This window comes from Microbacterium sp. 8M (assembly GCF_902506375.1).
GTDB lineage: Bacteria > Actinomycetota > Actinomycetes > Actinomycetales > Microbacteriaceae > Microbacterium.
This window is the reverse complement of sequence record NZ_LR733284.1, coordinates 2,971,893-3,027,775: the sequence shown is the minus strand read 5'-3', so window position 1 is coordinate 3,027,775 and position 55,883 is coordinate 2,971,893. Positions and strand designations below refer to the sequence as shown.

Here is a 55,883-nt window from a genome sequence, read left to right as displayed (position 1 = left end):
GTCGGCGAGCTCGAGCGACGTCGTCGGGGTCACGCCGCCCCAGGTGCGGCCGAGCAGGCCCTGCACGTCGGGGTAGACGTAGAAGGCGCCGGTCGGGTTCGGCACGACGAGGCCGTCGATCTTCGACAGCTCCGACACGATCAGCCGGCGGCGGCGGTCGAACGCCTCGCGCATCTGCTCGGCCTCGGTCTGCGGACCGTTCAGGGCGGCGATCGCAGCGCGCTGGGCGACGTTGTTCACGTTGCTGGTGAGGTGCGACTGCAGGTTGCCGGCGATCTTGATCGCGTCGGCCGGGCCCACCATCCAGCCCACCCGCCAGCCGGTCATCGCGTAGGTCTTCGCGACGCCGTTGACCAGGATCGTCTGGCCGGCGACCTCGGGCAGCGCCTCCACGACGGAGGTCGCCTTGACGCCCTCGTAGGTGAGGTTCTGGTAGATCTCGTCCGAGATGATCCAGATCCCGTGCTCGAGCGCCCAGGCGGCGATCGACTTGGTCTCCTCGGCGGAGTAGACGGATCCGGTCGGGTTCGACGGCGAGACGAACACGAGCACGGTGGTGCGGTCGGTGCGTGCTGCCTCGAGCTGGTCGACGGTGACCTTGTAGTCCTGGTCGGCGCCGGCGAAGACCTCGACGGGAACGCCGTCGGCGAGGCGGATGGCTTCGGGATACGTGGTCCAGTACGGCGCGGGGAGCAGCACCTCGTCACCCGGGTTCACCACGGCCTGGAACGCCTGGTAGACCGACTGCTTGCCGCCGTTGGTGACGATGACCTGGCTCGGCGACACCTCGAGGCCCGAGTCGCGCAGGGTCTTCGCGGCGATCGCCTCACGGAGCTCGGGAAGACCCGCGGCCGGCGTGTAGCGGTAGTTCGCCGGGTTCGCCAGAGCCTCGGCCGCCGCGTCCACGATGAACTGCGGCGTGGCGAAATCGGGCTCGCCCGCGGCGTACGAGACGACGGGCTTGCCCTCGGCCTTGAGGGCCTTGGCCTTGGCGTCCACCTTCAACGTGGCGGACTCGGCGATGGCGGAGAGTTTGCGGGAGAGAGGCGCGCGTTCGGTCACGCACCCAGCGTACTCGGGAGCCTCCGGCGTGAAATGGCCATGACGTACAAAGAGCCTCTCGACTTGTCCGTCGCGGCGAACAGAATGGGACCGGTCCGGTCACCCCTGTCCCGGTTCAGGTGAGGAACGAGGGCGGCACCGCGCAGTAGTCGGCGAGGCGCCGAGCGGGAGCGTCGGGATCCGTGACGTCGATGAGCGCGGTCGCCGCGGTGTGCGGCACCTCGTCGCCCTCGATCAGCCACACGGAGTAGTGCCACAGCCCGCGGGTGCGCTCGGCGAGCAGACTCGTCGCTCCGGACACGATCAGCACGGCGTCGGCTTGCTGCGCACGGAACGGCGCCACGACCTCGGTGCGCAGGTCCGTCTCGGCGCGGTCGTCCTGCGCGACGGTCGTGGCGTCGATGCCCCGCTCCTCGAGCACCGTGCGCAGGCTCCCGGCCCAGTCCGCGGAGCGGCCGGTGTCCGGGCTCGCGACGGCGAGCAGGCGCGCGCCCCGGGGGTAGTCGTGCAGGAACTCGTCGACGATGCTCTCGAGCAGGGCGCGCCGCGGGGCTGGGCTGGTCATGGCTCCAGCGTAGGCGCGGCGACGACGGGTCGGGCCGGGCACGGCGGGCAACCGGCGCGCGGCCGGCGAAGCCCGGCTGTTCAGCGCTCGACGAGCACCCCGTCCTCGTCGGCGTACAGCCGGGCGCCCGGACGGAACTCGACATCGCCGAAGCGCAGCACGACGTCGACCTCGCCGGATCCGGTCTTGCCGCTCTTGCGCGGGTTCGTGCCGAGTGCCTTCACGCCGATCGGGAGGTGCCCGATCGCCGCGCTGTCGCGGATCGCGCCGTGGATGACCACGCCGGCCCAGCCGTGGGCGACCGCGCTCTCCGCGATCATGTCGCCCATCAGCGCCGTGCCGAGGGAACCCGACCCGTCGATCACGAGCACCGAGCCCTCGCCGTCCGTGGCGAGCAGCTCCTTCACCAGCTGGTTGTCCTGGAAGCAGCGCACGGTCCGGACGGGTCCTTCGAACGCGATGCGCCCGCCGAAGTCGCGCAGCTGCAGGGCGAGCGACTGCAGCGCGTCTCCGTGCTCGTCGTAGAGGTCAGCGGTGGAGGTCATGGCAGGGATCCTTTCACAGCCCTCGTGGTCGTTGAGCGCCGTTCGTCTTGCTTCGCTCGCTCAGGGCCGATCCATGGACCGGTCCCTGAGCGAGGAGCGAAGCGACGAGACGAAGGGCGGCTCGGTCGCCGTGAACCGTCAGTCCTCGACGAGGTGCTCGGCGTACGCGCCGAGGGTCAGGAACGCCGGGAACTCCGGTCGCAGCGCCACCTCGCGGAACACAGCGGCCGCGTCGTCGAAGCGGTCGCCCTCGGTGCGCGGGATCTCCGCGAGCAGGGTGCTGATCAGCCCCTCGACGTACTCGGCGGTGATCAGCGTGCCGTCCTGAGTGGACTGGCCCTGATGGATCCACTGCCAGACCTGCGAGCGGCTGATCTCGGCGGTCGCCGCGTCCTCCATGAGGTTGTCGATCGCCACGGCGCCGATCCCGCGCAGCCACGCCTCGATGTAGCGGATGGCCACGGAGACGTTGTCCCGCACGCCCTCGGCCGTGATGGGCCGGCCGATGCGCACGTCGAGCAGGTCCTCGGCGCGCACCTGCACGTCATCCCGCTGCCGGTCGAGCTGGTTGGGGCGGTCACCCAGCACCGCGTCGAACTCCGCGCGGGCGGTGGGGATCAGGTCGGGGTGCGCCACCCAGGTGCCGTCGAAGCCGTCGCCGGCCTCGCGCTTCTTGTCGGCGGCGACCTTCTCGATCGCCCGCGCCGTTACCTCGGGGTCACGGCGGTTGGGGATGAATGCGCTCATCCCGCCGATCGCGAAGGCGCCCCGCTTGTGGCAGGTCTTCACGAGCAGCTCGGTGTAGGCGCGCATGAACGGCACGGTCATCGTGACCTCGCTGCGGTCCGGCAGCACGAAGCGGGCGCCGCGACCGCGGTAGTTCTTGATGATCGAGAAGATGTAGTCCCAGCGGCCGGCGTTCAGGCCCGCGCAGTGCTCGCGCAGCTCGAACAGGATCTCCTCCATCTCGAACGCCGCGGGCAGCGTCTCGATGAGCACCGTCGCTCGGATCGTGCCGCGGGGGATCCCGAAGTACTCCTCGCTGAACGTGAACACGTCGTTCCAGAGTTTCGCCTCCTCGCTGGACTCGATCTTGGCGAGGTAGAAGTACGGGCCCCGGCCGCCCTCGATGAGCGCCTGGGCGTTGTGGAAGAAGTAGAGGCCGAAGTCGACCAGGGATCCCGAGGCGTCCATGCGACGGCCGGTGCGGTCGGTGAACTCGAGATGCTTCTCGACCAGGTGCCAGCCGCGGGGGCGCATCACGATCGTCGGGGTCCGCTCGGCGGTGACGCGGTACTCCCTGCCGTCCTCGCTCGTGTAGGTCAGGCGACCGCGGATCGCGTCGCGCAGCGACAGCTGGCCCCCGATGACGTTGCGCCAGGTGGGGCTCGTCGCGTCCTCCTGGTCGGCCAGCCAGACCTTCGCGCCCGAGTTCAGGGCGTTGATGGTCATCTTCGGATCCGTCGGGCCGGTGATCTCGACCCGACGGTCCTCGAGGCCCGGGCCGACACCCGCCACCCGCCAGTCGGCGTCCTCGCGGATGTGCCGGGTGTCGTCGCGGAACCGAGGGTCGTGGCCGTTGCCGATCTCGAAGCGGCGACGCATGCGGTCGGCGAGGCGGTCGTGCCGGCGGCCGGCGAAGCGGTGGTGCAGCTCGGTGAGGAACGCGACCGCTGCGGGGGTGAGGATCTCCGCGTAGCGTTCGTGCATCGGGCCCGTGATGCGCATCGAGGGCCCCTCGGCGGGGGCGACGGTGCCGACGATCCGGATCGGGGCGGTCGGCGACGCAGTGGGAATGGTCATGATCTTCTCCTCCGTGAGATGTCGGTCGGCACGGCCCTTCGGCGAGCTCCGGGACCGGCGAAGCGGCTGGTGGTGTGAGACCACTCTGGGTGAAGTTCACCGCCATGCTTGACCAATTTCGGAGAGAAGTTTGATGAGATTTCTGTTTTCATGACAGAATCGGGCGCATGGTCACCGCAGACTCGGCAGAAGAGGTCGACGCCCTCACCATCGGACGGCGCATCCGGCAGCTCCGCACCGCCCGGGGGATGACGCTCGAGCAGCTCGCGACCGAGATCGACCGCGCACCCAGCCAGGTGTCGATGATCGAGACGGGCAAGCGCGAGCCCAAGCTCACGCAGCTGCAGGCCATCGCCCGCGCCCTGGACACGACGATCGACCAGATCCTCGCCGAGACTCCGCTGGACGAGCGCAGCGGCATGGAGATCGCCGTCGAACGCGCGATGAAGGGGCAGACGTTCCAGGCCCTCGGCATCGCGCCGTTCCGCATCGCGAAGACCGTGCCCGACGAGGCGCTTCGCGCGCTGCTCGCGCTGCACGGCGAGATCGAGCGGCTGCGCGATGAGCGCTCCGCAACGCCCGAGGAGGCCCGCCGGGCGAACCTCGAGCTGCGCCACCTCATGCGCAACCAGGACAACCACTTCGCGGATCTCGAGCAGAAGGCTGCGGAGATCCTCGCCGCGGTGCGCCACCCGGGCGGACCTCTCACGCAGCGCACCGCGAGCGACATCGCCGCGCATCTCGGCTTCACGCTGCATTACGCGCCCGACCTGCCGCAGTCCACGCGCAGCGTCGCGGATCTCGCACACGGACGGCTCTACCTGTCCAGTCGGGTCCCCGGCAAGGGCGACGCGCGCACCGCGGTGCTGCAGGCGCTGTCGAGCCGGATCCTCGGGCATTCCGAGCCGCGCAGCTATGCCGAGTTCCTGCGCCAGCGCGTCGAGACCAACTACCTCACCGGCGCGCTGCTCATGCCGGAGGAGCACCTCGTCCCCGTGCTCAAGGACGCGAAGCAGCGCCGCGCGATCTCGATCGAGGACCTGCGTGACGCGTACTCGGTGTCGTACGAGACCGCCGCGCACCGGTTCACGAACCTCGCCACCCGGCACCTCGACATCCCGGTGCACTTCCTCAAGGTGCACGAGTCGGGCACCATCACCAAGGCGTACGAGAACGACGACGTGAACTTCCCGACCGACCGGCTCGGATCCATCGAGGGGCAGATGTGCTGCCGCAAGTGGACCAGCCGGGTCGTCTTCGACGTCGAGGACCGGTTCAACCCGTACTACCAGTACACCGACACGGGCAACGGCACGTACTGGTGCACCGCCCGGGTCGAGCCCTCCAGCGAGGGCCTGCACTCGGTGAGCGTGGGGGTGCGCTTCGATGACACCAAGTGGTTCATCGGGCGGGACACCCCCAACCGCGGCGTCTCCAAGCACTCGGTCGAGGTGTGCTGCCGGCGTGCGCCCGCCGAGCTCGAGGCGCGCTGGAGGGACCAGGCGTGGCCGAACGTGCGCACCCCGCGCACCCTGCTCGCGACCCTGCCGACGGGCGCGTTCCCGGGTGTCGACACGACCGACGTCTACGAGTTCCTCGAGGCGCACGCCCCGGCCTGAGCCGAGACCGCGCAACCCCGTGCGTCGGTGCGGGCCGCCGCGCCGATCGGTTCTTCGGGATCTCGGCCGCGTGCCCGCTCAGGCAGCGCCCCAGCGCAGGCGCGCGGACGCCTCGTCGAGCTCGCGGCGCACGGGCTCCGCCTGCGTCACGGGGAGCAGCGCGACCAGGAGCGGCCGGGTTCCCGGCTCCGGCGCCACGGCGTAGGCCAGGGCGCGCGATCCGCCGTGCTCGTGGGTGAGCACGGCTCGGGTGGCCCGGCCGTCGACGAGCGCGTACCAGGAGAACTCCCCGCCCGAGGCGAGCAGCACGGTGGCGGCCTCCGTGGCGCGGCTGAGCAGCGTGCGCTCGCCCGCCCACGGTGCGAAGGCGCCGGGGTCGAGGCCGAGGGCCGTGGCCAGCGCTCCTCCGAACCAGCGCTCGCGCCCGTGCTCCGCCGGCGCATCCGGCGACAGCAGCGACCCGTAGGTCTGCAGCAGTCCGGCGTTGCCGACGGGCCATGCCGCGTCGAGCCCGGCGCGATCGTGCAGCGCCTCGAACAGCGGGCGGGGCAGCAGCTCCGCGCCCGTGCGTGCGTCGCGCGCCACGGCGCGGCCCCAGCGCGCGAATGTCCCCGCAGCGCGGTCCGCGTCGACGGCCGCGACGAGCTCGTCGAGCGCGGCCAGCTGCGTCGCGGCGGCGTCCGGGGTGCCGTTCGCCGCGGCCGCAGCCACGCGATCCAGATCCTCGATCCGTGCCATGACGCCACCCTACGCCGCGTGCCGGCCTCGGAGTCAGGAGCCACGACACCGGATCCGCCGCAGCCGCGGGGAGGCTGTGCGGGCGCCGTCGCGACACCCTGCGCCGCCCGCCCGTCTCGGAGACAGCGGTGGCGCCCGGTCAGCCCTGCGCCGAACTGCCGGTGATCGCTCGCACGAGCGCGGCGAGGCCGAATTCGAACGCCTCGTCCACATCGCCGCCGAGCTGGAAGGCCCCCGACTGCTCCATGGTGCAGAAGCCGTGCGCCCAGGCGGTCAGCGTGCGGGCGGCGGGGAGCGGATCGCCGGGTGCGGCGGTGCGCACCGCCTCCAGGAGCGTCGACGTGAGCGCGGCCATCCCGTCGGACTGCGGCTGCGCGCTCAGGGCGGCCCCGGCGAACAGCAGCGATGCCGAGCGCGGGGAGCGCGCGCTGAATGCGCGGAAGGCCCGGGCGATCGCGACGAGTGCCGCGGCGGGATCGGCGGCCGGGTCGGCGGATCCGGTCAGCGCCGCGATGTCCTCGTCGAGCTCGCGCGCCGCGTCGTCGGCGATGAGGCTCAGCAGGTCGTGGCGGTGCGCGACGTGCTTGTAGAGGCTGGGCGGGCGGACGCCGACGGCTGCGGCGACGGCGCTGATCGTGACCGCGTCGACGCCGTCACTCTCGGCGATCGCGCGGGCGGCGGCGGTCAGGGCGGCGCGGGTGACGCGCTGCGGTGCCGGCATCGGTTCCTCCTCTGCGACGACCCCGTCGGATCGGGATCCTTCATCATAAGGCTATTGACAGTAGCCATGATAGCTATGTAGCGTAGCCATCATGAACGCAGAACTCCTCCGGATCGGCGACGACATCGTCGCCATGCACGCCGTCGTCACGGACGAGGGCGTCACGCTCATCGATGCAGGGCTCCCGGGCGACCGACGGATCCTGCAGCAGGCCCTCGCCGCCGCCGGCCGCAGCGTCTCCGACATCCGCGGCGTCGTGCTGACGCACGGCGACAGCGATCACATCGGCGTCGCCGAGTGGCTGCGCACCGCGCACGGCGTGCCGACCTACGTGCACGAGGCCGACGCGGGCCGCGCGCAAGGGGAGAAGACGCCGTCCGCATCCGGCGGCGCGATGCGCCTGGGTCCCACGCTGCAGTTCTTCGCCGCCGCCCTGCGCCGCGGCGGTCTGCGCCCGAAGCACCTCGGCGCGGTGCGCACCGTGCGGGACGGCGACGTGCTCGACCTGCCTGGAGCGCCCGAGATCATCGGCCTGCCCGGGCACTCGGCCGGATCCGTGGCGATCCGCGTGCCCGCCGTCGACGCGATCTTCGTGGGCGACGCGATCACCACGCGGCACGTGCTCAACGGCTCGTCGGACGTGCAGGTTGGCCCGTTCAGCGACGATCCCGAGGTCACTCCGGGCAGCCTCGAGCGTCTGCGCGACCTGCCCGAGCGCACGATCGTGGTCGGCCACGGCCCGATCTTCCACGGCACCGCCGCCGACATGCTCGCGGTGCTCAAGCGCTGAAAGCTTCGGCCGCGGGTGTCAGCCGTCACCCGTTCAGGTCGCAGTTTCGGTGGTTCCCGGCCTGTTTTGGCGCCGTTTTTGCGACCTGAGCGTCGACGGCGGGCCGGGATGTCGGCGTCGCTCGCGGGGATCCTTGCCACCCGTGGCGGCCCGTTCGTCCCGGTTCGGGTCGCAGTTTCGGCGCTTCCCGGGGTTTTTTGGCGCCGATATTGCGACCTGAACGAGAAGTGGGCGTCGGAAACGGGGGTGTCCGGACGAGACGGGGCTCCAACGAGAAGGCGTCGGAAACGACGGCGGACCGGATCCGGGGTCAGTCTCCGGCGGTGCGCAGCGTCGCCCAGAGCTCGGCACGCGCAGGGAACGACGCCAGATCCGCATCCAGGATCGTCGCCGCCTGCGCGATCCGCGTCCGCAGGGTGTGCCGGTGCACGCCGAGCGCGGCCGCGGCGGGCTCCAGTCGTGTGTCGTGCTCGAGCCACACCCGCAGCGATCGCTCGAGCTCGGTGCGCTCCTGCGCGTCGTGCTGCCGCAGCGGCGCCAGCCTGGACTCCGCGATGAGCCGCGCCTCGTCTGTCGCGAACGCGGCGAGCACGCTGTCCTCGGCGGAGTCGGCGTAGCGCGCGACGCCCTCGCCGGCACGGCGCAGGGCGGTGAGCGCCTGTGCGTGCGCGCGCGAGAACCCGGCGTACTCCTCGGGCGCCGACACGCCGATGCGCACGCCGGTGCGCGTGACGACCTCGTCCAGCACGCCGGCGTCGGCGGCCGCGAGGCACACCACGAGCCCGTCGTCCGACTCCGCGAGGAAGGCGGCGGGCACCTCGGCGGTCTGGCGCTCCCACCACTCCACGACCGTCCCCTGACGCTCGCCCGCCGCGACGGCGACGACGATGGGCGCCGGCGGGAGCGAACCCAGCACCCGGCGCGCGAGCGTGGGGTCGTCGGTGAGCAGCGACGCCAGCAGCTGGCGGTGCAGCCGGCGACGGCTGCGGGCGAGCTGCTCGCTCTGCTCCAGCGACAGCCCCGCCATCGCGATGACCGACGTCACCACGCCGCGGGTCTCCGGATCCAGAGTGCCGGTGGCGATCGACACCACGCCGCGGAGGTGGCCGGCGCGGCCCACGGTCAGCAGCGTGTGCGCGGCATCGCCGGACTCCACCACGCGGTTCGCGGATCCGCCGCGGGCGAGCAGCTCCGCCGCCGCCTCGTCGACCGCGGGGGAGGATCCTCCGGCGGGGTGCTCGTGCACGAGCTGCCCCGCCGCGTCGTACATGCCCACCCAGCATCCCAGCCGGCGGGAGAGCTCGGTGAGAGTCGACTCCAGGCCGCGGGGGCGCAGCGCTGCCACCGACAGAGCGCGCTGCGTCTCCAGCGCCCAGGTGCGCCGCGCGTACGTCTGGGCGGCGATCGCCTCGGCATGCGCCCGGGCGACCGCGAGGAACGGCGTGCCGTAGGGCACCTCGAACAGCGGCAGGCTCGCGGCCGCGCAGGCGTCGGCGAGGTCGGCGGGGATGCCGCTGCGGTGCACCTCGGTGCCGAAGCCGAGGCCGACCACGCCGCGATCGACGAGTCGCTGCACGTAGGCGCGCACGCCGGCGGCATCGTCGTCGGCGAACTGCGTGCCGGTCGTGAGCAGCGCCAGGTCGTCGGTGAGGAACGGCGTGGGGTCGGTGAGGTCGGAGTTGTGCACCCAGCGCAGCGGGTGATCGAGGGATCCGGCCGGCAGTGCCGACTCGTCGCCGACCAGGCGCAGGTGCAGGTCGCGCCGCCCCAGCAGGGTGCGCAGGGTGGGCTCCAGTTCCATCGGCGGCGTGCCTTCCTCGTCGACGCAGGCGTGGACGTGCCGGCGAATTCGTCACCCAGATTGTACGCACTGGCGAATGCCTCGGGCGCATGACGTCCGTAGTCTCGTGGCCATGAGCACCATCGACGCACAGGCAGACACGCTTCCCCTCGGCGGACCCTCCCTTCCCCAGGAGCGCCGCCTCGTCACCGAGCTCCCCGGTCCCCGCTCGGCGGAGATCCTCGCCCGCAAGGCCGACGCGGTCGCTGCCGGCGTCGGGCACACGGTCCCCGTCGCGGCCGTCGCCGCAGGCGGCGGTGTCGTCGTCGACGCGGACGGCAACTCGCTCATCGACCTCGGATCCGGCATCGCCGTGACCACGGTCGGCAATGCGCACCCGAAGGTCGCGGCCGCCATCGCCGCCCAGGCCGCGCAGTTCACGCACACCTGCTTCATGGTCTCGCCGTACGAGTCGTACGTGGAGGTCGCCGAGGCCCTGAACCGCCTCACCCCGGGCGACTTCGCCAAGAAGAGCGCGCTGTTCAACTCCGGTGCCGAGGCCGTGGAGAACGCGATCAAGATCGCGCGCAAGCACACCGGCCGCCAGGCCGTCGTGGCCTTCGACCACGGCTACCACGGCCGCACCAACCTCACCATGGCGCTCACCGCCAAGGCCATGCCCTACAAGAGCGGCTTCGGCCCGTTCGCCCCCGAGGTGTACCGCGCCCAGGCCTCCTACCCGTTCCGCGACGGCCTGTCCGGCGCCGACGCCGCGGCTCGCACGATCCTGCAGCTGGAGAAGCAGATCGGCGCCGACAACCTGGCCGCCGTCATCATCGAGCCGATCCAGGGCGAGGGCGGCTTCATCGTCCCGGCCGACGGCTACCTGCCCGCGATCCTCGACTGGTGCCGCGCGAACGGCGTCGTCTTCATCGCCGACGAGGTGCAGACCGGCTTCGGCCGCACCGGCGCGATGTTCGCGAGCGAGATCTTCGGCATCGAGCCCGACCTGATCACCACCGCCAAGGGCATCGCCGGCGGCATGCCGCTCGCGGCGGTCACCGGCCGCGCCGAGATCATGGACGCGTCGCACACCGGCGGCCTCGGCGGGACGTACGGCGGCAACCCCGTCGCCTGCGCCGCGGCGCTCGCCGCGATCGACGCCTACGAGAACGACGGCCTCGTCGAGCGCGCGGCGGAGATCGGGACCCTGCTCAAGGGTCGTCTCGCCGAGATCCAGGCGGCCGACCCGCGCCTGGGCGACATCCGCGGACACGGCGCCATGATCGCCGCGGAGTTCGTGGATCCGACGACCGGCGCCCCGGACGCCGCGCTCACCTGCGCGGTGGCCAAGGCCGCCATCGCCCAGGGCGTCATCGTCCTGACCTGCGGCACGTTCGGCAACGTGATCCGCTTCCTCCCGCCGCTGACGATCGGCGACGACCTCCTCAACGAGGGTCTGGACATCGTCGCCGCCGCGCTCGCGGCTCACTGAGACGTCCGGGCGCGATCGGGATCGGGGGATGCTGGATCGCGCCCGGCAACTTTCCTGGATGACAACCGCAGGGAGACCTGCACAGCGCACCGGACGGTGCGAGACCGATGAAGGAGTCGAAATTGGCCGATATCACCCGTGACGTGCTCATCGTGGGAGCGGGCGCCGCAGGCACCACCGCCGCGAACGAACTGCGCAAGGCGGGTCTGTCGGTCGTGGTGCTGGAAGCCCGCGACCGGGTCGGTGGCCGGCTCTGGACCGACGTCATCGACGGCGCCATGCTCGAGATCGGCGGCCAGTGGGTCTCGCCCGACCAGGACGCGCTGATCGAGACGATCGAAGAGCTCGGACTCGAGACCTTCAGCCGATACCGCGAGGGCGACAGCGTCTACGTCGGACCCGACGGCGTGCTGCACCGCTTCACGGGGGAGATGTTCCCCGTCTCGCCCGAGACCGAGAAGGTCATCGCGGAGATCACCGAGCGCCTCGACGCGATGGTCGCCGAGATCGACCCCGACCGGCCGTACGCGCACCCGAAGGCCGCCGAGTGGGACTCGATCACCTGGGACGCCTGGCTGCGCCAGCAGACCGACGACGACGAGGCCGTGCGCAACCTCGCCTTCGCGACCGGATCCGCGATGCTCACCAAGCCGACGCACGCGTTCTCGCTGCTGCAGTCGCTGCTCATGGCGGCCTCGGCCGGCTCCTACTCGCACCTCGTCGACGCCGACTTCATCCTGGACAAGCGCGTCGTCGGCGGTCTGCAGCAGGTGCCGCTGCTGCTCGCGGAGCGCCTCGGCGACGACGTGCTGCTGAACCAGCCCGTGCGCACCCTCGAGTGGGACGAGACCGGCGTCACCGCCACCACCGACTCCCTCACCGTGCGCGCCCGCTACGCGATCCTCGCGCACGCTCCGGTGCTCTACAACCGGATCTCGTTCGTGCCGCCGCTGCCGCGCCGTCAGCACCAGATGCACCAGCATCTGTCGATGGGCTTCGTGATCAAGGTGCACGCCGTCTACGACCGCCCGTTCTGGCGCGAGCAGGGCCTGTCCGGCACCGCGTTCAGTCCCTACGAGCTCTCGCACGAGGCGTACGACAACACCAACCACGGCGACGAGCGCGGCACCCTGGTCGGCTTCGTCAGCGACCAGAACGCCGACGGCGTGTTCGAGCTGAGCGCGGAGGAGCGCAAGGAGCGGATCCTCGAGTCGCTGTCGCATTACTACGGTCCCGAGGCGAAGAATCCGGTCGTCTACTACGAAAGCGACTGGGGCTCGGAGGAGTGGACCCGCGGCGCCTACGCGGCGAGCTTCGACATGGGCGGTCTGCACCGCTACGGCAAGGACCTGCGCACGCCCGTGGGCCCGATCCACTTCGCCTGCTCCGACCTGGCCGGCGCCGGCTACCAGCACGTCGATGGCGCGATCCGCATGGGCCGCCTCGCCGCCGGGCAGATCCTCGAGGCGGACCGCGGTGACGCGGCCGCCGACGACGCGGCCGAGCTCGCGCTGGCGGCCGAGGGCTGATGACCACCTCCATCGTCGTCGGCTACACGGCGACGGAGACCGGTTCCGACGCGCTGGCGCTGGGCGTGAGGCTCGCCCGCGCCACGCGGCGGCACCTGCACGTGCTCCTGGTCCTGCCCGGCCACGGCGATGCATCGGCCGGTGCAGCGCAGGAGAGCCCGATCGCGGGGCAGGCGCGGCAGTGGCTCGACGACGCGGAGGCGATGATCCCCGCTGGGATCGGCCACACGGCGCACGTGCGCGTGCACGATTCCTTCGCGGAGGGGCTCGTGCTCGCAGGCGAAGAGCTCGACGCGGCGCTGATCGTGGTCGGCGCGGCCAACGGCGCCACGATCGGCCTGCACCGGATGGGCAGCGTTGCGCAGGCGCTGCTGCACTCCTCGCCGATCCCGGTGGCGCTGGCGCCCGCCGGGTTCGCGCACAGCGTCGACGTGCAGGCGCCGATCCCGCGGATCACCGCCGCGATCGGCAATCGTCCCGGCGCCGACGCTCTGCTCGAGGCTGCGGTGGCGCTGTCCGCCGCGACCGGGGCCACCCTGCGGCTGATCTCGCTCGTGGCCTTCGACGTGCCGCGCGGGTTCGACGCCCAGGCCATCCGCCTGGTCAGCGCCGCGCACGGCGACGACGTGCTGGCCCGCGCGGAGATGGAGCTGCCGAAGGGCGTGCGCGCCGAGCTCGAACGCGCGCCCGGTGACACGGTCGAGGAGGCCGTGGCGCGGCTGGCGTGGCTGCCGGGGGAGCTGATCCTGGTCGGCTCCAGTCGGCTCGCACAGCCGCGGCGGCTGTTCCTCGGCTCGACCGCGGCGAAGATGCTCGACGTCATCCCCGTGCCCATGATCGTCGTACCGCGCACACGCCTGGACGACAGCGCAGACTCTGGGTCCTGACCGGACCCGCACCACCCGATTGCAAGAGAATCGAAGCATCTGACAAGGAGGATCGCATGACCGATCTGGAGAAGACCCTGCTGGAGAGCGTCCCCACCGGGCTCTACATCGCGGGCGAGTGGGTCGCCGCCGAGGGCGACAAGACCTTCGACGTGCGCGACCCCGCCACGAACGAGATCGTGCGCACGATCGCCGACGCCTCCCCGGCCGACGGCATCCGCGCGCTCGACGCGGCCGTCGCCGCACAGGACGCCTGGGCCGCGACCCCGCCGCGCACCCGCAGCGACATCCTCCGCCGCGCGTTCGACCTCGTGCAGGCGCACAAGGAGGACCTGGCGCTGCTCATGACCGTCGAGATGGGCAAGCCGCTGGCCGAGGCCCGTGGCGAGGTCGTCTACGGCGGCGAGTTCCTGCGCTGGTTCAGCGAGGAGGCCGTGCGCATCTCCGGCCGCTACGGCCTGAACCCCGAGGGCACCGGTCGCATGGTCGTCTCGCAGCGCCCGGTCGGCCCGTCGTTCTTCGTCACGCCGTGGAACTTCCCCTTCGCGATGGCGACGCGCAAGATCGCGCCCGCGCTCGCCGCCGGCTGCACCGTGGTCATCAAGCCGCCGGCACTGACGCCGCTCACCACGATCTACTTCGTGAAGCTGCTCGAGGAGGCAGGGCTCCCGGCCGGCGTCGTGAACGTCGTGCAGACCTCGCGCTCGTCGGCGCTGTCGGCCCCCATCATCGCCGACCCGCGTCTGCGCAAGCTCTCCTTCACCGGTTCCACCGAGGTCGGCCGCAAGCTCATCGCACAGGCGGCCGAGGGCGTGCTGCGCGTCTCCATGGAGCTCGGCGGGAACGCCCCGTTCGTGGTGTTCGAGGACGCGGACCTGGACAAGGCCGTCGAGGGCGCGCTGGCGGCGAAGTTCCGCAACATCGGTCAGGCGTGCACCGCGGCGAACCGCTTCATCGTGCACCAGGACGTCGCCGACGAGTTCGCCCGCCGCATCACCGAACGCGTGAACGCGATGAAGATCGGCCGCGGCACCGAGGAAGGCGTCACGATCGGCCCGCTGATCGACGAGGACGCCGTCGCCAAGGCCGCGGAGCTCGTCGGCGACGCCGTGGAGCGCGGTGCGACGCTGCTCTCCGGCGGCAAGGCCATCGAGGGCGTGGGATCCTTCTACGAGCCCACCGTGCTCGCGAACGTGCAGGCCGGCAGCGACATCCTCCGCGAGGAGATCTTCGGCCCGGTGCTCGCGATCGCCACCTTCGCGGACGAGGCGGAGGCCGTGCGTCTCGCGAACGACACCGAGTACGGCCTGGTGTCCTACGTCTTCACGCAGGACCTGGCGCGCGGTCACCGGATGATCGATGCGCTCGAGACGGGCATGATGGGTCTGAACGTGGGCGTCGTGTCCAATGCGGCAGCGCCCTTCGGCGGCGTCAAGCAGTCCGGCGTCGGCCGAGAGGGCGGCTTCGAGGGCATCCACGAGTACCTCTCCACCAAGTACACGCTGATCCCCGTCGACTGAGCCTCGACCGGCCCCCGCACGCGCTGCGGGGGCCGGTCGCATCGAACCAACGAAAGGAACCGGAATGAGCGACTACGCCGTCGTCAACCCGGCCACGGGGGAGACCGTGGCCACCTACGAGACCTTCACGGATGCGCAGATCGACGACGCCGTCGCGCGCGCCCACGCCGCTGCCGCGGTCTGGGGTCGCACGCCCGTCGCCGAGCGCGCCGCGGTCGTCCGCAAGATCGCCGAGGGGCACCGCGCCCGTCGCGACGAGTTCGCCGCGATCATCGTCCGCGAGATGGGCAAGCCCCTTGCGGCCGCTCTCGGCGAGGTCGACTTCTCGGCCGACATCATCGAGTTCTACGCCGACAACGCGGAGAAGATCACGGCCGATCAGCCCATCGACATCCTCGGCGAGGGCACCGCGGTCATCCGCCGGGCGCCGCTGGGCGTGCTCCTCGGCATCATGCCGTGGAACTTCCCGGCCTACCAGGTGGCGCGCTTCGCGGGGCCGAACCTCGTGCTCGGCAACACGATCATCCTCAAGCACGCGCCGCAGTGCCCGGAGTCCGCGGCGCTCCTGGAGGAGATCTACCGCGACGCCGGCCTGCCCGACGGCGGCTACGTGAACGTGTACGCCACGAACGAGCAGGCCGCGACGATCATCGCCGACCCGCGCGTGCAGGGCGTGTCCGTGACCGGCTCGGAGCGCGCCGGCGCGGCCGTCGCCGAGATCGCCGGCCGCAACCTGAAGAAGGTCGCTCTCGAGCTCGGCGGATCCGACCCGTTCATCCTGCTCTCCACCGACGACCTGGACGCCACCGTCCAGGCAGCCGTGGACGCACGCCTGGACAACAACGGCCAGGCCTGCAACGGCGCCAAGCGCTTCATCGTCGTGGACGAGCTCTACGACGCGTTCGTGGAGAAGGCCGTCGCGGCCCTCTCCGCGGTGAAGCCGTCCGACCCGACCCAGGAGGAGACGGTGCTGGGCCCGCTCGTCTCCGAGCAGGCCGCCATCAACCTGCAGAAGCAGGTCGACACCGCCGTCGCGCAGGGTGCGAAGCTGCTCACCGGCGGCACCCGTGACGGCGCGTTCTACGCCCCGACGCTGCTCGCCGACGTCACGCCCGAGATGGACGTGTACCGCGAGGAGCTGTTCGGCCCGGCCGCCGTGGTCTACCGCGTCGCCGACGAGGCCGCCGCGGTCGCCCTCGCGAACGACACGTCGTTCGGTCTGGGCTCCTACGTCTTCACCACCGACGAGGAGCAGGCCCAGCGCGTGGCGGATGCGATCGACGCGGGCATGGTCTACGTCAACGTCGTGCTCGCCGACAGCCCCGAGCTGCCGTTCGGCGGGGTGAAGCGCAGTGGCACCTCGCGTGAGCTGGGCCTGCTCGCCGCCGACGAGTTCGTGAACAAGAAGCTCATCCGCGTGGCCTGAGCCCGGCCACCGGGTTTCGTCCCGCCGCACTCAGCGGGACGAGAAGGGGCGGGCGTCGCACAACCTGCGGCGCCCGCCCCTTCGTCGTGCAACCGGTCGCGTCGCGCTCAGTGCTCGTCCGTCTCCCCGGACGGGGCCGACGGACGGAGCGGCTGCGCGAGCATCAGGAGGATCCCGCTCGGTCCGCGCAGGTAAGTGAGCTTGTACACGTCGGCGTAGGTCGCGACGCCGCGGAGGGGATGGCAGCCGTGCCGGGCCGCGATGGCGAGCGCTTCGTCCAGATCGTCGACCGTGAAGGCGATCCGGTGCATCCCGATCTCGTTCGGCCGGATGGGCTCTCGGGCAATCGCGTCGGGGTGGATGTACTCGAAGAACTCGATCCGGCCGCTGCCGTCCGGCGTCTGCAGCACGGCGATCTTGGCGTGGTCGCCGTCGAGGTCGACGGCGATGTCGGCCCATTCGCCGCTGACGGTGTCGCGGCCGAGCACGGTGAGACCGAGATCGGTGAAGAAGGCGATCGCGGCCTCGATGTCGTCGACCGCGATGCCGACGTTGTCCATGGTGATCTTCATCAGTTCTTCACCTCGTAACGCAGCAGCACCACGCCGTGGTCGAACCCGGTCGCCTCGCGCAGGACCAGGTCGCGCCGGTCCTGGAAGAAGCGGCGTCCGCGACCGCGCGTCGTGGGGCACACGAGCAGGAGCACCTCGTCGATCAGCCCGGCCTCGAACAGCGACTGCATCAGCGTCAGGCTGCCCCACAGCCAGAGGTTCTTGCCGTCCTGGTCCTTCAGCTCCCTCACGGTCGCGAGGGGGTCGGCGGTGACGGTGGCAGCGGGAAAGGCTCCCCAGGGCGCTTCGTCCAGCGTGGTGGAGGCGACGTACTTGGTGAGCTCGTTCAGCTTCCGCCCGTACTCGCCCTGGTCGGTCGCGTCCGCCCAGCCGGTGGACTGCCGGTAGGTGTCGGCACCGAGGATCAGGGTGTCGACGGAGTCGATCATCGCCATGATCCGGTCCTGGAAGGGGGTCGGGTGCGCGTCGTCGAACGGCAGGGGGGTCACGAAGCCGAGCCCGCCGTCCTCCTCCGCGACGATGTCGTCGAGGGTGACCCATTGCTGAGCGATGAGCTTGCGCATGTGCGTTCCTTTCGATTGAGGGCCGGTCTCCCGGCGGTCGTGAGGTGGTGGACGGATCCGCCGGGGTTCCGTCAGGCGTCGAGCGCCAGGCGACCGGCGAAGAAGAGGAAGACGGCGCCCGTCGCGCCCTCGATGGCGCGGCGCACGCTGCGCCTGCTGAGCAGACGGCTGGCGGCCGTCGCGATCGCGCCGACGAGCAGGTACCAGACCAGCGCCTCGGCGGCCTGCACCGCTCCCAGCAGCATGGTCATGGGCACGGTCGGCACGTTCCTCGGCACGAACTGGGGCAGGAAGACGACGAAGAAGACGCCGAGCTTCGGGTTCAGCAGCCCGGTCACGAGCGCCCGGCGGAATCCGCCGCCCTTCCGACGCGGCGCATGGGCGGCGGGGACGGTCTCGCCGGCGTCAGGGCGGTCGACGCCGGGTGACGCGGGCGCGGCGCGGTGCTGCCGGAGGGCGCCGCGAAGAGCGCGGATCGCCAGCCACACCAGATACGCGATGCAGACGATGCGGAAGACCGTGAAGAGCTCGGCGGAGGCGCGGAGCAGTGCGGCCACCCCGGCGCTCGCCGCCGCGGCCCAGACCAGCAGTGCGACCGCCACGCCGAAGGCGGCGCCCACGGCATCCCGGCGCCCCCGGTCGATGGCCGTCGCCAGCACGATCGCCGTATCGGGACCGGGCAGCACGGTCAGCAGTCCCGCGGCGATGGCGTATGCCGAGACCGCCCCCAGGATGGCGGCGGAGGTCGAAACGGTGTCCATGACGTCAGCCTGCCCTGCGTCGGTCATGACGTCCAATGCCTTTCTTCTGGCCAACCGATAGATAGCATCGATGAATGCTGGATGTGACGAGGATGCGCGTCCTGGAGGCGATCGCGCGGACGGGATCCGTGACGGCCGCCGCGCGCGAGCTCAACTATTCGCAGCCGTCGGTGAGCCACCACATCGCGCGGCTGGAGCGCGAGAGCGGCGCCCAGCTGCTCCAGCGCGTCGGACGGGGTGTCCGCCTGACGGAGGCGGGCCGGGTCCTGGCGGAGCGTGCGGCGGAGATCCTGGGCCGCCTGGACGCGGCCGGCGCCGAGCTCGCCAGCTACGTGAGCCTCGGCGCGGGCCGGTTGCGCATCGCCGCGTACTCGACGGCCGTGGTCGCGCTCCTGCCGCCGGTAGCGGCCCGGCTCAGCCGGGAGCACCCCGGTCTGCAGCTCGAGATCGTGGACACGCACCCGCCGGAGGCGCTGGAGATGCTGCGCAGGGGTGCGGTCGACGCGGCCGTCGTCTTCCGCTACGACGACGAGCGCGAGGAGGGACCGATCCGGCTGCAGCATCTGCGGGACGATCCCACTTACGTGCTCACCCGGGATCCGGTCGGGAGCATACGTGCGCTCGCGGACGAGACCTGGGTCGGCGGCTGCGAGCGGTGCACGCAGCACCTCGTCGAACTGTGCGAGAGCGAGGGCTTCGCGCCGCGGATCCGCTACTCGACCGACGACATGGTCGCGATACAGGCGCTCGTCGCCGCGGGGATGGGGGCGGCCACGATCCCCGGGCTCGCACTCGCGGCCCATCGCCATCCCGACATCGTCGCCACCGAGCTTCCCGGCGCCGAACGGCACATCTTCCTCGCGACGTACGGGGAGCCGCCCGACCCGCCGCCGATCGCCGCCCTTCGTGCCGCCCTCGCCCGCGGCTTGTGAACGGCACCGTGACCGGGGAGCACGTGTGAGGCGCGAGCCTCAGGGGTCGCCCTGCGCACGGAGCCGGCTCACCGCGGCACGGGGGCCAGTGCGGGGAGCATCACGCCGACGATCCCGGCCGCGATGCGCTCGGCGTCCGGGACCGCATCGAGGCCTTCGAACGCCGCCAGGAAGCCTTGGTGGAAGGCCGCGCCCACCAGCACTCGTGCGGCGGAGCCTGTGTCGGCATCCGGCCGGATCCGCCCGGCGTCCTGTTCCGCGATGAGTCGCGCCTGCACGCTCTCGATCACCGTCCCGGGGCCGCCGTCGTGCGTGGCGACGCCCTCGCGGTGCTCGGCGAGCAGCGTCGGCGCGCCGAAGATCGACGCCGCGATCGGGAAGGTGCGCGTGAAGAACCCCATGAGGTCGGCGACCAGCACGGTCAGCCCGGCCGCGAGGTCGCCGGATCCTGCCGGAGGGGGATCGAACGACGCGCGGGGGATCCGCTCCTGCAGCACGCTGAGGAACAGCTGCTGCTTGTCGGCGAAGTGCTTGTACAGCATCGCCTCCGACAGTCCTGCCTGCGCGGCGATGAGCTTCGTCGTGGTGCTCGCCAGTCCGCGTTCGCGCATCACGAGGAGCGCGGCATCGAGGATCCGATCGCGGGACGAGGTGTGGGGGGTGGCGGGAGGCATGGTTTCGAGTATAGTGAGTGAGTATTCACTCACCCCATTGTCGAGAGGGAGAAGCGCATGCGTGTCGTCGTCATCGGAGCGTCCGGTCGATCGGGCGGAGCGGCGGCCGGCCACGCCCTCGCCGCAGGCCATGAGGTCGTCTCGGTCGTGCGCAGGCCCGCCTCCGCGCCGGAGGGGACGATCGTCGCCACCGCAGATGCGCGGGACGTCGCCGCGCTCACCACGGCGCTGCGCGGCGCCGATGCGGTGATCTCCGCGATCGGGCACGTCCGCACAGACGGCGACGTCGTGGTGCTCCAGGAGGGCATCGCGGCCCTCCTCGCGGCGATGGGCGCCGCCGGCGTATCCCGTGTGGTCGCGGTCTCCGCGGCGGGAGCCTACGTCGCGGGCGACGACCCGCTGTCCCGGTTCGTCGCGAAGCCGATCCTCGAGCGCGTCCTCAAGGCGAACAACACCGACACGCGCGCCATGGACGCGGCGCTCGCCGCCAGCGCCACGGAATGGACGAGCCTTCGCCCTTCCCGGCTCATCCCCGGCACGGGCGCTGCGGACTACCGGGTGGGCGTCGATCGCACGGTCCGCTGGCACTACAGCACCCGCTTCGACACCGTCGGCCGGGCGGCCGTCGACTCTCTCGCACGAGAGGACTGGATCCGCCGGGCCGTCTACATCACGGAGTAGCTTCATCACGGCGTCCGGCCCTCGGCGGTGCCTGCGAGCGTAGCCTCGAAGGGTCCGGATCGCTTTCACGAGAGGCCGCCATGACCACCGTCGCCGAGAACATCGTCTCCACTCTCCACGCGAACGGGGTGAAGCGCGTATACGGGATCCCCGGGGACTCCCTGAACGGCTTCACCGACGCGCTGCGCAAGGACGGCAGCATCCGATGGGTGCACGTGCGCCACGAGGAGACGGCGGCCTTCGCGGCTGCGGCGGAGGCGGCTCTCACCGGCGACCTCGCGGTCGTCGCCGGATCCTGCGGCCCGGGCAACCTGCACCTCATCAACGGCCTCTACGACGCGAACCGGTCGCGCGTGCCCGTGCTCGCGATCGCCGCGCACATCCCCACCAGCGAGATCGGCACCCAGTACTTCCAGGAGACCCACCCGCAGGAGCTGTTCCGCGAGTGCAGCGTGTACGTCGAGTACGTCTCGGATCCGGTGCAGATGCCGCGGCTGCTCGAGGTCGCGATGCGGCAGGCGATCGCCCGGCGCGGCGTGGCGGTGCTCGTGATCCCCGGCGACATCGCCCTCGCAGACGCGGTGGACGAGCGCGTGACGGTGATCGAGCGCAGCCGCCCGATCGTCACTCCCGCGCCGGAGGAGCTGGAGCGCGCGGCGACGCTGCTGAACGCCGCCTCGAAGGTGACGATCCTCGCCGGGGCGGGCGCGGAGGCCGCCCATGACGAACTCGTCGCGCTCGCCGACCGCCTCGCGGCACCGGTCGTGCACGCGCTGCGCGGCAAGGAGTTCGTGGAGTACGACAACCCCTTCGACGTCGGCATGACCGGCCTGCTCGGCTTCGCCTCGGGCTACCGCGCCATGGAGGCGGCCGATGCGCTGCTGATCCTGGGATCCGACTTCCCCTACCCGCAGTTCTATCCGGCGAAGGCGACAACGATCCAGGTCGACATCCGCGGAGAGCACCTCGGCCGCCGGCACCCGGTCGATCTCGGCCTCGTCGGCGACGTCGGCGCGACCGCCGCAGCGCTGCTGCCGCGCCTCAAGGGCGACCGTCGGCGCGCGCATCTCGACGACGCCACCGCGCACTACCGGAAGACCCGCGCGAAGCTCGACGAGCTCGCGGTGCCCTCGCGCGGGAAGGCGCCCATCCACCCGCAGTACCTGGCGCGGCTGCTGGACGAGGCCGCCGCCGACGACGCGGTCTTCACCGCCGACGTGGGATCGCCGACGGTGTGGGCCGCGCGCTACCTGCACATGAACGGGAAGCGGCGCCTCATCGGATCCTTCAACCACGGCTCCATGGCGAACGCCCTGCTGCACGCCATCGGCGCTCAGGCGTCGGGGCCCGGGCGCCAGGTCGTCGCGCTGGCCGGCGACGGCGGGCTCACCATGATGCTCGGCGAGCTGGTCTCGCTCACGCAGAACCGGCTGCCGGTGAAGACGATCGTGGTGAACAACTCCTCGCTGAACTTCGTGGAGCTGGAGATGAAGGCCGCCGGGTTCGTGAACTACGGGACAGATCTCATCAACCCCGACTTCGCCGCCGTCGCCGAGGCGATGGGGATCTTCGGCCGACGGGTGGAGCGCAGCGAGGATCTCCCCGACGCGCTCGCCGAGGTGCTCGCGCACGACGGCCCCGCACTGCTCGACGTGGTCACCGAGCGGCAGGAGCTGTCGATGCCGCCGGCGGTGACCGCCGAGCAGGTCAAGGGCTTCGCCCTCTACGCGATCCGCACGGTGCTCTCCGGACGCGGCGACGAGCTGCTCGATCTCGCGAAGGCGAACTGGCGTCAGCTGTTCTGAGCGACTCCGTCCCGGCCCGCCCGCCCTGCGGGTCCCGGGCCGGGACGGATCTGCGTCAGTCCTCGGCGAGCAGGCGCACCTCGGCGGCTTCGGAGTCCCGGCCCAGTCCCTGCAGCACGTCGCCGAGCTCGAGCGCTGCGATCTGGCGCAACGGCGGGATCTGCTCTGCCTGGTCGAGAACGGCGCGGTAGGCGGCGACGGCGTCGGCATGGCGCCCGGCACCGTTCAGCGCACGGGCGGCGAGCAGCGCGGAACCGCCGGCGGACTGCGCGTCACCGACCGCGGCGAACCCGTCGGAAGCCGTGAGCGCAGCGGAGACGCCCTCATCCACGCGGTCGGCGGAGAGCAGCGCGCGGGCCCGGGAATCGGTGACGTCGGCGACCACCCAGGCGGCGTCGTTGTCCCGGGCGATCGCCTCGACCTCGTCGAACAGCGCGAAGGCGCGCGGATCGCGCTGGGCTCCGTACGACTGACCCAGGTTGTGCAGCACCTCGACGACGGCGGCCGGGGCGTCCTCGGCCGTGCGCACGATCTGCGCGGCCTCCTCCAGCGTCTCCAGCGCCTGCTCCGGCTCCTCGTACTGCGCGAGGATCTGCGCACGGTTCATCAGGGCGAGCGCCTGATCGGCCGGGTTGCCCGCCTCGCTGAACAGCTCCGCCGCGTAGCCGAAGGCGCCGTATGCCTGACCGCCCTCGCCTGCTGCGCGGAAGGCCCTGGCGAGCATGAGCGCCGTCATCGCGCGGCTTCCCGCGGGGACGTCGGTGCGCTCCTCCAGCTCCAGCACCTCGCCGAACAGCTCCGCTGCCTCGTCCGCAGCTCCTGAGCTCAGCATCGTGCGCGCCACCCGGTACTTCGCCCCGGGCACGTCGCCGCCGACCTGCTCCACGAGGCGGGCTCCGGCACGGTAGCGGGTGAGCGCCTGCTCCGGCTCCTCCGCGTCCTCCCAGAGCGCTCCGGCGAGCATCTGGGCGTTCGCGAGCGGCTCCCGTGCGCCGAGCTCGGCGAGGAGCCGGCTCGCCTCATCGGCATCCGACGCGCCCGCGGCGAAGTCTCCGCGACCGCCGCGGATCCGGGCGCGCAGCTCGAGGATGCGCGCCCGCACGCCGCGCCGGGCGCCCGGATCGGCGAGCAGCCGCTCGATCCGGGCGAGCGCGTCCTCGGTGCGGTCCGCGCGCAGCAGCGCCATGATCGCCGCGAACTCGGCGCCGTAACCCATCCGCGAGTCTCCGGCCTCGGCGAAGAGCGCCGCCGCCTGCTCCGCGAGCTCGAGCGCGGCGGGCGGATCGTCGTCGACCGCGCCGAAGGCGATCGTAAGCGCGATGTCCCCTCGCGTGTCCGGCGGCAGCGCGGCGGCCGGATCCGCCGATTCCGTGAGGAGCGCCGCGAGCGCGGCCGTGTCCTCCGCCGTGGCTGTGCCGAACAGAGCCAGGCCGAACCGCTCCTCGAGGTCGGCCTGAGCGTGCCGTCCCGCCGCCCGCAGGGAGCGGACCCGGTCGGGCAGGAGTCCGGCGGCCTCCTCGGTGCGGTCGAGGTTGACGAGCGCCGCCAGTCGCTGGCCCGTGAGCACGGCGCGGCGCTCGGGGTCGACCGTGTCGATCACGCGCGCCAGCGCGTCCAGCGTGTCCGCGGCGGCACCGTACCCGGCGAGGTCGAGTGCGCGCTGGTACCAGCCCTCGTCGTCCGTCGGCGTCGTGTCGACCGGGAGAGCCGCGAACGCGTCGCTGCGGATCGGCACCTCGTAGCGCTCCGCCGCGACCTCGCGGGCCTGGCGCAGCCGCCGGGCGTGGTTGTCCGTACCGTCGCGCTCGTCGAAGCGTGCGCCGATGCGCTCCGCGGCGGCCCAGGCGGCCGCCGCGAGCTCGGCCGCGCTCCACGCCTCGCCGTCGAGACGGCGAGCGCCGAAGAACGGCTCCAGAGCGGGGGAGTCGGCCCCGCGCACGGGCGTGGCGCCGTGGCCGGCTGCGGCGACGGCGTCCAGCGCGGTGCCGACGGCGGTCAGCATCCGGAAGTGGCCCTGGGCGTTCAGCGCGTCATGAGCGAGCCAGGGCAGATGCCGCTCGATCAGGGTGAGGGCCCTGGCCTCATTGCCGCTTAGGGCGCAGAACCGGATGCTGTTCGCGATCGCGGTGAGCAGATCGGGGTTGTCCTTCGCCAGACGATAGCTGCGCAGGTGTGCGGAGCGCGCCTCCTCGCCGCGGCCGAGGCGCAGGTACGGCAGCAGCGACACCGAGAGCGCGTGCTCGGGCTCCTCTCCGCACGAGAAGCCGCCCTCGAGCATCTCCTCGACGAGGCGGATCGCGTCCGCATCGCGGTCGGTGTCGGCGAAGAACGCCGCGACCTGGCTCCGGCCGCAGGCGTCGCAGTGACTGTGCGAATCGCGAGGGGTCGCCTCCAGCTGCACGCGCAGACGCTCGGCCTCATCCATCCGGCCGGCGGCGTGCGCATCCTCGAATCGGGCCATCAGCACGCCGCTCATGCCGAGGCCCGCGGTACGATAATGGGCCTCCATGTCGTCCAGCACGGCGGCGATCTGCTCGGGCGCGAACGCCGGAGAGCTGCGCAGCGACGACGCCATCCACTTGAACTGCCACATCAGGTCCGCGGCGCCGTTGTCGATGTCCGCAGGGAATCGGACCGGGTCCGCGTCGTGGTGCGCGAGGCACCACGCGAACGAGCTCAGCATCAGATCGGTCAGCCCGCCCATGTTCGCCGAGGCGGTCTGCCGCATGCGGGCCTGGTACTCGAGCTGCTCGTCGCCGATCTCCTGCGCGAGTGCGACGGCCTCGGCGACGAGCGCCTGCTCCTGCGGTCCCCACGGCGTGCGGTCGATCTCCTGGAAGAGCTGCTCCAGCTGCGTCTTCGGTTCTGCCATGTCGTCCTCCGGGTCTGTACGTGCCCATCGTGTGGGCGGGAAGTGCCGCGTGCGCTGTCGAGGCGAGGGAAATCGGTCCTGCCGTCAGGACGGAGTGAGGGGATCGCCGTCGTCCGCCAACGGGGGCATCTCGACATCGCTCACTCCGGCCGACAGGGCGACCAGGTCGGAGAGAGCGCCGGTCATCAGGGCACGGTCGGCGTCGCCGAGCGGTCGGTGACCTGCGAGCAGCGCCTGGATGTAGAGCAGCTGCACGGTGCGGGCGAACACGGCGTCGTCGCCGACCGCGCTCAGCGACCGCACGACACGGTTCGACCAGTTCAGGCACAGCCGGGCCGCGGCATCGTCTTCCCGGCGGTCGCCCGCCGCCCCGTCGATGCGGTCCAGCACGCCGCCCCAGAGGCTGCCGGTGATCCCTTTGGTCCTTGTGCGATCGATGCGGCGCAGAACGGCGGGGTCCGCGACGTACAGCGAGGGCAGGTCCGGCTGATCGATCGTGCGCACCACGACCGCGCAGCCGACCTCGGCGAGCACGCCGGTCGCGCGATCCTCGAGGGCGACCGCTGCCGCCCTGTCGTCCAGAGGCGGCGGATCCAGCCGATCCAATTCGCCCACGACGTCGACCTGTTCCACGGTGACGTCCGGGTAGAGCTCGGGCAGGCGCCGGATCAGATCCGCGTCGTACAGGTAGCCGCCGTTGACCAGGATCTGCTCGGCGCGGCTGATGCCGGCGACCTGGCGGAACTCGTCCACGGTCGCCGCGAACCGGATCCGCTTGTACCGATCGGCGAGCTCGCCGACGCTCATGGTGCCGTGGGTGGTCTCCACGCTCAGCCAGCGCGTGATGAACCGGGCGAGCTCGTCGTCGTGACGGACGAGGGACTTCAGGCCGACCTCGTGCACCGCGACGAACTGCGCGAGACGGTCCGGCGCGCCCAGGCCGAGCTCGAGCACCCAGCGCCGCAGCGCTGCGCCGAGCTGCTCGCGCACGCGTGCGAGCGCCTCGTCGTCGACCAGGGACTCGCGGCTCGCCGTGGGGTTCAGCCCGGTGGAGTCGATCACGGCGCGCACGAAGAACGCCCACTCCGGCAGCACTTCGTCGGTGCGCTCGGACAGCAGCATGCGGCCGAGGTACATCCGCGTCGCCTGGCGTGCACCGGGCGGAGGGGCGAAGGGGAGCACGTACGCCACTCCGCGCGTGCCCGTGGCCGGTTCGGTGAGCTCGATGACGTCGAGCGGCGTGGATCCGATCAGCTCGCGACCGTAGGCCACGGCCGCCGCAGGGTCCTGCCGCGGATCCAGGAAGGGTGCGTCGTGCGTGATCGGGATGTCGCCGCCGGGCAGTTCGAGCAGCACGGTCACGGGCAGGAACTCGGCGAAGGCTGTCGCGAGCTCGCGGACGGCATCGGCGCGCAGCAGATCGCCGGCGTCGAATCGCGGCACCAGGTGCACGCTGGTGCCGATGGGCAGCTCCTCGTCGAGCTCGCGCACGCGGAAAGTGCCGTCGGCGGATCCGATCCATTCGACCGCACTGCCGCCGCGGGCGCTGCGGGAGCGGATGACGATCTCGTCCGCGACCATGAAGCAGCTGAGCAGGCCGATGCCGAACTGACCGAGGTAGTCGTCGCGGGGCAGGTCGAAGATGTCGCGCTTGGAGCTGCGGCCGACCGTCGCGAGCAGTTCGGCGACCTCGTCCGCGGTGAGGCCCACGCCGTCGTCGCTGAGCACGAACTCGCCCCCGGGCCCCGGGAGCGGGCGGATCCGGATCGTCCCGCCGGATCCGTCGACCTCCCGACGGGCCGTGATGGCGTCGCGGGCGTTCTGCAGCAGTTCGCGCAGATAGACGCGCGGGCCGGAGTAGATGTGCCGGCTGAGCAGGTCGACGACGCCGCGGAGGTCCACCTGGAACTGCTGCGCGTGCGGGCGCGCCCGATCCTCCGCTGCCATCGATGCTCCCTCCGGGCCGCGTGGTCCGTGTCGGGTTCCGGCCGCATGCCGAGCCTAACAACGGCGGGCCGGGGCCGCTCGGAGGTGCGGAGGAGAGGGGACGAGAGCGCGTGTGCCGCGCCCGGGATGCGCGCCCGGTTCGGAGGGCCCGTGCGCATGCCGTACACTGGACGAGCAGTTGTTGTCTGCATTCTTTCGCCGTGCCCCGGGTCTCCCGGAACGACGGGGGAAGGCGGACAGAGGTCTCCGGACCTCTAGGGCGGTAGCTCAATTGGCAGAGCAGCGGTCTCCAAAACCGCAGGTTGCAGGTTCGATTCCTGTCCGCCCTGCGCGTCGGCGCGCAGCCGGCATACGAAAGGTACTCGAGGATGGTTCAGGACGCATCGGGCGCTGTGGTCTCCACGGCGAACGGCGGCGCGGGACGCGACAAGAAGCTCGGCTTCTTCGGCCGCATCGCGCTGTTCTTCCGTCAGGTGATCGCGGAGCTCCGCAAGGTGGTCACCCCCACGCGCAAGGAGCTCGTCAAGTACACCCTGGTCGTTCTGGGATTCGTCATCGTGATGATGGCGCTGGTGTACGGGCTCGACATGGCCTTCTCGTGGCTGACGACGCAAGTCTTCGGGGTTCCCGGGAAAACCGCGTGATCCCGCGGCCCGGCGGCAGCTGACCCCGGGTCGAACCTGAAGGAGAGAAGAACAAGTGTCCGAACGCGAACGTTACCTCGGAGACGACGTCGACTGGGCGACCGCCGCCGAGCAGTCCAGCGAGGACGACGAGGCCCAGGAGGGCGACATCCTCGCTTTCGAGGAGCGCGCCGTCACCCCCGCGGAGCGCGTCGCTCTGCACATCGAGGGCGACGACGACGATGACGCGGACGACGAAGACATCGATTTCGAAGAAGACCCGGAGGCAGACGCGATCGTGAACGACGCTCTCAACCTGGACCAGGCGGCCGAGTCCGAGGCTGCCGCCGAGGTGCTCAACGACTCCGTGGCCGAGGAGGCCGCCGAGCGCGAAGCCGCAGCGGCCGACGAGGTCACGCCCTATGACGGTCCCGACGTGAACGGCGAGGACGACGCGGCCGAGGCGGATGACGCCGACGCCGAGGAGGACCCGTACGAGGCCTTCAAGGCCGATCTGCGCATGCTCCCCGGCAAGTGGTACGTCATCCACTCCTACGCCGGCTTCGAGCGCAAGGTGAAGGCCAACATCGAGCAGCGCAAGTCGACGCTCGAGGTCGAGGACGACATCTACCAGATCGAGGTCCCGATGGAGGACGTCGTCGAGATCAAGAACGGCCAGCGCAAGATGGTCACGCGCGTCCGGATCCCCGGCTACGTGCTCGTGCGCATGGAGCTGAACGAGGACACCTGGTCCGTCGTCCGGCACACGCCCGGTGTCACCGGCTTCGTCGGCAACGCGCACAACCCGACGCCGCTGCGCTTCGAAGAGGCCTTCAACATGCTGAAGTCGCTCGTCGAGGTCAAGGACGTCCCGACCGCCAAGGCCGTCGCGGCCAAGGGCGGCACCGCCGTGGCGCGTCCGCTCGCGGCCGAGGTCGACTTCGAGATCGGCGAGACCATCACGATCAAGGAGGGCTCGTTCGCGGGCCTGCCCGGATCCATCTCCGAGATCAAGCCGGAGAGCGGCAAGCTCACCGTGCTCGTCTCGCTCTTCGAGCGCGAGACGCCGGTCGAGCTGTCGTTCGACCAGGTCACCAAGATGATCTGACATCCGTCGCACGAAGAACGGCCGTCCCTTTGGGGCGGCCGTTCTCGTGTTGCGGCTGGTGTGCACCGGATCGTGAACGCGGAGCCCGCCCGGATCCGGTAGACTCTTATGGTTTGCGTCTGGCACGCGAACATCACCGCGCTCCGGAGATGCCGGATCTGCGGGAGAGAAACTCGGTCCCTGAGCTCGTCGAAGGGCCCGAGCCGCTCGAGAAAGGAATCACTATGGCACCGAAGAAGAAGGTGACCGGCCTGATCAAGCTCCAGATCAACGCCGGCGCTGCCAACCCGGCGCCGCCGATCGGCCCCGCGCTCGGTCAGCATGGCGTCAACATCATGGAGTTCTGCAAGGCGTACAACGCGGCGACCGAGTCGCAGCGCGGCAACGTCATCCCCGTCGAGATCACCGTCTACGAGGACCGCAGCTTCACGTTCATCCTGAAGACGCCGCCGGCCGCCGAGCTGATCAAGAAGGCTGCGGGCGTGCAGAAGGGCTCCGCCACTCCGCACACCGTCAAGGTCGCGAAGATCACCGCCGAGCAGGTCCGTCAGATCGCCGAGCAGAAGCAGGCCGACCTGAACGCGAACGACATCGACGCCGCGTCCAAGATCATCGCCGGAACCGCCCGCTCCATGGGCATCACGGTCGAGGGCTGAGGGAGATAACAATGGCTACCAAGTCCAAGGCTTACAACGCTGCTGCCGCGAAGATCGAGGCAGACCGCTTCTACACCCCCGCCGAGGCCGTCGCCCTGGCGAAGGAGACCGGCTCCGCGAAGTTCGACTCCACCGTCGAGGTCGCGCTGAAGCTCTCCGTCGACCCGCGCAAGGCGGACCAGATGGTGCGCGGCACCGTCATCCTCCCGCACGGCACCGGCAAGACCGCCCGCGTCATCGTGTTCGCGACGGGTCCGGCCGCTGAGGCCGCGATCGCCGCGGGTGCGGACGAGGTCGGCGGCGCCGAGCTCATCGAGAAGGTCGCCGGCGGCTGGACCGCGTTCGACGCGGCCGTCGCCACCCCGGAGCTCATGGGCCAGGTCGGCCGTCTCGGCAAGGTGCTCGGTCCCCGCGGCCTGATGCCGAACCCGAAGACCGGCACCGTGACCCCGAACCCGGCCAAGGCCGTGGAGGAGATCAAGGGAGGAAAGATCGAGTTCCGCGTCGACAAGCACGCCAACGTGCACTTCGTCGTCGGCAAGGCGTCGTTCTCGGCCGAGCAGCTCGGCGAGAACATGAAGGCCGCGCTCGAGGAGATCGTTCGCCTCAAGCCGTCCAGCTCGAAGGGCCGTTACATCCAGAAGGGCGCCGTGTCGACCACGTTCGGCCCCGGTATCCCGCTGGACGTCAACGCCATCTGACCATCCGGTCGCTGAGCCCGTCGAAGGGCTCGCACGAAGGCCCGTCCCGGTTCGCCGGGGCGGGCCTTCGTCGTTCCGGTGGGGGTGCGCGCCGCACCCTTCGCGTGCCAGGATGACCGCATGGGTGCGGTGGACGACTATCTCGCCGGTGTCGAGGACGACTCCGATCGTGCGGCGCTGGCCCGCGTGTACGCGATCGCGCAGGAGCTCGCGCCCGATGCGGAGCAGGCGATCAGTTATCGCATGCCGGCGCTGAAGCATCACGGCAAGGCCGTGATCTCGGCGATCCGCGCCGCGAAGCACCTCGGCGTCTATCCCTTCAGCAGCGCGGCGGTCGCCGCCGTGGCCGGGCTCGTCGAAGGCGTCGACGGCGCGGAGTGGAGCACGGGCGCCATCCGTTTCGCGCCGGGATCCGCGATCCCCGAGGATCTCATCCGCGAACTCGTCGCGTTCCGGCTCGCGGAGATCGACGGGCGCTGAGCTCCGTCCCGGGAGTGGTCCTGGCGGTGATGCTGTCGTGGATCAGCGCACGGCCAGGGCGACGCAGAGCAGCACCAGGGCGAGCCCCTGCAGGGTCGCGCGCAGCGGGATGATCGACTCCCATCGATCCTGCAGCGCGCGAGCGTCCGCGGGCACGGTGCCGGCCAGTGCGGCCGCGGTGAGCGTCGTGTTGATGGGCTTCGCTACCGTGCCGAACAGCACCAGCCAGACCACGAGAGCGGCGAGCGCGACGGCCGCGAGAACGGCGGCGGCCGCGCTGCCCCAGAATGCCGAGAGTGCGGCGGTCGCCGCGGTGAGCACGACGCTCGCGACGCCGACGACGGGCAGCCGTCGGTCGCCGTAGTAGTGTCCGCGGCCGACGACCTGGACGAGGGTGCGGGCGTCGACCTCGGCATAGACGGCGCGCAGGACGACGGCGGCGAGCACATCCGTGCCGAAGATGACGGCGATGGCGGCGATCGCGCCGATGGCGGTGACGATGATGACGGCGGACATGGGCTTCTCCTCTCGGTTAGCAGTGCTAACAGTTAGCGATGCTAACATCGACGCATGACCCCGTCAACGTCACCCCGTGCGGATATCGCCGACCGTTCCCGCGCCATCGTCGACGCCGCGCGGCGGGTCGCCGAGACGGAGGGGTGGCCGGCCGTGACCGTGCGCCGGCTCGCCGAGGAGATCGGGTTCAGCCAGCCGATCCTGTATCGCTGCTTCCCCGCCGGTCGTGACGAGATCGTCGAGCAGGTCATGATCGACGGCTTCCTGGAGATGGGGGCGGTCCTGGCCGAGCCGGCCGGCGAAGCGGATCCGCTCGCGCACGTCGTGCAGGCCTACCTCGCTTTCGCGCACGAGCACCCCGCCCTCTACGACGCGATGTTCGAGGCGCGCACCCGCATCGTGTTCGCGGCGGAGGAGACGCCTGCGCCGCTGCGGGACGCGTTCGCGCCCTTCCTCCGGGCCGCCTCCGCGAGCGGGGCGGAGGGTGCGGATGCCGTCGTGCGGGCTGAGCTGCTGTGGAGCCTCCTGCACGGCGTCGCGCGACTGGCGGCGTCGGGGCGTCTCGATCCCGCCCTCGAGGCGGCGCGCCGGGACGCGATCATCGCCCTCTTCCGCTGACGGGACCGGCGGGTGCCGCTCGAGCCGGCGCTGTCGCCGGCTCAGCGGACGACGGGGGCCTCAGCCGACGGCGGGCCTCAGCCGAAGAAGACCGGCAGCACGAGGCCGATCCCCATCGCCACGAGCAGCACAGCGATGCCGGTGTCCAGGATCCGCCAGGCGCGCGGCGTGCGCAGCCAACGCCCCAGGTGGCGGGCGCCGTAGCCGAGGCCGAAGAACCACACGACGCTCGCGGTGATCGCGCCCGCGGCGAACAGCCAGCGCTGGTCGCCGTGCGTCGCGGCGATCGACCCGATGAGCAGCACGGTGTCGAGGTACACGTTCGGGTTCAGCCAGGTGAACGCGAGCGTGGCGAGGATCACCGGCGCCAGCGGGGCCGTGCGGGTGAGCGTCGCGGTGCCGGCGACGGCGGAGGGCAGGCCGGCCGGGCCGTCGGCGGGGCTGTCCGCGCCGTCGGCGATCAGCGCCTCGCCCCCGGAGCGCCACGCCCGCCGGGCGGCGAGGATCCCGTACAGCACGAGGGAGATCGCCCCTGCCCAGCGCGCGACGACGATGAGCCAGGGGAGGGTCTTCACGAGATAGCCCAGCCCGGCCGTCCCTGCGAGCACGAGCGCCGCGTCCGAGGCGGCGCAGATGAGCACGACCGGCAGCACGTGCTCCCGTCGCAGTCCCTGGCGCAGCACGTACACGTTCTGGGCGCCGACGGCGACGATGAGCGAGAACATGAGGCCGAGGCCGGCGAGGAGGGTGAGCACGTTCCGAGCGTAGGTCGGCGAATGATTCAGTTCCAGCGAAGATTCCTTAAGCGAGATTAGGATCACTGATGTGCAGGTGGATCCGGAATCGGCGCGCACGGTCGCCGCGGTGCTCGACGAGGGCAGCTTCGATGCGGCCGCTCGCCGCCTGCTGCTGACCCCCTCCGCGGTGAGCCAGCGGATCAAGACCCTCGAGCAGCAGCTCGGGCGGATCCTGGTCGTGCGCAGCAAGCCGGCACGCGCCACCGAGGCAGGGGAGGCGGTGGCGCGGTTCGGCCGCCAGGTCGCCCTCCTCGAGCGCGATGCGATCGCCGGCTTCGGACTCGCCGGCGAAGCGGAGGGCGCGCGGGTGCGCATCCCGCTCGCCGTCAACGCGGACTCGATGGCGACGTGGTTCCTCGCACCGCTCGCGCGCCTGTCCGAACGGTACGACGTCGAGTTCGACCTGCATCGCGACGACCAGAACTTCACGGCGCGGCTGCTCGAGTCGGGCACGGTGATGGCCGCCGTGACCAGCGAGTCGGAGCCGGTCGGCGGCTGCCGGGTGGAGGCGCTCGGCGCGCTGCGCTACGTGGCCGCCGCTTCACCCGGGTTCGCGCGCCGGTGGTTCCCCGACGGGGTGACGGCCGACGCGCTCTACCGCGCGCCGTTCGTCGACTTCGACCGCCGCGACCTGATGCAGCAGGACTGGCTGCGCGAGCGGGGCGTGGATCCGTGGCCCGTGCCGCGCCATCACGTGCCGGCGTCGGCGGACTTCTCGGTGGCGGTGGAGCTGGGGCTGGGCTGGGCGCTGCTTCCGGTGCCGCACGCCGAGCCCGGCCTCGCCGACGGGCGGCTGGTGCGCCTCGACGACGGGGAGACCACGTCACCGCTGTTCTGGCAGCAGTGGAACCTGCGCTCCGAGCTGCTCGACGCGATCGCCGCGGAGATCCGCGCCGAGGCAGGGCGGGTGCTGCGCTGAGCTCCCGTTCCGGTCGCCCTGGCGCGGCGTCGGCGGCGCACCCTAGGGTCGAGGCATGGCATCCGAGCGCATCACGCTGACCATCCCCGGCCCCGACGGCGACCGGTCGCTGGACCTGTCCAACCCCAACCGCGCGATCTGGCCCGCCCCTTCGACAGGCTCAGGGCAAGCGCGCGGCCCGATCACGAAGGTCGAGCTCGCCGACTACGTGCAGGCCGTGTCAACGGCCTTCCTCACGTCCACCGGCAATCGCCCGGTGTCTCTGGAGCGGTACCGCGACGGCATCGGCGGGGAGAGCTTCTTCTCGAAGAACCCGCCCAAGGGCACCCCCGACTTCGTGCAGAGCGTGATGTGCACCTACAACAGCGGGCGCAAGCACCCGCAGATCGTGCTCACCGAGACCGCCGCGATCGTCTGGGCGGTGCAGATGAACACCGTGGTCTTCCACCCCTGGGCCTCGCTCGCCGCGGACACCGACAACCCGGTGGAGCTGCGCATCGACCTGGATCCGCAGCCCGGCACCGGCTTCGCCGAGGCGATCCCGGCCGCGCACGAGCTGCGTGCCGTGCTGCGCGAGGCCGGGCTGGAGGCGTTCATCAAGACCAGCGGCAATCGCGGGCTGCACGTGTTCTGCCCGATCGTGCCGGAGTGGGAGTTCCTCACGGTGCGGCACGCGGTGATCGCCGCGGGGCGCGAGCTGGAACGGCGCATGCCCGACCGGGTGACCACCGCATGGTGGAAGGAGGAGCGCGGGGAGCGGATCTTCGTCGACTTCAACCAGGCCAACCGCGACCGCACCATGGCGGGGGCGTACAGCCCGCGGGCGCTGCCTGGCGCGACCGTGTCGACGCCGATCGCGTGGGACGAATTGGACGAGGCGGATCCGACGCGGTTCACGGTCCGCACCGTGCCGCAGCGCCTCGCCGACGTCGGCGACCCCTGGGCGCACATGCAGGACGCGCCGGGGCGCATCGACACGCTGCTGAGCTGGTGGGAGCGCGACGTGGAGAACGGGCTCGGCGAGATGCCGTTCCCGCCCGAGTTCCCGAAGATGCCGGGAGAGCCGCCGCGCGTGCAGCCGTCCAAGAAGGTCGCCGCGAACTGGGACGAGAACGGCGAGCGCGTCGGGGAGTGACCCCGTCCGGGCCTAGTCGATGACGTCGCCGAGGTCGTAGCCGCCGACCGTGTCCAGCTGCTCGTAGGTGCACGACCTCGCCTCGCGATCGTCGCGCCAGCGCTCGAACTGCACGGTATGCCGGAACCGCCAGCCCTCCAGCTGGTCGTAGCGCACCTCGAGCACGCGCTCGGGGCGCAAGCGCACGAACGACGTGTCCTTGGCCCCGCTGAAGCGCGACCGCTCGCCCTCACCCGTGACCGCCGCGCCCGACTCGTCGCGCTCGACCAGGGGCGCGAGATCGTCGACGAGCTGCTGCCGCATCGCGTCGCTCCACGCCGCGACCCCGCCCACCTGCCGCAGCACGCCGTCTTCGCCGTACAGGCCGACCAGGAGGGATCCGACGCCGGATCCGCTCTTGTGGATCCGGTAGCCGAGCGCGACGACGTCGGCCGTGCGGGCGTGCTTGACCTTGAACAGGGTGCGCTTGTTGGGGGCGTACGGCTGGTCGAGCGGCTTCGCGACGACGCCGTCGAGGCCCGCGCCCTCGAACTCCGCGAGCCATCGCCGGGCGAGGTCGGGATCCGTGGTCGTCCGGGTGAGGTGCAGCGGGTGCGGCACGTCGGCGAACAGCTGCTCCAGCCGGGCGCGGCGCTCGCCGAAGGGGAGGGGCTGCAGGTCCTCGTCGCCGTCGGCGAGCAGGTCGAACGCGATGAACATCGCCGGCGTCTCCACGGAAAGCTTGTTCACCCGGGAGGCCGCGGGGTGGATCCGCTGGCTCAGCGCCTCCCAGTCCAGGCGCTGCGATCCGGCGGGGCCGGTCGCCACGACGATCTCCCCGTCCAGCAGGCACGGCCCGGGCAGGAGCCGCGGGATCGCCTCGACGAGCTCGGGGAAGTAGCGGGTGAGCGGCTTGGCGCCGCGGGAGCCGATCTCGACGGTCTCGCCGTCCCAGGAGATGAGTCCGCGGAACCCGTCCCACTTCGGCTCGTACAGCAGTCCGTCGGGGAACTTCACCGGATCCGGTACCGCGGCGGCGGCCTTCGCGAGCATCGGGGCGGGGATCTCGTAGCGCATGGATCCCATCCTGCCCGCCCGATCAGGATCCGAACAGATCCGCCAGCTCGACGCGCTGCCCGGCGTCCGCGAGCGCCGTGCGAGCCGCGTGCCAGCCGGCCATGCCGTTGACGCCCGGGCCCGGCGGGGTCGCCGCCGACGCCAGGTACACGCCCGGCATCGGCGTGCGCCACGGAGCCGGGGAGAGCACGGGCCGCACGAAGGCCTGGCGCATCGTGAAGGCGCCGCCGAAGATGTCGCCGCCGATCTCCGCCGGGTTCAGGTGCACGCGCTCACGGGCCGGCACCGCGTGGCTGGCGAGGATCCGGTCGCGGAAACCGGGGGCGAAGCGCTCGACCTGCCGCACGATCAGCTCGGTCGGATCCGCGTCCGAGTTCGCCGGCACGTGGACGTACGCCCACAGCACCTGCTTCCCGGCGGGGGCGCGGGTGTCGTCGAGCACCGACGGCTGCGCGACGAGCACGTACGGGCGCGGAGAGATCCGGCCGTGGGCGACCGCATTCTCGCTCGTCCACACCTCCTCACGGGTGCCGCCCACGTGCACCGTGGGGGCGAGCGCGACCCCGGGGTTCGTCCACGGCACCGGGCCGTCGAGGGCGAAGTCGACCTTGGCGGCGGCGTGGCCATAGCGGTATCTGCGGATCGCCGCGGCGTAGCGCTCCGGCACGTCCCGCAGGGTGAGTGCGAGCCGCGGTGCGGTGTTGAGCAGCAGCAGGTCGCCGCGGCGCGGATCCCCCCAGTCCACGGCGGACAGGTCGGTGACGCGTGCGTCGGTGCGGATCGCGCCGCCGTGCGCGCGCAGGTCGTCCGCGAGCGCGTCCGCGATCCGCTGCGCGCCGCCCCGGGAATACGCCCAGCCGCCGGCATGCGCCTGCGCCATCAGCAGCAGACCGGCCGCGGCCCCGCTGAGCGACGGCAGCGCGGTGTTGGCGTGCGCGACGACGCCGGCCACGAGGGCGGACGCCTCCGCGGTGCGGAAGGTGTGCGCCGCCATCGCCGTGCCCTGCTCCAGCACGCGCAGCCCGTAGCGCACTGCGGTGACCGGGTTCCGCGGGATGCGCAGCAGGGACCCGCCGGTGAAGTCCTGGACGCCGTCGATGTGGGTGCTCAGCGGACGCAGCAGCGCACGCCAGGCCCGGGCGTCGGGGCCCAGCCCGTCGGCCGTCCGCTCCAGGTCGTGCCAGGCGATGCCGGCGCGGCCGTCGTCGAGCGGGTGCGCATATGCCGCTTCCGGAATGATCCAGTCGATGCGGCCGGTCCCGAACGCGCGGAAGAACGGGGAGGTGTAGGCCGCGGGGTGCACCGCCGAGCACACGTCGTGCACGAAGCCCGGCAGGGTGAGCTCGGCGCTGCGCACCCCGCCGCCGATCGTCGGTGCGGCCTCGAGCACCTCGACCGCATAGCCTGCGCGGGCGAGCGCGACGGCGGCGGCGAGTCCGTTCGGGCCGCTTCCGATGACGGTGGCGCGAGGCATGCCGCCAGTCTGTCACGCGCGCAGGTGACGCAGAGCCGGACGTGGGATCCTGGTACTGATGAACGAAGTCCAGGGCCCGACCCCCACCGGCACCTCCCGTCCGTACAAGTCGCTCGCCGAGGCATTGCGCGGTCAGCGCATCGACCCGGTGAACCACGACTTCATCCGCGCGATCGTGGAGGCCGTGGGCATCAGCACCTTCATCGACCGCGGGCGCTACATCGAGGCGATCCGGCGCGGCGAGGGCGCGTCCCTGCACATCGGACGGACCTACACGAACGGCTTCACAGAGGACGAGGTGGTGGTCGTCTCCGGGCGCCCCCTGCCGCTCGCGCCGAGCGAGGGCCGCGCGCCCTACTTCTACGTGACGCACCCCAGCGAGCTGCCGGGCACCCCCGTCGCCGCCGCCCGTACTGCGCGCGCGTCCGGGACCCGGGCTGCCGCCAAGCCCAAGGCCGAGCCGCGCGCACCGAAGGCGACGCCGCTCGCGGAGCGCGACTACGGCGTCTGCGACGTGTGCTTCATGGTGAAGACGCCGTCCGGCGGCTGCGCCTGCGACTGAGGCCGTCCGCAGCGCCGAGGCGACCGGGATCGCTCAGACGAACGCGCTCATCCCGGTGATGTCGCGGCCGATGAGCAGCGCCTGCACGCTCTCGGTGCCCTCGTAGGTATGGATCGCCTCGATGTCGGCCATGTGCTGCATGACGCCGTTCTCGAGCAGGATCCCGTTGCCGCCGAGCAGGTCGCGAGCGGCGGAGGCGATGCGCCGAGCGGCGCGGGTGTTGTGGAACTTCGCGAGCGACGCCTGCGTGGGCCGCAGCGTGCCCGCCTCGTCCATGTCGGCCATCCGGCGGCAGTAGAGCTGCATCGCGGTGAGCTCCTCGAGCATGTGCGTGAGGCGCTCCTGCACCATCTGGAACTTCGCGAGCGGCTTGCCGAACTGGATCCGGGTCTTCGCATACGCGAGCGCCGCCTCGTAGCAGGCGGTGGCGTGCCCGAGCGCCGACCAGGCGACGCCGGAGCGCGTCGCGTACAACACGGTGGACGCGTCCTTGAAGCTGTGCGTGCCGGGCAGCACCGCGTCCAGCGGCACGCGCACGTCGTCGAGGCGGATGTGCGCCTGGTGGATCCCGCGCAGTGACACCTTGCCCGTGATGACGGTGGCCTGATACCCCGGGCGCTCCTGCTCCACGAGGAAGCACCGCACGGATCCGTGGTCCTCCGCGCCCTCGTCGTCCACGCGCGCCCACACGAAGGTGATGCCACCGGAGGCGCCGTTGCCGATCCACTTCTTCGCCCCGCGCAGCACCCACTCCCCGGTCCCTGAGCCTGTCGAAGGGTCGCGCCGAGCGACGGTCTCCAGCGAGACCGAGTCGGATCCGTGATCGGGCTCGGTGAGTGCGAAGGATCCGAGCACGGAGCCGTCGGCGAGCGGCACCAGCCAGCGCTCCTGCTGCTCCGGGCTGCCGAACAGCGCGAGGGTGCGCAGCGCGAGGCCGCCCTGCACGGCCAGGACCGTGCCGAGCGAGCCGTCGCCGCGGGAGATCTCCATGTTCACCAGGCCCGCCGCGAGCGGGCTCATCCGGGTGAGGGCGGGGTGCTCGATGCCGTCGACCACGAGATCCAGCTCGCCCATGCGCCGGGCGGCCTCGAGCGGGTACTCGGCGCGATCCCAGGCCTCGAGCATCCGCGGCGCGACCTCGTCGACGTACGCCTGCGCCCGCTCCCAGTGCGCGCGATCCGCGGCGGGGATGTCGGAGAAGACCTCGTAGTAGTCGGTGCCCTGACGGCCGGTCAGATCGTAGGAGGTGACGGCTTCGCCGGGGAAGCGGGCGTCGTTGCTCATGAGGTCTCCATCCGGGGCATGAGACTGAGTCTCAAGATTCATGAGACAGCGTACCGCGATTCACGCCCGCGACCGACACCGGATCCGGGCGGACGGCGAGAGACGAGCGGGGTTCACTCCAGTTCGTCGCGCAGGCGCCGCGTGATCTCCGCCATCGGCATCGAGCGCGGGAACACGGCCACGATGACCGCGTCCTCCCCGGGCTCCTTCATGCCGTCCGGGTGCACGCCGTAGCGGCGCAGCACGTCGTCCAGCGCCCGCCGGAGCGAGGCCGCGGAGGTGCGAGACCCGCGCAGCAGGCGGCGGAGCACATGGTTGTGCACGGCGGTGACGAGCGCGGCGAACCCGACCGCGTCGAGCGGATCCAGGTCGGGCAGCGACCGGCGCAGGTACTCGTCGAAGAGGCGCTCGTACCGGAACACCGCGACGATCTCGCGGTCGCGCAGGGTCGGCACCTCGCGCACGACCTGGTAGCGCAGACGCGCGAGTTCGGGGTCGGCCGCGAACGCGCGGAACACCATCATCGACGCGTCGCACACAGCAGTCCACGGATTGGCGTGGGGGCGGTCCAGGTAGCGGCGCAGTCCCTCGAGCAGCTCCTCGTGATCGGCGAAGACGACGTCGTCCTTGCCGCCGAACTGGCGGAAGAAGGTGGAGCGCGAGATGCCCGCGGCCTTGGCGATCTGCTCGACCGAGGTCGAGTCGAAGCCCTGGGCGGAGAACAGCTCGAGCGCCGCGCGCACCACGGCGGTGCGGGCGGGGGACACGTCGGCGTGCTCTGTCATAGCAGCAAAGCCTAGTTCCCCTGCTCCCGCGCGCACCGCTGTGCGTCAGGGCACGCCGTCGTCGCCTCCTTCGGCGGCCCGGACGGCGGTCAGGAAGCGCGATTCCGCGGTAGTAGGCTGGTTGACCGGGTCGAATCACATCGACACCCGACAGAATTCCTGTCGCGTCCCATTCGTCGCAACCAGCGAAGGACTGCACGTGGACCTCTACGAGTACCAGGCACGAGACCTTTTCGAGAAGTACGGAGTGCCGGTCCTCGCCGGCATCGTCGCCGACACCCCCGAGGAGGTGAAGGCAGCCGCGGAGAAGCTCGGCGGAGTGGTCGTCGTCAAGGCGCAGGTCAAGACCGGCGGCCGCGGCAAGGCCGGCGGCGTGAAGGTCGCGAAGAACCCGGACGAGGCGTACGAGGCCGCCAAGGCGATCCTGGGCCTGGATATCAAGGGCCACGTGGTCAAGCGCGTCATGGTCGCCGCGGGTGCCCGCATCGCGCGCGAGTTCTACTTCTCGGTGCTGCTGGACCGCGCCAACCGCTCCTACCTGAGCCTGTGCTCGGTCGAGGGCGGCATGGAGATCGAGCAGCTCGCGGTCGAGAAGCCCGAGGCGCTCGCCCGAGTGGAGGTCAACCCGCTGACCGGCATCACCAAGGACAAGGCGCTCGAGATCGCGAAGGCCGCGAACTTCCCGGAGGACCTGCTCGACGCGGTCTCCGATGTGTTCGTGAAGCTCTACGACGTGTACAAGGGTGAGGACGCGACCCTGGTCGAGGTCAACCCGCTCGTGCAGACCGAGGAGGGCGACATCATCGCCCTGGACGGCAAGGTCACCCTCGACGACAACGCCTCCGAGGTGCGCCACCCGGAGCACGAGGAGCTGGCCGACAAGGCCACCGAGAACCCGCTCGAGGCGAAGGCCAAGGAGTCGGGCCTGAACTACGTCAAGCTCGACGGTCAGGTCGGCATCATCGGCAACGGCGCGGGTCTGGTCATGTCGACCCTCGACGTGGTCGCGTACGCCGGCGAGAACCACGGCGGCGTGAAGCCGGCTAACTTCCTCGACATCGGCGGCGGCGCGAACGCGCAGGTCATGGCGAGCGGCCTCGACGTCATCCTCGGCGACGAGCAGGTCAAGAGCGTCTTCGTGAACGTCTTCGGCGGCATCACCAGTTGCGTCGCGGTCGCCGAGGGCATCGTCAAGGCGCTCGAGATCCTGGGCGACGCGGCCACCAAGCCGCTGGTCGTCCGTCTCGATGGCAACCAGGTCGAGGAGGGCCGCGCGATCCTCACCGCCGCGAACCACCCGCTCGTCACGCTCGCCGCCACCATGGACGAGGGCGCCGACAAGGCCGCCGAGCTGGCCAACGCCTGACCCGGCTCCCGAGACAAGGACAAGGAACATGTCGATCTACCTCAACAAGGACTCCAAGGTCATCGTCCAGGGCATCACCGGCGGCGAGGGCACCAAGCACACCGCTCTCATGCTGAAGGCGGGCACCAACATCGTCGGCGGCGTGAACGCGCGCAAGGCCGGCACCACGGTCTCGCACACCGACAAGGACGGCAACGCCATCGAGCTGCCCGTGTTCGCCTCCGTCGCCGAGGCGATCGAGAAGACCGGGGCGAACGTGTCGGTCGCCTTCGTGCCGCCCGCGTTCACGAAGGACGCGATGATCGAGGCCATCGACAGCGAGATCCCGCTGCTCGTGGTCATCACCGAGGGCGTTCCGGTCGGCGACTCCGCCGAGGCGTGGGCCTACGCGACCGAGAAGGGCAACAAGACCCGCATCATCGGTCCGAACTGCCCCGGCATCATCACCCCGGGTGAGGCGCTCGCGGGCATCACGCCGGCGAACATCACGGGCAAGGGCCCGATCGGCCTCGTCTCGAAGTCGGGCACCCTGACGTACCAGATGATGTTCGAGCTGCGCGACCTGGGCTTCTCCACCGCCATCGGCATCGGCGGCGACCCGGTCATCGGCACCACGCACATCGACGCGCTCGCCGCGTTCGAGGCCGACCCCGAGACCAAGGCGATCGTGATGATCGGCGAGATCGGCGGCGACGCCGAGGAGCGGGCCGCCGAGTTCATCAAGGCCAACGTCACCAAGCCGGTCGTCGGCTACGTCGCCGGCTTCACCGCCCCCGAGGGCAAGACCATGGGCCACGCCGGCGCCATCGTCTCCGGCTCGGCGGGCACCGCGCAGGCGAAGAAGGAGGCCCTGGAGGCCGCCGGCGTCAAGGTCGGCAAGACGCCGTCCGAGACCGCCGCTCTGCTGCGCGAGGTTTTCAACGCACTGTAGGCCGCGCGGCGGCCTTCGATCCGGTTGCTGAGCGAGGAGCGCAGCGACGAGTCGAAGTACAGCGCCCTGTAAGCAAGGACGTACGCGAAGGGCCCCCGGCTCCGTGCCGGGGGCCCTTCGTCATTCCCGGGCTGGATCCTCCCGGTACCGGTTCGAGGATCCTCAGGCCGGATCTGCGAACGCGCGGCGGTGCGCCCCCGGGGTGGTGCCGAAGCGGGCGCGGAAGTGGTGGCGCAGAGTCACGGCGCTGCCGAACCCGGTGCGCTGGGCCACGGCGTCGACCGGCAGATCCGATGCCTCCAGGAGGCGGCGCGCCTCGTCCAGCCGGCGCTGCAGCAGCCAGTCTCCCGGGCTGCTGCCGGTGCGCGCGCGGAACCGCCGCGTGAACGTGCGGCGGGACAGGTGCACGGCGCCGGCCCAGGCATCGAGCGGCGCGGGCTCGGCGATCCGCTCCAAGGCCCACGCGATCGCCCGGTCGATCTCGTCGCCGTCGTGCGCCGCGGCGAGCGGGCGGGAAAGGAACTGCGCCTGGGATCCCTCCCGGTGCGGCGCCATGACCAGCGACCGCGCCAGGTCGGCGGCCACGGCGCTGCCCAGCTCGGTGCGGACGATGTGCAGGCAGCAGTCGAGCGCGGCCGCGACCCCTGCCGACGTCACGACGTCGCCGAGGTCGGTCCACAGCGCCTCGCAGCGCACGGTGAGCTCCGGGTGACGTGCGGCGAGCTGCGGGCCCGCCGACCAGTGCGTGGACACCTCCCGGCCGGTCGCGATGCCGCTCGCGGCCACCACGAAGGCGCCCAGGCACAGGCCCAGCACCTTCGCCCCGTTGCCGTGCGCGGTGCGCACCGCCCCGAGGAGTGCACCGCTCGGCGCGACATCCGGATCCCAGCTCGGGATCACCACGAGATCGGCGGCGGCGAGGGCGTCCAGACCCTCGGGCACGACGAGGTCCAGCCCGGCCGCCGTGCGCACCGGCCCCGGCTCCTCCGCGACGGTCACCGTGCGATACGCGGCCTCGACCGAGCGCACGCCGACGCCGCCGAAGACCATGAGCGGCACGGACAGGTGGAACGGGCTGATGCCCGGGAAAGCGAGGACCGCGGCGGTGCGCATGGCCCGATCTTATCGGAAGGTGTCATCAGGGCCACTCCCGGTGCGGCGACGACGTCGGCACGATGGAGCCATGACCGAGAACACCGTGACCGAGAACACCGTGACCCTGAACACCGTGACCCTGACGCTCATCGGCGGGCCGACCGCGCTCATCGAGTACGCCGGCCTGCGCCTGCTCACCGACCCCACCTTCGACGCCCCGCGGACCTACCCGGGCGGCATCCCGCTGCACAAGCTCACCGGCCCGGCGCTCGGCGCCGACGAGGTGGGCGCGATCGACGTGGTCCTGCTCTCGCACGACCAGCACCCCGACAACCTCGACGAGGCAGGGCGCGCGTTCCTGCCGCGCGCCGGGGTGGTGCTCTCCACGCCCGAGGCGGGGGCGCGGATCGACGGCGTGACGGGCCTCGCCCCGTGGCAGACGCACCGGGCGGGGCCGGTCGAGATCACCTCCGTGCCGGCGCTGCACGGGCCGGAGGGGGCCGAGGCGCTGTCCGGCACCGTGACCGGGTTCGTGCTGTCGGCGCCCGGCGAACCGGTGCTGTACGTGTCCGGGGACAACGCCTCGGTCGACGTGGTGTCGGCGATCGTCGAGAGGATCGGTCGCATCGACATCGCGGTGCTCTTCGCCGGAGCCGCGAACGTGGGCCGCTTCGGGGACGCGGATCTGACGCTGAACGCGCGCACCGCTGTGGAGGCCGCGCGGGTGCTGGGCGACGCCGTGATCGTGCCCGTGCACGCCGAGGGGTGGCACCACTTCTCCGAGACCCGGGAGCGGCTCGTGCGCGAGTTCGGCTACGCGGATCTCGCCGAGCGTCTGCGCGTGCCGGAGGCGGGCGTCCCACTCGCGCTCTGAAGCTCGCGCGCCCTGCCTCCGCGTGTGCGCCTGGCGTCCGCGTCCGCGCCTGGCGCGCCGAGGCCCCCTCTGCGCGCCGAGGCCCCCTCGCGCGGGCGCCCACCGGAGGGGGCGCGGATGCTGCGAGGGGGCCTCGACGACCAGGGAAAGCGCGCGCTGAGTGCTCGGGGTCGGAGCGTGCAGGTCAGTGCAGCAGCGCCTCGATGGGGCCGCGCGCGAAGTAGATCACGAAGCCGGCCGTGACGATCAACAGCAGCGGGCTGATCTCGCGGATCCGACCGGAGAACGCGCGCACCAGCACCCAGCTGATGAAGCCGGCGCCGATGCCGTTCGCGATCGAATAGGTGAGCGGCATGATCGTGACCGTGACGAACACGGGGAAAAGCGCCGTGAAGTCGGTGAGATCGATGTGGCGGATCTGGCTCATCATGAGCGCGCCCACGATCACGAGCGCAGCGGCCGCGACCTCGGTGGGCACGATCGAGACGAGCGGCGTGAAGAACATCGCGAGCAGGAACAGCAGGCCCGTCACGATGTTGGCCAGGCCCGTGCGCGCGCCCTCGCCGATGCCGGCGCCGGATTCGATGAACACCGTGTTGGAGGATCCGGAGGTCAGGCCACCGGCGACGGCGCCGACTCCCTCGACGATGAGCGCGGAGCGCAGACGCGGGAACTCGCCCTTGTCGTCGGCGAGGCCCGCTTCCTTCGAGAGCCCGGTCATGGTGCCCATGGCGTCGAAGAAGTTCGTGAACACCAGCGTGAACACGAGCATGAGCGCCGACACGGCGCCGATCCGGCCGAAGGCGCCGAACAGGTCGACGTGGCCGATGAGCGACAGATCGGGGACGGCGACGAGGTTCTTCGGAAGCGTCGGCACGGTGAGGCCCCAGCCGCCCGGGTGGACCTTGTCGCCGTCGACCTTCGGCCCGAGGTGCCAGATCGCCTCGACGATCACGGCGATCACCGTGCCGGAGACGAGACCGATCAGGATGCCGCCCTTGATGCGCAGCCCGACCAGGATGGCGGTGAGCAGCAGGGTGATCACGAAGACGAGGGTGGGCGCGGTGGCCACCGAGCCGCCGATGCCCAGCCCGACCGGCGGCGAATCGCTCTTGGTCGAGGTCACGAATCCGGCGTTCACGAGGCCGATGAACGCGATGAACAAGCCGATGCCGACCGTGATGGCGAGCTTGAGCTGCATGGGGACGGCCTCGAAGATCATCCGGCGCAGCCCGGTGGCGCTCAGCAGGACGATGATGAGGCCGTTGATGACGACGAGACCCATCGCCTCGGCCCAGGTCACCTCGCCCACCACCGAGAACGCGAGGAAGGCGTTGATGCCGAGGCCCGCGGCGAACGCGAACGGCAGGCGTGCGATCAGGCCGAACAGGATCGTCATCACCGCGGCGGTGAAGCCGGTCACGGCGCTCAGCTGGACGAAGCCGAGCTGAGTGCCCGCGATGTCCTTGGAGCTGGACAGGATGATCGGATTCAGGATGACGATGTAGGCCATCGTCACGAAGGTCACGACGCCGCCGCGGATCTCTGCGCCGACGCTGGAGCCGCGGCGGGTGATCTCGAAGAAGCGGTCGAGCGCGTTCCTCGGCTCGGCCGTGGCCTGGTCGGATGCGGTCGGGGGGACAGATGACATGGGCAGGACCTCCGCCGAAAACCGTATCGCGTCGCGACGGCGGGCCGCGCGTTCGGCGGGGGAGGCAGAGGTGGAGCACGTAGGCTCGAAGCCGTCATGCAACGCCTCCTCATCGTGCTCCTGGCCGCAGTCGACGCCGTCGTGGCGGCCGCGATCGGCCTCGCCGTTCTGCTCGCGCCGCTCACGGTGATCTGGGCGGTCGCGTTCGGGCCGCGTGCCGATTGGGGCGCGCTGTGGCCGGCCACCGCGACGCTGTGGCAGTTCGGACACGGAGTGCCGCTCGCGGTCGCCCTGCCCGACGCCGTCGTGCGCGCGATGGGGCTGGATCCGTCCGCCGCACGCTTCGCGCTGTCGGTCACCCCCTTGCTGCTGCTCGGCTTCACGGCGATCTTCGCGGCCCGCTCGGGCCGCCGTGCCGCGCTGGCCGGATCCTGGCCCGCCGGTGTGGTCGGCGGCACCGTCGTCTTCGCTGCGATCTCGGCGGTCGCCGCGCTGACCGGCGGCCTCGGCGGCGTGCGGACGCCGCTGTGGATGGCGATGCTGTTCCCGCCGCTCGCATTCCTGTGCGGTGCGCTGGCCGGCGCGGTGGCGACCGCGTGGGCCGAGGGCGACGGCGGGCTCGTCGATCGGGTGCAGGACGCGCTGGACCGATTCCCCGACTGGGCGCAGGTGCCCGGCGACGTGGTGCGGGGCGCCGCTGCGGCGACCACCGCGGTCGTGGGCGCGGCAGGGCTCGCCGTCGCCATCGTCGCCCTGGTCCGCGGCGGCCAGACCGTGGCGCTCTTCGAAGCGCTGCGCGCCGATGGGCTCGGCGTCGTCGTGATCGGGCTGGCGCAGCTCGCCTACCTGCCGACCCTCGTGGCGTGGGCCGTGGCGTGGATCGCCGGCCCCGGCTTCGCGATCGGCGCGGGCACCGCCGTGTCGCCGGCGGGCACCGTGCTGGGCGTCGTGCCCGGGGTCCCGCTGCTGGGACTCGTGCCGGACAGCTCGTCGCCGTGGTGGCTCATCGTGGTGCTTGTGCCGATCGGCGCGGGCGCGTTCGCCGGGTGGCTGATCCGCTCCCGCCAGGTCTCCGCCGGGGCGGAGGCGACGTTCGGCGCCCGGGCGGTGACGGCGGCGGGGATCGCCGTCCTCGCCGGCGGTGCGGGCGCGCTGCTCGCCGCGCTGTCCCGCGGATCCCTCGGCCCCGGGCGGCTCGGGGTCGCCGGCCCCGAGCCGGGTCCGGTCGCGCTCGCGCTCGGCCTCGAGGTGCTCGTCGGCGCGGCGATCCTCCTGCTCGCGCCACGACGTCGCGCGGCGACGGGGGACGCCTGGCCGGCTGACGAGGACGAGGACGCGCTCCGTCCCACCGGCGTCTGAGCGGCCGCTTCACGGCGGACCGGCGGGTGCGCCCGCCCGGCTAGACTGTTGTGGTGCTGACGGTCGCCGTACTCATCTCGGGCACCGGCTCGAATCTTCGTGCCCTCCTCGACGCGACGGACGACCCCGGATTCCCCGCCAGGGTCATCGTGATCGGCGCGGACCGCGAGGCCGAAGGCCTCGCACACGCCGAGGCCTTCGGTATCCCCTCCTTCGTCGTGCCCTGGGAGCGCTTCGACAGCCGGGAGGCGTGGGGCGCAGAGCTCGACGCCCAGTTGAAGGTCTGGAACCCCGACCTCATCGTGCTCTCCGGCCTCATGCGCCTGCTGCCGCACGACGTGGTGGCCACCTGGTCGCCGAACATCATCAACACCCACCCGGCATACCTGCCCGAGTTCCCCGGGGCGCATGGCGTGCGTGACGCCCTCGCGGCGGGAGTGACCGAGACCGGGGCGAGCGTGATCGTGGTCGACGACGGTGTCGACAGCGGACCGATCCTCGCCCAGGAGCGTGTGCCGGTGCTCGAGGGCGACACCGAGTCCTCGCTGCACGAGCGCATCAAGCCCGTCGAGCGACGACTGCTGATCGACGTCGTCCGCCGCATCGCCGAGGGTGAGCTCGACCTCGGCGCCCGTCCCTCCCCGAACTGACGCCTACCCGGAAGGAACCCCCCGATGGCCGGTCCTGCCCACGACCCGTCCCTCTACCGTCCCCGCGACCAGGTGCGGGTGCGCCGCGCCCTCGTGTCCGTCAGCGACAAGACCGGTCTGGTGACGCTCGCGCAGGCACTCGCCGAGAACGGCGTCGAGATCGTGTCGACCGGATCCACCGCGCAGACCATTCGCGATGCGGGCATCGACGTCACCGACGTGGCCGCCGTCACGGGCGTCGCCGAGATGCTCGACGGACGCGTCAAGACGCTGCACCCCGCCATCCACGGTGGTCTGCTCGCCGATCTGCGACTGGAGGATCACGAGGGCCAGCTCGAGCACCTCGGCATCGAGCCGTTCGAGCTCGTCGTGGTGAACCTGTACCCGTTCGTCGAGACCGTGGCCTCCGGGGCGGTCGGTGACGACGTGGTCGAGCAGATCGACATCGGCGGACCCGCCATGGTGCGCGCCGCGGCGAAGAACCACGCGAACGTCGCCATCGTGGTCTCCCCGGAGTCCTACCCTGCGATCGTCGACGCGGTCGCGGCCGGCGGCACCACGCTGGCGCAGCGCCGGGAGCTCGCCGCCCGGGCCTTCGCGCACACCGCTGCCTACGACGCCGCCGTCGCGTCCTGGTTCGCCGAGGGCACGCTGATCGATGAGGGCGACCTGCCCGCGCACCTCACGATCCAGGCCGAGCGCCTGGCCACGCTGCGATACGGCGAGAACGCGCACCAGCGCGGTGCGATCTACACCCGCGCGGGCGGACACGGCATCGCTCAGGCCACGCAGCTGCAGGGCAAGGAGATGTCGTACAACAACTACGTCGACGCCGATGCGGCCCTGCGTGCGGCGTACGACATGGTGCATCCCGCCGTCGCGATCATCAAGCACGCCAACCCGTGCGGCATCGCCACCACCGCGCCGAACGCCCTGGATCCCATCGCGAGCGCGCACCTGCGGGCGCACGAGTGCGACCCGGTGTCGGCCTACGGCGGCGTTATCGCTGCGAACGGCACGGTCACCCTGAAGATGGCCGAGAACCTGAAGGACATCTTCACCGAGGTCATCGTGGCGCCGGCGTTCGAACCCGCAGCGCTCGAGGTGTTCAAGGCGAAGAAGAACCTGCGGCTGCTGCAGCTGCCCGACGACTGGCAGCAGGAGCGCATGGACGTGCGTCTGGTGTCCGGGGGGCTGCTCCTGCAGGACGCCGACCGCTTCCCGGACGACATCGTCTCCGTCGCGAAGGACTGGGAGCTGGTCTCGGGCGAGCGCCCCGACGACCAGGAGATGGAGAACCTCATCTTCGCGTGGAAGGCGTGCCGCGCCGTGAAGTCGAACGCGATCGTGCTCTCCAAGGCGAACGCCACGGTCGGCGTCGGCATGGGCCAGGTCAACCGTGTCGACTCCTGCCGTCTCGCGGTGGAGCGCGCGGGCGACCGCGCCGCCGGATCCGTCGCCGCCTCCGACGCGTTCTTCCCCTTCGCCGACGGTGCTCAGGTTCTCATCGACGCCGGCGTCACGGCGATCGTGCAGCCGGGCGGCTCCGTGCGCGACGAGGAGGTCGTCGACGCTGCGCGCAAGGCCGGCGTGACGATGTTCTTCACCGGAGAGCGCCACTTCTTCCACTGAGCTGGATCCCGGGCCCGGGCAGGATCACCTTCCCTGGGATCCCTGCGCCTTGGGCTGCGCCCTCCCTCAGTGACGGAGACAGCGCCGAGCCACCCCTTTATCGCCGAGCCACCCCTTTGCGCGCTGAGCGCAGGGGGGTGGCTCGGCGCGAAGGGGGTGGTTCGGCGCAGAAGGCGCAGGGGGAGAGGGGGCACTGTCATGTCCGATTTCCGCGAGCCTGCGGGAATCGGACATGCCAGAGTGGAGGCATGAGCTTCCCCGGGATGACCTTCGACGAGCGGTATCGGGCGATCGACGCGCGTGACACCCGCTTCGACGGACAGTTCGTGACGGCGGTCCGCTCGACCGGCATCTACTGCCGCCCGAGCTGCCCTGCCCGCACCCCGAAGCCGGAGAACGTCACATTCTTCCCGACGAGCGCGGCGGCGCACGAGGCGGGGTACCGCGCGTGCAAGCGGTGCCTGCCCGAGGCCGCGCCGGGCTCGCCGGAGTGGAACCTGCGCGGCGACGTCGCGGCGAGGGCCATGCGCCTCATCGCCGACGGGGTGGTCGAGCGTGAGGGCGTTCCGGGGCTCGCCGCGCGCCTGGGCTACTCGACACGGCACCTCACCCGACTGCTGGCGGCCGAGCTCGGGGCGGGTCCGCTCGCGCTGGCCCGCGCGCACCGGGCGCACACCGCCCGCATGCTGCTGGTGGGCACCGACCTGCCGATCGCCGACGTCGCGTTCTCCGCGGGTTTCGCGAGTGTGCGCCAGTTCAACGACACGGTCCGCGAGGTGTTCGGCCTCGCTCCGGGAGATCTGCGGGCACGCCGGCACGCACGCGAGGCGGGCGCTGCGGCGACCGTCGTCCCGGGTGAGATCGACCTGCTGCTGCCCTACCGGAAGCCGTTCGACGCGGCGGGCCTGTTCGCCTGGATGCGCGCCAGGGCGCTGCCCGGAGTCGAGGAGGCCGGTGAGCGCAGCTTCGCCCGGCACCTGCGCCTGGACGGCGGACCGGCCTGGTTCGCGCTGAGCCTGGACGGCGCAGACCGTCTGCACCTGCGCGCCCGGCTGACGCAGCTCGGCGACCTGGCCCCGCTCGTCACCCGCGCCCGTCGGCTGTTCGACCTCGACGCCGATCCGGAGGCTGTGGACGCCGCGCTCGCCGCGCACGAGCCGCTGGCTCCGCTGGTCGCCGCCGTACCCGGCATCCGCGTGCCGGGCGCCGCGGATCCGCACGAGATGCTGATCCGCGCGATGATCGGCCAGCAGATCACCGTGGCCGCCGCACGCACCGCACTGACGCAGCTCGCCCAGGAGCTGGGGGAGCGGGTCGGATCCGGCCCGGAAGGGACAGAGGAGGGGATCCTGTTCCCGACGATGGCCGCGATCGCCGAGCGCGGGCACGAGGTGCTGCGCGGCCCGGCGGCCCGGATCAGGGCCGTCACGGGCGCGGCGGCCGCGCTCGCCGACGGGTCACTGCGGCTGACCGCCGGGGACGACGGCGCGGCCCAGCGGGAGGCGCTGCTCGCGATGCCGGGGATCGGGCCGTGGACCGCCGACTACGTGCGCATGCGCGTGCTGGGCGATCCCGACGTGTTCCTGCCCGGCGACGTGGCAGCGCGTGCCGGGGCCGGCGCGGCGGGACTCCCGTCGGAACCCGGACCGCTCACAGTCTGGGCGACGCGCACAGCGCCCTGGCGCAGCTATCTCACCGCCCACCTCTGGCGTGCGGCCCCGGCCAAGACCGTGAGGAAGGGCAGCGGCGCGCCGAGCGCCGTGGACGCCTCCGCGTCCGCCCTCGCTTCGAAGACCGCATTGACCACCTCGATCACGGAAGGCTCGAAATGACTGCCATCATCCAGACCATCGACACCCCCGACGGCCCGTTCACCATCCTGGCCGACGAGCGCAACCGCGTGCTCGCCTCCGGCTGGACGGCCGATCACGACGCGATCCTGCAGCGCCTCGCGGAGAAGAACCGTCCCGCCGACGTCGTCGAGGGCACCACGGCGGCGGCCGACGCGGTCGCCGCGTACTACGCCGGCGACGTCACCGCGATCGACACGGTCGAGGTGCGCCAGTTCGGCACCGACATGCAGACCGCCGGGTGGGCGGCGCTGCGCCGGATCACCCCGGGTCAACCGCTCACCTACACCGAGTTCGCCGTCGCGCTCGGTAAGCCCGGGGCAGTGCGCCCCGCGGCGTCGATCTGCGCGCGCAACGCCCCCGCCCTGTTCGTGCCCTGCCACCGGGTGCTGCGCACCGACGGCAGCCTCGGCGGCTTCGCCTGGGGAGAGGACGTGAAGCGCCGTCTCCTGGACCGGGAGGCCGGACACGCGCTCGCCGCGTGAGGCCCTGGCCGCGCGGACCAAGCGCGGCGGCCGCACTCGTCCGCACGGATGAACCGCCTCCTCCGGTCGCGCCCTAGGCTCGGCGCGACCGGAGGTGGATCATGCCCGATCTCGATGCGTTCCAGACCGCTCTCCAGGAGCGGCTTCCCGCCCTCCGCCGCGCGCACGGCGTGCCGGCGGCGTCCATCGCCGTGGGGATCGGGGACCGCGGCGCCGTCGCGGCGGACGGCGTGCTGAACCTCGCGACGGGCGTGACCGCGACGACCGATGCGGTGTTCCAGATCGGCTCGATCACGAAGGCCTTCACCGCGACCCTCGTCATGCAGCTCGTCGACGACGGCCTGCTCGACCTGGACGCCCCGATCGTCGACGTGCTCCCGGGGCTGCGGCTCTCCGGCGCCCCCGCCGACCGGGGGATCACGGCCCGGCGGCTGCTCGCCCACACCGCCGGATTCGAGGGCGACGTGTTCGACGACACCGGGGCCGGGGACGAGGCGCTCCGCGACTATGCGGCGCTGCTCGCGGACCGCACGCCGGCGCTGTTCCCGCCCGGCGCCCTCTGGTCGTACAACAACGCCGGCTACTGCCTGCTCGGGCGGATCGTGGAGGTGCTGCGCGCGCAGACCTGGGAGCGCGCACTGCGCGAGAGGATCCTGGATCCGCTGCGCCTCGACCACGCCGCCGTGGACGCGGCCGAGGCCGTGCTGCGGCGGACCGCCGTCGGGCACCTCGCGCCGGAGCCCGGTGCGGCCCTGGCGCCGGTCCCGGTGTGGTCGATGGGCCGCTCGAACGCGCCCGCCGGATCGATGCTCGCGATGCGCGCCGCCGACCTCCTGACCTTCGCCCGGCTGCACCGGGACGCGGGCGCCGCCGCCGACGGGGCCCGTGTGCTGTCGCCCGCGTCGGCGGAGGCCATGCGGCGTTCGCGGGTGCGGCTCCCGGACATCGCGCAGGGCGTCGGCTGGGGGCTGGGGTGGGAGCTCTTCGACCACGGCGGATGCGCGCTGTTCGGGCATGACGGCAGCACGATCGGGCAGTCGGCGCTCCTGCGCGTCGAGCCGGGGCGGGGGATCTTCGTCGCGGTCCTCGCCAACGGCGGGGGAGGCAGGGCGCTCGCGGCCGAGATCCTCGGCGACGTGCTGGCGGAGTTCGCGGAGGCGCCGCGTCCCGCACCGCCCGAGCCCTCGGGGGAGCCGCTCGGCGAGACGCACCGCTACGAGGGGCGCTACGCCTCGGCGACGTCCGTGACCGAGGTCCGGCGCGGCCGCGACGGGGCGCTGCTGCTCGAGCGCACCCCGGTGGGCATCGCCGCGGAGGTGGGCGACGCCCCCTATCGCACCGGGCTCGTGCGGTGGCGCGGCGACTCCTTCCTGCCGACCGAGGCCGAGGACGGGGTCCGCCAGCCGGTCGCCTTCCTCGGCGACGACGGCGCCGGCAGGGCGCTGTTCCTGCACGCGGGCCGGGCGGATCGGCGGGTGGCGTCATGACCGCGCCGGGGCTCGCTCGCGCGCTGCATCGCCGCGCCGTGGTCGCGGATGCGCACAACGACCTGCTCTGCGCGGTCGTGGCGCGCCCTCCCGAGCGCTGGGGGAGCTTCTTCCGGGAGCGCTGGCTGCCGCAGCTCGAGCAGGGCGGCGTGGATCTGCAGGTCCTCCCCGTGTTCGTCGAGGACGCCCACCGCCCCGAGGGGGCGCTGCGGCGCACCCTGCGGATGATCGAGGCCGCGCATCGCCTGGCCGAGGATAACGCCGGGCGCGTGGCTCTGTGCCGCACCGGCGAGGACGTCGACCGCACGATCGCGGACGGGCGGATCGCGCTCGTGCTCGCGCTCGAGGGTATGCCGGGGCTCGACGCGGACGTGGAGCTGATAGCGACGATGCACCGGCTCGGCGTGCGCGTCGGCTCGCTCACGCATGTCGGCCGCGGCGCGTTCGCGGACGGATCCGGCGAGGACGCCGCCCGCAGCCGCCTGCCCGCCCCCGGGATCCGTGCGGTGCGCGAGATGGAGCGGGTCGGCATGCTCGTCGACCTCAGCCACCTCGGTGCTGCGGGGGTGTCGCACGTGCTGGAGATCGCGACGCGTCCGGTCGTCGCGACGCACTCCTCGGCGCGGGCGCTGCGCGAGCACCATCGGAACCTCTCCGACGAGCACCTCGCCGCGATCGCCGCGGGCGGCGGCGTGGTCTGCGTGAACTTCTTCGCGCCCTTCCTGGACGATCGGCCGGCGACGATCGACCGTCTCGTCGACCACCTCGAGCACATCGCGGCGATCGCGGGGAGTGAGCACGTCGGCCTCGGACCCGACTTCGTCCGGGAGGTCATCGGCGAGACCACGCCGCCGTGCTGCGTCGTCACCGAGGTGCAGGGCGTCCCGGCCGACGTGTACCTGCCGGGGCTGGAGGGTCCGGAGGGGCTGCCCCTCGTCACCGAGGCGCTGCTGCGCCGGGGATGGGCCGAGGCGGATATCCTCGGCGTGCTCGGCGGGAACCTGCAGCGGCTCTTCCGGGAGCAGCTCGGACGACTCTCCGCGCGCTGAGGCCGCTCGGACGTCGAGGGTCGTCCCCGAGGACGAACAGAGACCTCTCCGTTCGACGGAGCGGACGAACGCCGCGCCGGCGCTGTGTCGCAGGATCATGGATGAACAGGCCAGCGCCGCGCGGAGCGGTGGGCGCGAGGGAGCAGGCGATGCTGACGATTCGAGACCTCTCGGTCGAGATCAGGGCCGGGGAGCGGACCGTCCGTCCGATCACCGGCGTCGACCTCGACCTCACGCGCGGCGAGACGCTCGGCATCGTCGGCGAGACCGGATCGGGCAAGTCCATGACCGGCCTGTCGATCATGGGGATGCTGCCCACGGGATCCGCGATCACGAGCGGGTCGATCCGGTTCGACGGCGAGGAGCTCGTCGGCGCGGACCCGCGCTCCTATCGGGCACTGCGCGGACGCCGGATCTCGATGGTCTTCCAGGACTCGCTGACGGCCCTGAACCCGACCCGGCGCGTGGGCAACCAGGTCGCGGAGCCGCTGCTGCTGCACGGGCTCGCGAGCCGCGGCCAGGCGCTGCGCCGGGCCGAGGAGATGCTGGCGCTCGTGGGCATCCCGCGGCCGTCCGAGCGCATGCGCGACTATCCACACCAGCTCTCCGGAGGGATGCGCCAGCGCGTGATGATCGCGATGGCGCTCATCGCCGAACCGGATCTGCTCATCGCGGACGAGCCGACGACCGCCCTCGACGTCACGATCCAGGCGGAGATCCTCGATCTGCTGGGACGGCTCAAGGAGCAGCTCGGCATGGCGATGATCCTCGTCACGCACGACATGGGCGTGGTGGCCCGCCATGCCGACCGGGTCGGCGTCATGTACGCCGGACGACTCGTCGAGACCGGGCCCACCCGGTCTCTGTTCCGGCAGACGCGGCATCGCTACACGCGGGCGCTGCTGGACTCGATCCCGTCGCTCGAGCAGGATCGGGGCGTCGAGCTGCACTCGATCCCGGGATCGCCCCCGGATCCGGCCGAGTCGGTCCCCGGCTGCCGGTTCGCGCCGCGCTGCGCCGCCGCGACTGAGCGCTGCCGCACCGAGCGTCCGCGGCTCGAGGGCGACGGCGGACACGTCTTCGCGTGCTGGAACCCGGTGACCGACGCGACGGCCGCGGCCCCGGGTCGCGCGCTCGCCCGCGCCTCCGCCGCCGACGCCTCGACCGAGGCCCGCCTCGAGGTCGTCGATCTCGTGCAGGAGCACCCCGTCTCGGGCTGGGCGCCGAAGGGGCGACGGCGCACCGTGAAGGCCGTCTCGCGCGTGAGCTTCGCGGTGCGGGCGGGGGAGACCCTGGGCCTGGTCGGAGAGTCCGGATGCGGCAAGTCGTCGCTCGGGCGCATGCTCGTCGCGATGGACCGGCCCACGGCCGGGGAGGTGCGCCTGGAGGACGCGAAGGTCTCGGGGGTCCGCCGACGCGAGCTCGCACCCCGCCGGGCGAAACTGCAGATGAT

General features: G+C 71.8%; 51 protein-coding genes and 1 tRNA gene (2 of these 52 cut by a window edge). 31 read left to right on the top strand and 21 right to left on the bottom strand.

Annotated features, from left to right (window positions below; all coding sequences use genetic code 11):
- The 4 genes from AERO9AM_RS14340 to aceB all read right to left on the bottom strand — a co-directional run.
- Positions 1-1,062, bottom strand: partial view of a pyridoxal phosphate-dependent aminotransferase gene (locus AERO9AM_RS14340; protein WP_159576755.1) — the 5' portion only. 141 nt of this gene lie to the left of the window's left edge; the window shows 1,062 of its 1,203 coding nt (coding positions 1-1,062); its start codon is at positions 1,060-1,062; its stop codon lies off the left edge, out of view.
- A 115-nt stretch (positions 1,063-1,177) separates the two neighbouring features.
- A complete protein-coding gene (locus tag AERO9AM_RS14335; protein ID WP_159576754.1) occupies positions 1,178-1,627 on the bottom strand; it encodes a hypothetical protein in 450 nt (149 codons plus the stop codon).
- Positions 1,628-1,707: 80 nt separating this feature from the next.
- Complete coding sequence (rraA, locus tag AERO9AM_RS14330; RefSeq protein ID WP_159576753.1) at positions 1,708-2,172, bottom strand: ribonuclease E activity regulator RraA; 465 nt, start codon at positions 2,170-2,172, stop codon at positions 1,708-1,710.
- A gap of 138 nt (positions 2,173-2,310) precedes the next feature.
- Positions 2,311-3,975 (bottom strand): malate synthase A, encoded by a 1,665-nt coding sequence (gene aceB / locus AERO9AM_RS14325; RefSeq protein ID WP_159576752.1) that lies wholly within the window; start codon positions 3,973-3,975, stop codon positions 2,311-2,313.
- A 167-nt stretch (positions 3,976-4,142) separates the two neighbouring features.
- Here aceB and AERO9AM_RS14320 point away from each other — a divergent pair, with 167 nt between their 5' ends.
- Positions 4,143-5,594 carry a helix-turn-helix transcriptional regulator gene (locus AERO9AM_RS14320; RefSeq protein WP_159576751.1) on the top strand — a complete coding sequence of 484 codons (1,452 nt, stop codon included), beginning with the start codon at positions 4,143-4,145 and terminating at the stop codon, positions 5,592-5,594.
- Positions 5,595-5,672: 78 nt separating this feature from the next.
- Here the strand turns inward: AERO9AM_RS14320 and AERO9AM_RS14315 are convergent, their stop codons facing one another.
- Both AERO9AM_RS14315 and AERO9AM_RS14310 read right to left on the bottom strand, forming a co-directional pair.
- Positions 5,673-6,332 carry an amino acid deaminase gene (locus tag AERO9AM_RS14315; RefSeq protein ID WP_159576750.1) on the bottom strand — a complete coding sequence of 220 codons (660 nt, stop codon included), beginning with the start codon at positions 6,330-6,332 and terminating at the stop codon, positions 5,673-5,675.
- 139 nt (positions 6,333-6,471) lie between these two features.
- Positions 6,472-7,053 carry a TetR/AcrR family transcriptional regulator gene (locus AERO9AM_RS14310; RefSeq protein WP_159576749.1) on the bottom strand — a complete coding sequence of 194 codons (582 nt, stop codon included), beginning with the start codon at positions 7,051-7,053 and terminating at the stop codon, positions 6,472-6,474.
- Between the two features lie 91 nt (positions 7,054-7,144).
- Between AERO9AM_RS14310 and AERO9AM_RS14305 the strand changes: the two genes are divergently transcribed.
- A complete protein-coding gene (locus AERO9AM_RS14305; RefSeq protein ID WP_159576748.1) occupies positions 7,145-7,843 on the top strand; it encodes an MBL fold metallo-hydrolase in 699 nt (232 codons plus the stop codon).
- Between the two features lie 310 nt (positions 7,844-8,153).
- On the opposite strand, the gene AERO9AM_RS14300 is transcribed toward AERO9AM_RS14305, so the two are convergent.
- Positions 8,154-9,644, bottom strand: coding sequence for a helix-turn-helix domain-containing protein (locus AERO9AM_RS14300; protein WP_159576747.1), 1,491 nt, complete (start codon positions 9,642-9,644; stop codon positions 8,154-8,156).
- A gap of 112 nt (positions 9,645-9,756) precedes the next feature.
- Between AERO9AM_RS14300 and gabT the strand changes: the two genes are divergently transcribed.
- The 5 genes from gabT to AERO9AM_RS14275 all read left to right on the top strand — a co-directional run bounded on the left by gabT (position 9,757) and on the right by AERO9AM_RS14275 (position 16,480).
- On the top strand, positions 9,757-11,118 hold the full coding sequence (gabT, locus tag AERO9AM_RS14295; RefSeq protein ID WP_159576746.1) for a 4-aminobutyrate--2-oxoglutarate transaminase: 1,362 nt from the start codon (positions 9,757-9,759) through the stop codon (positions 11,116-11,118).
- Positions 11,119-11,240: 122 nt separating this feature from the next.
- The gene (locus tag AERO9AM_RS14290) at positions 11,241-12,647 is read left to right on the top strand and encodes a flavin monoamine oxidase family protein (protein WP_159576745.1); all 1,407 of its coding nucleotides are present in this window, start codon (positions 11,241-11,243) and stop codon (positions 12,645-12,647) included.
- The gene (locus tag AERO9AM_RS14285) at positions 12,647-13,534 is read left to right on the top strand and encodes a universal stress protein (protein ID WP_159576744.1); all 888 of its coding nucleotides are present in this window, start codon (positions 12,647-12,649) and stop codon (positions 13,532-13,534) included. The genes AERO9AM_RS14290 and AERO9AM_RS14285 overlap by 1 nt, the downstream gene beginning before the upstream one ends.
- A 56-nt stretch (positions 13,535-13,590) precedes the next feature.
- Positions 13,591-15,054: an NAD-dependent succinate-semialdehyde dehydrogenase gene (locus AERO9AM_RS14280; protein WP_159576743.1), complete on the top strand. Its 1,464-nt coding sequence runs from the start codon at positions 13,591-13,593 to the stop codon at positions 15,052-15,054.
- 64 nt (positions 15,055-15,118) lie between these two features.
- Positions 15,119-16,480, top strand: coding sequence for an NAD-dependent succinate-semialdehyde dehydrogenase (locus AERO9AM_RS14275; RefSeq protein WP_159576742.1), 1,362 nt, complete (start codon positions 15,119-15,121; stop codon positions 16,478-16,480).
- Positions 16,481-16,587: 107 nt separating this feature from the next.
- Here the strand turns inward: AERO9AM_RS14275 and AERO9AM_RS14270 are convergent, their stop codons facing one another.
- From AERO9AM_RS14270 to AERO9AM_RS14260, 3 genes are all read right to left on the bottom strand, one after another.
- Entirely contained in the window at positions 16,588-17,052 is a 465-nt protein-coding gene (locus tag AERO9AM_RS14270) for a VOC family protein (RefSeq protein ID WP_159576741.1), read from the bottom strand.
- Positions 17,052-17,615, bottom strand: a complete 564-nt coding sequence (locus AERO9AM_RS14265; protein WP_159576740.1) for a dihydrofolate reductase family protein — start codon at positions 17,613-17,615, stop codon at positions 17,052-17,054. Before AERO9AM_RS14265 ends, AERO9AM_RS14270 begins: the two co-directional genes overlap by 1 nt.
- A gap of 71 nt (positions 17,616-17,686) precedes the next feature.
- Positions 17,687-18,403 (bottom strand): LysE family translocator, encoded by a 717-nt coding sequence (locus AERO9AM_RS14260; RefSeq protein WP_159576739.1) that lies wholly within the window; start codon positions 18,401-18,403, stop codon positions 17,687-17,689.
- 47 nt (positions 18,404-18,450) lie between these two features.
- On the opposite strand from AERO9AM_RS14260, the gene AERO9AM_RS14255 reads away from it, so the two are divergent.
- Positions 18,451-19,308, top strand: a complete 858-nt coding sequence (locus AERO9AM_RS14255) for a LysR family transcriptional regulator (protein ID WP_159576738.1) — start codon at positions 18,451-18,453, stop codon at positions 19,306-19,308.
- A 68-nt stretch (positions 19,309-19,376) separates the two neighbouring features.
- On the opposite strand, the gene AERO9AM_RS14250 is transcribed toward AERO9AM_RS14255, so the two are convergent.
- Positions 19,377-19,982, bottom strand: a complete 606-nt coding sequence (locus tag AERO9AM_RS14250; RefSeq protein WP_159576737.1) for a TetR/AcrR family transcriptional regulator — start codon at positions 19,980-19,982, stop codon at positions 19,377-19,379.
- A 57-nt stretch (positions 19,983-20,039) separates the two neighbouring features.
- Between AERO9AM_RS14250 and AERO9AM_RS14245 the strand changes: the two genes are divergently transcribed.
- Both AERO9AM_RS14245 and poxB read left to right on the top strand, forming a co-directional pair.
- Positions 20,040-20,663 (top strand): NAD(P)H-binding protein, encoded by a 624-nt coding sequence (locus AERO9AM_RS14245; protein WP_159576736.1) that lies wholly within the window; start codon positions 20,040-20,042, stop codon positions 20,661-20,663.
- An 80-nt stretch (positions 20,664-20,743) separates the two neighbouring features.
- A complete protein-coding gene (gene poxB / locus AERO9AM_RS14240) occupies positions 20,744-22,468 on the top strand; it encodes a ubiquinone-dependent pyruvate dehydrogenase (RefSeq protein WP_159576735.1) in 1,725 nt (574 codons plus the stop codon).
- Positions 22,469-22,523: 55 nt separating this feature from the next.
- Here poxB and AERO9AM_RS14235 read toward each other — a convergent pair whose 3' ends face one another.
- Together AERO9AM_RS14235 and AERO9AM_RS14230 are read right to left on the bottom strand one after the other, a co-directional pair.
- Positions 22,524-25,340: a hypothetical protein gene (locus tag AERO9AM_RS14235; protein WP_159576734.1), complete on the bottom strand. Its 2,817-nt coding sequence runs from the start codon at positions 25,338-25,340 to the stop codon at positions 22,524-22,526.
- Positions 25,341-25,424: 84 nt separating this feature from the next.
- Positions 25,425-27,287: an HSP90 family protein gene (locus AERO9AM_RS14230; protein ID WP_159576733.1), complete on the bottom strand. Its 1,863-nt coding sequence runs from the start codon at positions 27,285-27,287 to the stop codon at positions 25,425-25,427.
- Between the two features lie 256 nt (positions 27,288-27,543).
- Here AERO9AM_RS14230 and AERO9AM_RS14225 point away from each other — a divergent pair.
- The 6 genes from AERO9AM_RS14225 to AERO9AM_RS14200 all read left to right on the top strand — a co-directional run bounded on the left by AERO9AM_RS14225 (position 27,544) and on the right by AERO9AM_RS14200 (position 30,855).
- A tRNA-Trp gene (locus AERO9AM_RS14225) sits at positions 27,544-27,616 on the top strand.
- Between the two features lie 39 nt (positions 27,617-27,655).
- On the top strand, positions 27,656-27,931 hold the full coding sequence (gene secE, locus AERO9AM_RS14220; protein ID WP_159576732.1) for a preprotein translocase subunit SecE: 276 nt from the start codon (positions 27,656-27,658) through the stop codon (positions 27,929-27,931).
- Between the two features lie 55 nt (positions 27,932-27,986).
- Positions 27,987-29,018 (top strand): transcription termination/antitermination protein NusG, encoded by a 1,032-nt coding sequence (gene nusG, locus AERO9AM_RS14215; protein WP_159576731.1) that lies wholly within the window; start codon positions 27,987-27,989, stop codon positions 29,016-29,018.
- Positions 29,019-29,242: 224 nt separating this feature from the next.
- Positions 29,243-29,674: a 50S ribosomal protein L11 gene (rplK, locus tag AERO9AM_RS14210; RefSeq protein WP_045250755.1), complete on the top strand. Its 432-nt coding sequence runs from the start codon at positions 29,243-29,245 to the stop codon at positions 29,672-29,674.
- Between the two features lie 11 nt (positions 29,675-29,685).
- A complete protein-coding gene (gene rplA / locus AERO9AM_RS14205) occupies positions 29,686-30,375 on the top strand; it encodes a 50S ribosomal protein L1 (RefSeq protein WP_159576730.1) in 690 nt (229 codons plus the stop codon).
- A 120-nt stretch (positions 30,376-30,495) separates the two neighbouring features.
- Positions 30,496-30,855 carry an iron chaperone gene (locus tag AERO9AM_RS14200; RefSeq protein WP_159576729.1) on the top strand — a complete coding sequence of 120 codons (360 nt, stop codon included), beginning with the start codon at positions 30,496-30,498 and terminating at the stop codon, positions 30,853-30,855.
- Between the two features lie 42 nt (positions 30,856-30,897).
- On the opposite strand, the gene AERO9AM_RS14195 is transcribed toward AERO9AM_RS14200, so the two are convergent.
- Positions 30,898-31,371 carry a DUF1772 domain-containing protein gene (locus AERO9AM_RS14195; RefSeq protein WP_159576728.1) on the bottom strand — a complete coding sequence of 158 codons (474 nt, stop codon included), beginning with the start codon at positions 31,369-31,371 and terminating at the stop codon, positions 30,898-30,900.
- Between the two features lie 54 nt (positions 31,372-31,425).
- Here AERO9AM_RS14195 and AERO9AM_RS14190 point away from each other — a divergent pair, with 54 nt between their 5' ends.
- Entirely contained in the window at positions 31,426-31,989 is a 564-nt protein-coding gene (locus AERO9AM_RS14190; RefSeq protein ID WP_159576727.1) for a TetR/AcrR family transcriptional regulator, read from the top strand.
- A gap of 77 nt (positions 31,990-32,066) precedes the next feature.
- Here AERO9AM_RS14190 and AERO9AM_RS14185 read toward each other — a convergent pair whose 3' ends face one another.
- Positions 32,067-32,744: a LysE/ArgO family amino acid transporter gene (locus AERO9AM_RS14185; protein WP_236602628.1), complete on the bottom strand. Its 678-nt coding sequence runs from the start codon at positions 32,742-32,744 to the stop codon at positions 32,067-32,069.
- Positions 32,745-32,814: 70 nt separating this feature from the next.
- Here AERO9AM_RS14185 and AERO9AM_RS14180 point away from each other — a divergent pair, with 70 nt between their 5' ends.
- Together AERO9AM_RS14180 and ligD are read left to right on the top strand one after the other, a co-directional pair.
- Entirely contained in the window at positions 32,815-33,705 is an 891-nt protein-coding gene (locus AERO9AM_RS14180) for a LysR family transcriptional regulator ArgP (protein WP_159576726.1), read from the top strand.
- A gap of 55 nt (positions 33,706-33,760) precedes the next feature.
- Positions 33,761-34,840, top strand: a complete 1,080-nt coding sequence (ligD, locus tag AERO9AM_RS14175) for a non-homologous end-joining DNA ligase (RefSeq protein WP_159576725.1) — start codon at positions 33,761-33,763, stop codon at positions 34,838-34,840.
- 12 nt (positions 34,841-34,852) lie between these two features.
- On the opposite strand, the gene AERO9AM_RS14170 is transcribed toward ligD, so the two are convergent.
- Entirely contained in the window at positions 34,853-35,896 is a 1,044-nt protein-coding gene (locus AERO9AM_RS14170; protein WP_159576724.1) for an ATP-dependent DNA ligase, read from the bottom strand.
- A 22-nt stretch (positions 35,897-35,918) separates the two neighbouring features.
- A complete protein-coding gene (locus AERO9AM_RS14165) occupies positions 35,919-37,370 on the bottom strand; it encodes a phytoene desaturase family protein (RefSeq protein WP_159576723.1) in 1,452 nt (483 codons plus the stop codon).
- A gap of 58 nt (positions 37,371-37,428) precedes the next feature.
- Here AERO9AM_RS14165 and AERO9AM_RS14160 point away from each other — a divergent pair, with 58 nt between their 5' ends.
- The gene (locus AERO9AM_RS14160; RefSeq protein WP_159576722.1) at positions 37,429-37,932 is read left to right on the top strand and encodes a hypothetical protein; all 504 of its coding nucleotides are present in this window, start codon (positions 37,429-37,431) and stop codon (positions 37,930-37,932) included.
- A gap of 33 nt (positions 37,933-37,965) precedes the next feature.
- On the opposite strand, the gene AERO9AM_RS14155 is transcribed toward AERO9AM_RS14160, so the two are convergent.
- On the bottom strand, positions 37,966-39,216 hold the full coding sequence (locus AERO9AM_RS14155; protein ID WP_159576721.1) for an acyl-CoA dehydrogenase family protein: 1,251 nt from the start codon (positions 39,214-39,216) through the stop codon (positions 37,966-37,968).
- Between the two features lie 113 nt (positions 39,217-39,329).
- Positions 39,330-40,001, bottom strand: a complete 672-nt coding sequence (locus AERO9AM_RS14150) for a TetR family transcriptional regulator (RefSeq protein WP_159576720.1) — start codon at positions 39,999-40,001, stop codon at positions 39,330-39,332.
- A gap of 199 nt (positions 40,002-40,200) precedes the next feature.
- Between AERO9AM_RS14150 and sucC the strand changes: the two genes are divergently transcribed.
- Positions 40,201-41,367 carry an ADP-forming succinate--CoA ligase subunit beta gene (sucC, locus tag AERO9AM_RS14145; RefSeq protein WP_159576719.1) on the top strand — a complete coding sequence of 389 codons (1,167 nt, stop codon included), beginning with the start codon at positions 40,201-40,203 and terminating at the stop codon, positions 41,365-41,367.
- 28 nt (positions 41,368-41,395) lie between these two features.
- Positions 41,396-42,298 carry a succinate--CoA ligase subunit alpha gene (gene sucD, locus AERO9AM_RS14140; RefSeq protein ID WP_159576718.1) on the top strand — a complete coding sequence of 301 codons (903 nt, stop codon included), beginning with the start codon at positions 41,396-41,398 and terminating at the stop codon, positions 42,296-42,298.
- Between the two features lie 162 nt (positions 42,299-42,460).
- Here the strand turns inward: sucD and AERO9AM_RS14135 are convergent, their stop codons facing one another.
- On the bottom strand, positions 42,461-43,411 hold the full coding sequence (locus tag AERO9AM_RS14135) for a GlxA family transcriptional regulator (RefSeq protein WP_159576717.1): 951 nt from the start codon (positions 43,409-43,411) through the stop codon (positions 42,461-42,463).
- Between the two features lie 70 nt (positions 43,412-43,481).
- Between AERO9AM_RS14135 and AERO9AM_RS14130 the strand changes: the two genes are divergently transcribed.
- Positions 43,482-44,267, top strand: a complete 786-nt coding sequence (locus AERO9AM_RS14130; protein ID WP_159576716.1) for an MBL fold metallo-hydrolase — start codon at positions 43,482-43,484, stop codon at positions 44,265-44,267.
- A 184-nt stretch (positions 44,268-44,451) separates the two neighbouring features.
- Here the strand turns inward: AERO9AM_RS14130 and AERO9AM_RS14125 are convergent, their stop codons facing one another.
- Complete coding sequence (locus tag AERO9AM_RS14125; protein ID WP_159576715.1) at positions 44,452-45,918, bottom strand: NCS2 family permease; 1,467 nt, start codon at positions 45,916-45,918, stop codon at positions 44,452-44,454.
- A 96-nt stretch (positions 45,919-46,014) separates the two neighbouring features.
- On the opposite strand from AERO9AM_RS14125, the gene AERO9AM_RS14120 reads away from it, so the two are divergent.
- The 8 genes from AERO9AM_RS14120 to AERO9AM_RS14085 form a co-directional block, all read left to right on the top strand.
- The gene (locus tag AERO9AM_RS14120; RefSeq protein WP_201298651.1) at positions 46,015-47,277 is read left to right on the top strand and encodes a cell division protein PerM; all 1,263 of its coding nucleotides are present in this window, start codon (positions 46,015-46,017) and stop codon (positions 47,275-47,277) included.
- A 53-nt stretch (positions 47,278-47,330) separates the two neighbouring features.
- Complete coding sequence (gene purN / locus AERO9AM_RS14115; protein WP_159576714.1) at positions 47,331-47,927, top strand: phosphoribosylglycinamide formyltransferase; 597 nt, start codon at positions 47,331-47,333, stop codon at positions 47,925-47,927.
- Between the two features lie 24 nt (positions 47,928-47,951).
- Positions 47,952-49,559: a bifunctional phosphoribosylaminoimidazolecarboxamide formyltransferase/IMP cyclohydrolase gene (purH, locus tag AERO9AM_RS14110; RefSeq protein WP_159576713.1), complete on the top strand. Its 1,608-nt coding sequence runs from the start codon at positions 47,952-47,954 to the stop codon at positions 49,557-49,559.
- Between the two features lie 248 nt (positions 49,560-49,807).
- Positions 49,808-51,391 (top strand): AlkA N-terminal domain-containing protein, encoded by a 1,584-nt coding sequence (locus tag AERO9AM_RS14105; protein WP_159576712.1) that lies wholly within the window; start codon positions 49,808-49,810, stop codon positions 51,389-51,391.
- Positions 51,388-51,894, top strand: coding sequence for a methylated-DNA--[protein]-cysteine S-methyltransferase (locus tag AERO9AM_RS14100; RefSeq protein WP_159576711.1), 507 nt, complete (start codon positions 51,388-51,390; stop codon positions 51,892-51,894). Before AERO9AM_RS14105 ends, AERO9AM_RS14100 begins: the two co-directional genes overlap by 4 nt.
- Positions 51,895-51,995: 101 nt before the next feature.
- Positions 51,996-53,381, top strand: coding sequence for a serine hydrolase domain-containing protein (locus tag AERO9AM_RS14095; RefSeq protein ID WP_159576710.1), 1,386 nt, complete (start codon positions 51,996-51,998; stop codon positions 53,379-53,381).
- Positions 53,378-54,430 carry a dipeptidase gene (locus AERO9AM_RS14090; RefSeq protein WP_159576709.1) on the top strand — a complete coding sequence of 351 codons (1,053 nt, stop codon included), beginning with the start codon at positions 53,378-53,380 and terminating at the stop codon, positions 54,428-54,430. The genes AERO9AM_RS14095 and AERO9AM_RS14090 overlap by 4 nt, the downstream gene beginning before the upstream one ends.
- Positions 54,431-54,579: 149 nt before the next feature.
- A protein-coding gene (locus AERO9AM_RS14085) for a dipeptide ABC transporter ATP-binding protein (protein ID WP_201298650.1) crosses the window boundary here: on the top strand, positions 54,580-55,883 show its 5' portion. It continues 751 nt past the right edge of the window; only the first 1,304 of its 2,055 coding nucleotides appear in the window; it begins with the start codon at positions 54,580-54,582; the stop codon falls past the right edge of the window.

Coding starts and splice junctions, on each gene's coding strand:
- AERO9AM_RS14335 (WP_159576754.1), bottom strand. CDS start 1,627: ATGACCAGCCCAGCCCCGCGGCGCGCCCTGCTCGAGAGCATCGTCGAC.
- rraA (WP_159576753.1), bottom strand. CDS start 2,172: ATGACCTCCACCGCTGACCTCTACGACGAGCACGGAGACGCGCTGCAG.
- aceB (WP_159576752.1), bottom strand. CDS start 3,975: ATGACCATTCCCACTGCGTCGCCGACCGCCCCGATCCGGATCGTCGGC.
- AERO9AM_RS14320 (WP_159576751.1), top strand. CDS start 4,143: ATGGTCACCGCAGACTCGGCAGAAGAGGTCGACGCCCTCACCATCGGA.
- AERO9AM_RS14315 (WP_159576750.1), bottom strand. CDS start 6,332: ATGGCACGGATCGAGGATCTGGATCGCGTGGCTGCGGCCGCGGCGAAC.
- AERO9AM_RS14310 (WP_159576749.1), bottom strand. CDS start 7,053: ATGCCGGCACCGCAGCGCGTCACCCGCGCCGCCCTGACCGCCGCCGCC.
- AERO9AM_RS14305 (WP_159576748.1), top strand. CDS start 7,145: ATGAACGCAGAACTCCTCCGGATCGGCGACGACATCGTCGCCATGCAC.
- AERO9AM_RS14300 (WP_159576747.1), bottom strand. CDS start 9,644: ATGGAACTGGAGCCCACCCTGCGCACCCTGCTGGGGCGGCGCGACCTG.
- gabT (WP_159576746.1), top strand. CDS start 9,757: ATGAGCACCATCGACGCACAGGCAGACACGCTTCCCCTCGGCGGACCC.
- AERO9AM_RS14285 (WP_159576744.1), top strand. CDS start 12,647: ATGACCACCTCCATCGTCGTCGGCTACACGGCGACGGAGACCGGTTCC.
- AERO9AM_RS14280 (WP_159576743.1), top strand. CDS start 13,591: ATGACCGATCTGGAGAAGACCCTGCTGGAGAGCGTCCCCACCGGGCTC.
- AERO9AM_RS14275 (WP_159576742.1), top strand. CDS start 15,119: ATGAGCGACTACGCCGTCGTCAACCCGGCCACGGGGGAGACCGTGGCC.
- AERO9AM_RS14270 (WP_159576741.1), bottom strand. CDS start 17,052: ATGAAGATCACCATGGACAACGTCGGCATCGCGGTCGACGACATCGAG.
- AERO9AM_RS14265 (WP_159576740.1), bottom strand. CDS start 17,615: ATGCGCAAGCTCATCGCTCAGCAATGGGTCACCCTCGACGACATCGTC.
- AERO9AM_RS14260 (WP_159576739.1), bottom strand. CDS start 18,403: ATGACCGACGCAGGGCAGGCTGACGTCATGGACACCGTTTCGACCTCC.
- AERO9AM_RS14255 (WP_159576738.1), top strand. CDS start 18,451: ATGCTGGATGTGACGAGGATGCGCGTCCTGGAGGCGATCGCGCGGACG.
- AERO9AM_RS14250 (WP_159576737.1), bottom strand. CDS start 19,982: ATGCCTCCCGCCACCCCCCACACCTCGTCCCGCGATCGGATCCTCGAT.
- AERO9AM_RS14245 (WP_159576736.1), top strand. CDS start 20,040: ATGCGTGTCGTCGTCATCGGAGCGTCCGGTCGATCGGGCGGAGCGGCG.
- poxB (WP_159576735.1), top strand. CDS start 20,744: ATGACCACCGTCGCCGAGAACATCGTCTCCACTCTCCACGCGAACGGG.
- AERO9AM_RS14235 (WP_159576734.1), bottom strand. CDS start 25,340: ATGGCAGAACCGAAGACGCAGCTGGAGCAGCTCTTCCAGGAGATCGAC.
- AERO9AM_RS14230 (WP_159576733.1), bottom strand. CDS start 27,287: ATGGCAGCGGAGGATCGGGCGCGCCCGCACGCGCAGCAGTTCCAGGTG.
- secE (WP_159576732.1), top strand. CDS start 27,656: ATGGTTCAGGACGCATCGGGCGCTGTGGTCTCCACGGCGAACGGCGGC.
- rplK (WP_045250755.1), top strand. CDS start 29,243: ATGGCACCGAAGAAGAAGGTGACCGGCCTGATCAAGCTCCAGATCAAC.
- rplA (WP_159576730.1), top strand. CDS start 29,686: ATGGCTACCAAGTCCAAGGCTTACAACGCTGCTGCCGCGAAGATCGAG.
- AERO9AM_RS14200 (WP_159576729.1), top strand. CDS start 30,496: ATGGGTGCGGTGGACGACTATCTCGCCGGTGTCGAGGACGACTCCGAT.
- AERO9AM_RS14195 (WP_159576728.1), bottom strand. CDS start 31,371: ATGTCCGCCGTCATCATCGTCACCGCCATCGGCGCGATCGCCGCCATC.
- AERO9AM_RS14190 (WP_159576727.1), top strand. CDS start 31,426: ATGACCCCGTCAACGTCACCCCGTGCGGATATCGCCGACCGTTCCCGC.
- ligD (WP_159576725.1), top strand. CDS start 33,761: ATGGCATCCGAGCGCATCACGCTGACCATCCCCGGCCCCGACGGCGAC.
- AERO9AM_RS14170 (WP_159576724.1), bottom strand. CDS start 35,896: ATGCGCTACGAGATCCCCGCCCCGATGCTCGCGAAGGCCGCCGCCGCG.
- AERO9AM_RS14165 (WP_159576723.1), bottom strand. CDS start 37,370: ATGCCTCGCGCCACCGTCATCGGAAGCGGCCCGAACGGACTCGCCGCC.
- AERO9AM_RS14160 (WP_159576722.1), top strand. CDS start 37,429: ATGAACGAAGTCCAGGGCCCGACCCCCACCGGCACCTCCCGTCCGTAC.
- AERO9AM_RS14155 (WP_159576721.1), bottom strand. CDS start 39,216: ATGAGCAACGACGCCCGCTTCCCCGGCGAAGCCGTCACCTCCTACGAT.
- AERO9AM_RS14150 (WP_159576720.1), bottom strand. CDS start 40,001: ATGACAGAGCACGCCGACGTGTCCCCCGCCCGCACCGCCGTGGTGCGC.
- sucD (WP_159576718.1), top strand. CDS start 41,396: ATGTCGATCTACCTCAACAAGGACTCCAAGGTCATCGTCCAGGGCATC.
- AERO9AM_RS14135 (WP_159576717.1), bottom strand. CDS start 43,411: ATGCGCACCGCCGCGGTCCTCGCTTTCCCGGGCATCAGCCCGTTCCAC.
- AERO9AM_RS14130 (WP_159576716.1), top strand. CDS start 43,482: ATGACCGAGAACACCGTGACCGAGAACACCGTGACCCTGAACACCGTG.
- AERO9AM_RS14125 (WP_159576715.1), bottom strand. CDS start 45,918: ATGTCATCTGTCCCCCCGACCGCATCCGACCAGGCCACGGCCGAGCCG.
- AERO9AM_RS14120 (WP_201298651.1), top strand. CDS start 46,015: ATGCAACGCCTCCTCATCGTGCTCCTGGCCGCAGTCGACGCCGTCGTG.
- purH (WP_159576713.1), top strand. CDS start 47,952: ATGGCCGGTCCTGCCCACGACCCGTCCCTCTACCGTCCCCGCGACCAG.
- AERO9AM_RS14105 (WP_159576712.1), top strand. CDS start 49,808: ATGAGCTTCCCCGGGATGACCTTCGACGAGCGGTATCGGGCGATCGAC.
- AERO9AM_RS14100 (WP_159576711.1), top strand. CDS start 51,388: ATGACTGCCATCATCCAGACCATCGACACCCCCGACGGCCCGTTCACC.
- AERO9AM_RS14095 (WP_159576710.1), top strand. CDS start 51,996: ATGCCCGATCTCGATGCGTTCCAGACCGCTCTCCAGGAGCGGCTTCCC.
- AERO9AM_RS14090 (WP_159576709.1), top strand. CDS start 53,378: ATGACCGCGCCGGGGCTCGCTCGCGCGCTGCATCGCCGCGCCGTGGTC.